Below are 57,671 nucleotides of genomic sequence, written 5' to 3' on the forward strand. Positions count from 1 at the left end.
CGGACAAGGACGCCGTCGATCACGAGGAGGCGAGCGCCATCCTGCTCGCGACCCGCGGCCGGTACCTGGACGTCGTGCGGGCGCTGATCGCGGAGGGCGTCGACATCGACGCCCAGGATCAGACCTGCTTCAACCCCTTCATCCATGGCTGCATCTTCGACGACCTCGAGATCGTGCAGCTCATGGTCGAGGCCGGCACCGATCTCAAGCGACTCACCCGCATGGGCGGCAACGGTCTGACCCCGGCTGCGGAGAAGGGGCACCTCGAGGTGGTGCGCTACCTGCTCGAGAACACCCGCATCAACGTCAATCTGACCAACAACCTGGGCTGGACCGCCCTGATCGAGACGATCATCCTCGGCGACGGCGGACCGGTGCGCCAGCAGACCGTCGAACTGCTGCTCGCGCACGGCGCGAAGCCCGGCATGACCGACGAGTGGGGCGTCTCCCCCGTCGAGCTGGCTCGCAAGCGCGGCTTCGACGAGATCGTCGCCATCCTCGAGCGCCACCAGGCCTGACACCTCTCCCGAAAGGATCACGATGACCAGACACATCGAAATCAGGAAGAACACCTACGTCGACTCCGTCTCGCTCATGTCCATGAGCACGAAGGCGAACGCCGTCGAAGGCGTCACCCAGGCGCTGCTGGGCATGGCGACCCCGATGAACAAGGAGGTGCTCCTCAACGTCGGCGTCTCCGACCCCGCGGTCGACGCGGCCAAGCCGAGCGATCTGATGATCGTCATCGACGCGTCCGACGACACCATCGAGGCGGCGATCCAGGCGGTCGACGACATCCTCGCCCGCAAGAACAAGGGATCGGCGGATGCCGCCGAGGTGCGCTACCGCACGCTCGACGGCGCCTTCACCGAGGTGACGGATGCCAACCTCGTGCTCATCTCGGTCAACGGCGCGTTCGCGGCCCGTGAGGCGCGCAAGGCCCTCAACGCCGGAAAGCACGTCATGATCTTCTCGGACAACGTGTCGTTGGAGGACGAGCTCGCACTGAAGACGCTGGCACATGACAAGGGTCTGCTCGTGATGGGCCCGGACTGCGGCACCGCCATCATCAACGGAGTCGGACTCGCGTTCGCGAACGCGGTCCGCCGTGGGAGCATCGGCATCGTCGGCGCCTCCGGCACCGGCAGCCAGGAGCTCTCCGTGCGCATCCACGACTTCGGCGGCGGCGTGTCGCAGCTGCTCGGCACGGGCGGTCGCGACCTTTCCGCCGAGATCGGCGGCATCTCCATGATCGACGGCATCCGCGCACTCGACGCCGACCCCGAGACCTCGGTCATCGTCGTCGTGTCCAAGCCCCCGGCAGAAGAGGTCGCCGACAAGGTCCTCGCCGTCGCGGGCGCCGCCTCCAAGCCGGTGATCGTCAACTTCCTCGGCTCGAAGCGCACCGAGTCCGGCCACGCGAACGTGACGATGACTTCCGGGACCAAGCCCGCAGCCCTCGCCGCGGTGCTGGCCACAGGCGTCGACGAGTCGACGCTGGACCTGCACGCGCTGAACATCCCGCTGATCGAGGAGGTGCGCGCCAAGCTCGCCCCCGAACAGAAGTACGTGCGCGGTCTGTTCTGCGGCGGCACGCTGTGCGACGAGGCGATGTTCGCCGCACTCGACAAGTACGAGAACGTGTACTCCAACATCCAGAAGGACCCGGCGTACACGATCGGCGCGACCGAGCCGTCTCGCGAGCACACCTTCCTCGACATGGGCGACGACGACTTCACCAACGGGCGTCCGCACCCCATGATCGACCCGAGCATGCGCCTTCAGCGCCTCGCCCAGGAGGCCGAGGACCCCGAGGTGGGCGTCATCGCGATGGACTTCATCGTGGGCTTCGGCTCGCATGAGGACCCCGTCGGCGTGACCATCCCCGCCATCACCGCAGCCAAGGAGAAGGCCGCCGCGCGCGGTCAGCACCTGGAGATCCTCGGCTACGTGCTCGGCACCGACCTGGACACCCCGGCCGTGACCGAGCAGGTCGCCATGCTCGAGGCCGCCGGTGTGACCATCTCCTCCTCCTCCACCAACCTCGGGCTGCTGGCCCGCGAATTCGTCGCGAAGGGTGACAACCGATGAGTGTCAACGATCTTTTCCAGACCGATCTGAGGCCGGTGAACCTGGGCCTCGACATGTTCGCCGACGACATGAAGGCGCAGGGCGTCGATCCTGTGCTGATGGACTGGACCCCGCCGGGTGGTGGCGATCCCGAGGTCATCGCCGCGCTCAGCCGCCTCGAGGATCCCGCCGTGGCGGAGCGCATCGACGCGGCCAACCAGGTCGCGCTCGATCGCATCCTGACCGCTCAGCCGTTCCTGGAGGGCTTCGGCCAGGCGATCGACGTCGTCCCCGGGATGACGGCGAAGACGATCCTGCACGCCGGTCCCCCGATCGAGTTCCCCCGCATGTCCGGTCCGATGAAGGGCGCCGTCACCGGTGCGCTGGTCTTCGAAGGCCTCGCGAAGGACGTCGACGAGGCGTTCGAACTCGCGGCATCCGGCGAGATCACCTTCTCGCCGTGCCACGAGCACCAGTCGGTCGGCTCCATGGCCGGTGTGACCAGTGCCAGCATGTGGATGCATCAGGTGACCAACCGCACCCACGGCAACACCGCGTACACCAACCTGTCCGAGCAGCTCTCGAAGATCCTGCGCTTCGGAGCCAACGACCAGTCGGTCATCGACCGCCTGAACTGGATGCGCGACGTGTTCGGACCTGTGCTCTCCGGCGCCATGGCGCTGAACACCGACGGACTCGACCTGCGGCTCATGCTGTCGCAGGCGCTGCACATGGGAGACGAGGCGCACAACCGCAACGTCGCCGGCACCACGCTGCTCATCCAGGCGCTCGCGCCGTACATCCTCGAGACCGACTTCACCACGAAGGAGAAGCGCGAGGTGTTCGACTTCGTCGCCTCCTCGGACTACTTCTCCGGCCCGACCTGGATGGTCGCGGCTAAGGCGGCGATGGATGCGGCCAACGGAGTCGAGGACTCCACGATCGTCACCACCATGGCCCGCAACGGCGTCGATTTCGGCATCCGCGTCTCCGGCACCGGCTCGCAGTGGTTCACCGGTCCCGCCCAGCAGGTCATCGGTCCCATGTTCGCCGGGTACACCCCCGAGGACTCGGGTCTGGACATGGGCGACTCGGCCATCACCGAGACGTTCGGCATCGGCGGCTTCGCGATGGCGGCAGCGCCCGCGATCGTCGCCCTCGTAGGCGGCACGGTCGATGACGCGATGGGCTACTCGCGGACGATGAACGCGATCACCACGGGCAACAACCCGAACATCACCATCCCCGCCCTGGACTTCATGGGCGTGCCCAGCGGCATCGACGTGCGCAAGGTGATGGAGACCGGCATCCTGCCGATCATCAACACCGCGATCGCGCACAAGGATCCCGGAATCGGCATGATCGGCGCCGGCATCACGCATCCGCCCGTCGAGGCGTTCCAGCAGGCGCTGCGCGCCCTTTCCGACGGGATCGCAGCATGACCGCGGTCGCGCCCGCAGCGGCATCGACACAATTGCACTGGTGGAGGCGCGGTGACATCGCGGCCTTCTTCGCGCTGTTCACCAACAACCTCACCAACCTCATCACCTTCACGGCGCTGCTGACGATGGCAGGGCTGCCCATCTCGATCGTCGTCGGGCGGATCGCCCCGGCGTTCGGCCTGGCGATCCTGATCACGTCATCGATGTACGTCTGGTTCGCCCGGCGTCTGGCGGCGAAGGAGGGCCGCGGTGATGTCGTGGCGCTCCCCTCGGGTCCGAGTGCGCCCTCGATCTTCACTGTCACGTTCCTCGTGATCCTGCCGGTGTACTCGTCGACGCAGAATGCCGAACTGGCCATCGCCATTGCACTGGTCTGGGGCTTCCTCGAGGGACTGATCCTGTTCGTCGGATCTTTCTTCGGCGATCTGCTGCGCCGTGCCGTGCCGCGCTCGGTGCTGCTGGCCTGCCTTGCCGGCCTCGGACTGCTGCTGCTGGCGATGAACCCGATGCTGCAGGCGTTCCAGTTCCCCGTGGTCGCCTTCATCGTTCTGGTGATCGTGTTCATGAACTGGTTCGGCCGCTCGCCGTTCCTGGGCAAGGTCCCCACCGGTCTGCTGCTGCTGATCGTGGGTACTGCGTCCGCATGGGCGTTCGGACTGCAGAGCCCCGAGGCTGTGCAGACGGCACTGACGAATGCCGGCTTCCACCCGCCGCAGGTGGCCATCGGCAGCTTCGTCGAGGGTCTTGCGCACGCAGGTCCGTACCTCGCATCCGCCGTGCCGCTCGCGCTCGCGAACTACGTCTTCGACCTGGAGAACATCGAGGCCGCCGAGGCCGCCGGCGACCACTACAAGGCGCGCCCGGTGATGCTTGTCAACGGCGGCGCGACGATGATCGGCGCGCTGCTCGGCAACCCCTACCCCGTCACCGTGTACATCGGCCACACCGCGTACAAGGAGATGGGTGCGGGGATCGGCTACACCCTCGCCAACGGCATCACGATGTTCGTCGTCGGACTGCTCGGCCTGAGCTCGCTGCTGCTCTCGATCGTCCCGATGGCGGCGATCGCCCCGATCCTCATCTACATCGGCGTCGTCACCGCCAACCAGGCGGTGCGCGAGACGCCGAAGGTCGAGATCCCGGTGATCTTCATCGCCCTGTTCCCCTGGATCGCCAACTGGGCGAACAGTCTGGTGGGCAACGTACTGAAGTCCGTGGGCACGAACGCCGGCGAGGTCGGAGCGGACGCACTGAACGCCGCCGGCACGTACTATTCCGGAATCGCCAACCTCGGCAACGGCGCCCCGCTGTCGTCGCTGCTGTGGGGGATGATCGCGATCTTCGCGATCCGGAACAAGCCCATCAACGGCATCATCGTCAGCGTCCTTGCGGCGATCGTCGCCTTCTTCGGCATCATCCACGCTCCGGTTCCCGCCGTCGGCGGGGAGACGCAGACGATGTTCATGGTCGCCTACCTGATGGTGGCCGCGCTGTTCCTGGCGAAGTGGATCCAGGACCGGGTGACGAAGGAGACTGTTTCCTTCGCCGCCCATGAAGAACTCACGATGTCGGCGCTCCGCTGAGCGTCGGCGACTGAGACACCACCGTCGCGCCCGGGGAGACGCACCGCTCCCCGGGCGCGACGTATACCCTCAATCTCGGTGCTGAGAGAAAGCGGATGCCATGTCCGAGACCACCGTCAGAGATCTGATCGATCCCGGCGAGGAAGCCGTCGACAGGTACCGCGCTCGCGGCTACGCCGACGACGTCCTGCCGATCCGCCCGAAGGATCGCACCTGGAAGGTCCCCCAGTTCGTGACTGTGTGGATGGGGCCGATCCACAACATCCTGTCCTACTTCACCGTGATGACGTTCTTCGCACTGGGCTTGAACGCCTGGCAGGTCGTCGGCGCGATCATGACGGCCGCGGCGATCGTGTCCATCGGATACGTGCTCAACGGCCAGGCCGCCGCGAAGTACGGCGTTCCCTTCGCCATGCAGCTGCGTGAGGCCTTCGGCCACAAGGGCGCCCTGGTGCCCACCTGGATCCGCGGCATCATCGCCGGCTTCGTGTTCTTCGGCATCACCAGCGTCTCCTCGGCGCAGGCCTTCGACGTCGTCTTCGAGACGATCTTCCCCGGGTTCATGGACATCGGCGGCGGCGCCGACATCCTGGGCCTGCCGATTCCGACCGCCATCTCGTATCTCGTCACCTGGGTGCTCACCGTCGGACTGTTCCTGGGTGGACAGGCGTTCCTCGGCAGGTTCAGCACCTGGGCGAACCCGGCCGTCTTCATCCTCGTGGTGATCGCCGTCGTCATCGCCGTGACCAATGCCGGCGGCTTCGGCGAGGTCATGTCCGTGCGTCCCGTCGACAGCATCGTGACCCCGCTGGTGTTCATCACCTGCGTGTCGATGCTGGTGTCCAACTGGGCCGGTCCCATCGTCAACACCGGCGATTACACGCGCAACGCCAAGGCGATGAAGGACCCGGCGGTCGGCTTCCCGATCGGCGTGATCGGCTCCTACATCCTGTTCGCGCTCGTCACGGTCTCGTTCGTCGCGTCGCTGCAGGTCGCCACCGGCGGCGACTTCGACATCAACCGCCCGGGCGTGTTCGTCGAGGCGATCAACTCGATCGGCAACCCGTTCGTGGTGGTGCTGCTCATCATCGCGATGAACGTCGGCGCCGTCGCCTTCGTGGTGTTCGGCAACATGCTGCCGGCAGGTCTCCAGCTCACGGCGCAGCTGCCGAAGCTGTTCACGGTGAAGCGCGGCGCGATCCTCGCGGCCCTCATCGGCACGTTCATCCTGCCCTGGCAGTTCGTCGAGAACACCGACATGCTGTTCCTGTTCTACTCGTTCATCGGCTCCCTGTTCGGCCCCATCGTCGGCATCATGCTCGCCTCCTACTTCGTCGAGCGCGGTCGCACATTGGATCTGGACGGCATCTATGCCGACTACCGCGGCGGTGAGAAGGGATCACTGCCGGCATACAACTGGCGGGCACTGGGCGTGATGTTCCTGAGCTTCGTGATCACCATGGCCGGACGCATCCCCGGCATCTCCTCGGTCGACTTCCTCGCCCAGGTGAACAACCTCGCGTTCTTCTCGGGGCTGATCATCGGGTTCGTCGGCTACACGCTCACCATCCTCGCCAACCGCCGTCGTGCCTGACGGCTCCCATCGCAGCAGTGAAACGGAGAACACCATGAGTCATCCCACCCCTTCCCCGCAGACCCTGGACTCGTACTTCGCCCCGGCGGTCGAGGCCACCATCGCGGGGATGCGCGCCAGCAACGGCGGCCCGTTCGGCGCGACCCTGGTCGACAGCGACGGCAAGATCGTCGTCGCCGTCGGAAACACGGTCGTACGCGAAACGGATCCGTCCGGCCACGCGGAGATGGTTGCCGTTCGCGAGGCGTGCAAGAGGCTGAACACGCTCGATCTGTCGACGTACACCATGTATGCGACCTGCGAACCGTGCCCGATGTGCGTCGGCGTGATGATGCTGGCCGGCATCAAGACCTGCTACTACGCATCCACGCACGACGACGCGGCTGCGAACGACTTCAGCGTCCAGCACATCATCGACTACCTCGATGGCAGTGACAAGTCTGCGCTCGACATGGTGCACCTCGACGAGGGCCGCGACGACTGCGCGAGCATCTGGACGGAGTACCAGGCGCTGAAGGGCTGAGCAGCGCAATACATGAAGAAGGCCGGTCCCGTCGGGGCCGGCCTTCTTCATCTGTTCTGGTGCTTACTTCTTCTTGCGGTTCTGCGCGCGACGCTGCTCTCGGTTGCCGGCAGTCGACTCCTCGGCATCCGTCTTCTGGCCGAACGCACCGCGTGCGGCGGGAGCTTCGGGCTGCTCGGCACCCTCGGCGGCCTTGCGCAGTCGGGCGGTGGCCGCCTGCTGCACCTGTCCGCGCTCGTTGCGCACCTCGATGTCGCCGGAGTCGTTCGGCGCGGAGTACTCGAGCTTCTGCTCGGGCTGCGAGTCGACCAGGCCCTTGGCCTCGACCTCGGCCTGGTCCGTGCCGGCGCGGCGCACCTCGACCTCGAGGTTGTAGAGGTAGCCGACCGACTCCTCCTTGATCTGACCCATCATCGCCTGGAACATGCCGTAGCCCTCGCGCTGGTACTCGATCAGCGGGTCGCGCTGCGCCATGGCGCGCAGACCGATGCCGTCCTTGAGGTAGTCCATCTCGTAGAGGTGGTCGCGCCAGCGCCGGTCGAGCACCTGCAGCACGACGCGGCGCTCGAGCTCACGGGTGGCCGCCTCGCCGAGTGACTCCTCGCGCTTCTCGTAGGCGATCAGGGCGTCGGAGAGCAGCTCTCGCTTGAGCCCCTCGGCGCTGATGCCGCCCTTGCGTCCGCCTGCCTCCGCGACGACCTCGTCGATGGTCACATCCATCGGGTACAGGGTCTTCAGCTCGGTCCACAGCGCGTCGAAGTCCCAGCTCTCGGTGTGCCCCTCCGAGGTGTGGTCGTCGACCACGCCGCTGATGGCGTCCTCGATGAAGTGCCGCACGCGGTCGGCGATGTCGTCGCCGTGCAGGATCTGGCGGCGGTCGGCGTAGATCGCCTCGCGCTGACGGTTGAGGACGTCGTCGTACTTGAGCACGTTCTTGCGCATCTCGGCGTTGCGCGCCTCGACCTGCGACTGGGCGCTGCGGATCGCGCGGCTGACCAGCCCGGACTCGATCGGCACGTCGTCAGGGAAGTTCGTGCGAGCCAGGATCGCCTCGGCCGCGCCCGACTGGAACAGACGCATGAGGTCGTCGGTGAGGCTCAGGTAGAAGCGGCTCTCACCGGGGTCGCCCTGGCGACCCGAGCGTCCGCGCAACTGGTTGTCGATGCGGCGCGACTCATGGCGCTCGGTGCCGAGCACGTACAGCCCGCCGGCCTCGGTGACCTTGACGCTGTCCTCGGCCACCTTCTTCTTCATGGCCTCGTAGGTCTCATCCCACGCGGCCTCGTACTCCTCCGGGGTCTCCTCGGGGTCCAGGCCCTTGGCCTTCAGCTCCTGGACGGCGAGGAACTCGGCGTTGCCGCCGAGCATGATGTCGGTACCGCGACCGGCCATGTTGGTGGCGACGGTGACCGCACCGAGCTTTCCGGCGAGTGCGACGATCTCGGCCTCGCGCGCGTGGTTCTTCGCGTTGAGGACCTCGTGCTTGACGCCCTTCTTCGCGAGCAGACGCGAGAGGTACTCGCTCTTCTCGACGCTGACGGTGCCGACCAGCACGGGCTGACCGCTGGCGTGGCGCTCGGCGATGTCCTCGACGACCTGCACGAACTTGGCCTGCTCGTTCTTGTAGACCAGGTCCGGCTGATCCTTGCGGATCATCGGCCTGTTGGTCGGGATCGGCACGACGCCCAGCTCGTAGGTGGACATGAACTCGGCGGCCTCGGTCTCGGCCGTACCCGTCATGCCTGCGAGCTTGTCGTAGAGGCGGAAGTAGTTCTGCAGGGTCACCGTGGCGAGGGTCTGGTTCTCGGCCTTGACCGGAACGCCCTCCTTGGCCTCGATGGCCTGGTGGATTCCCTCGTTGTAGCGACGCCCGACCAGGATGCGGCCGGTGTGCTCGTCGACGATCATGACCTCGTCGTTCATCACGACGTAGTCGGTGTCCTTCTTGAACAGCGAGATGGCCTTGATCGAGTTGTTCAGGAACGAGATGAGCGGGGTGTTGGCCGACTCGTAGAGGTTGTCGATGCCGAGGTGGTCCTCGACCTTCTCGATGCCCGGCTCGAGCACCCCCACGGTGCGCTTCTTCTCGTCGACCTCGTAGTCCACGCCGACCTCGAGGGAGCGCGCGATCTTGGCGAACTCGGTGAACCAGCGGTTGGCCTCGCCCGAGGACGGGCCGGAGATGATCAGCGGCGTGCGGGCCTCGTCGATGAGGATCGAGTCGACCTCGTCGACGATCGCGTAGAAGTGCTCGCGCTGGACGAGATCCTCCTTGCGCCACGCCATGTTGTCGCGCAGGTAGTCGAAGCCGAACTCGTTGTTCGTGCCGTAGGTGATGTCGGCGGCGTACTGCGCGCGGCGCACCTCGGGGGTCTGCCCCGACACGATCGTGCCCGTCGTCATGCCGAGGGCGCGGTGCACGCGCCCCATGAGCTCGGACTGGTAGCTGGCGAGGAAGTCGTTGACCGTGATGATGTGCACGCCCTTGCCGGCGATCGCATTCAGGTACGACGGGAACGCGGCGACGAGGGTCTTGCCCTCACCGGTCTTCATCTCGGCGATGTTGCCGTTGTGGAGGGCTGCGCCTCCCATGATCTGCACGTCGTAGGCGCGCATGCCGAGGGTGCGACGCGCTGCTTCACGCACGGCGGCGAACGCCTCGGGCATCAGCTGGTCGAGAGTCTCGCCCTTCTCGTAGCGTGCACGCAGTTCGGCGGTCTCGCCGCGCAGCTCCTCGTCGGTGAGCTTCTCGAAGTCGTCTTCCAGCGCGTTGACGGCCTTGACGACCTGCTTGAGCCGGCGAAGGATGCGTCCTTCTCCGGCGCGCAGCAGCTTCTCGAGAGGATTGGCCACGGATTTCTCCCTTGGATTTCGGGTTCCGACGGGGGTGGTCGCCGGACATATCGTGCCATGTTACCGGCCCGTGACATGCACGCGCTGTACGCGGCGCGCGTTCCGACACGCTGAGCGCGAACGGACACGCGGATGCCGAATGCCTAGGTTTCATTTCCCGGCATGCATATACTCGGAAACGCAATACTCGGAAATCCGACAGGAGATCACATGTCCGTCCGCCAAAGCCTGCTCGCCATCCTGGATCAGGGCCCCTGCTACGGGTATCAGCTGCGCTCCGAGTTCGACCGGCGCACCGGCTCCACCTGGCCGCTCAACGTCGGCCAGATCTACAACACCCTGGAGCGCCTGGAGCGGGACGGCCTGGTCGAGAAGGGCGAGGTCAACGAGCAGGGCCATGTCTACTACGAGATCACGGATGTCGGCAGCGCGGAGGTGCGGGACTGGCTGGACTCCCCCGTGCAGCGCGGCGGCGGCACCCGGGACGAGCTGGCGATCAAACTGGCCGTCGCGGCCACCCTGCCTGGCGTGGACGTCTCCGCCGTCATCCAGAACCAGCGCCGCGCCTCGCTGGCACAGCTTCAGGAGCTGAACCGCGCCAAGTACGCCGGAGCCGACCCCGACGGCCCCGAGGAACTGGCATGGAGCCTTGTCATCGATTCGATGATCTTCGCCGCCGAAGCCGAGGTGCGCTGGCTCGATCACACCGAGCAGCGGCTGAGCATGCACCCGCAGCGCGCGCTGGAGCTCGAACTGTCCACCGAGCGTCCCAAGCGCGGTCGCCCGACGAAGGCACGGGCATGAGCGGCGAGGCGGTGCTGCGGCTGGTGGGAGTCTCGCAGCAGTACGGCACAGGAGAACTCGCCGTGTCGGCGCTCAGCGGCATCGACCTGGAGGTGCTGCCCGGTGAGCTCGTCGCCGTGATGGGCACATCGGGCTCGGGCAAGTCCACACTGCTGTCGATCGCGGGCGGATTGCAGACGCCGACGGTCGGCGAGGTGGTGATCGACGGCGAGCATCTCAGCACCGCGAAGCCGGACCAGCTCGCGGCCCTTCGTCGCCGGGCGGTCGGATTCATCTTCCAGGACTACAACCTCATCCCCACGCTGACCGCGATGGAGAATGTCACGCTGCCGATGGAGTTGAACGGCGTCAGCCGGCGCACCGTGCGCCGCGCGGGCCGGGATGCTCTGGGGCTGGTCGGCCTCGCCGATCGCGGCGACGCCTACCCGGATGACCTCTCCGGCGGTCAGCAGCAGCGCGTCGCGATCGCGCGCGCCATCATCGGCGGGCGCCGGCTGATCCTCGCCGACGAGCCGACCGGCGCGCTGGACTCCGTCACCGGGGAGCAGGTCATGAAGACCATCCGCGGGCGCATCGATGCCGGTGCCGCCGGCATCCTGGTGACACACGACCCGCGGCACGCGGCCTGGGCGGATCGGATCGTCTACCTGCGCGACGGGCGCGTCGTCGACGAGTCGCGACGCGATACTGCGGAGTCGATCCTGGCGGCGCGCACATGAGCAGGCGGGCCCGGCCGGGTGTGACGTTCACGCTCGCCTGGCGGCAGCTGCTGCGCACGGCGGGGTCGTCCGTGCTGATCACGGGACTGATCGCCGTACCGGTGGCCGCTGCTGCCGGCGTGCTGACCTTCGCCGAGAGCCGCACTCCGACCATCGCTCAGACGGTGGACCTCGAACTCGGCGAGACCCAGTCCTGGATCAGGATCGAAGGCGGAGCGGACCCCTCGAGGATGCAGGCGATCGACTCCCCCCGCATGACGCAGACGGAACCCGCGGACGACGGTTCGCCGAAGCACCCCGAACTCCCGGCGCCGACCGATCTGAGCGATGCGGGTCTGCCTGCGGGCACCGAGGCGATCCCCCTCGCCGCGGGGTACGAGCGAGTGACCACGCCGACCGGGATCGCGGGCTTCTCCGTCATCTATGGCAAGACGTGGGATCCTCGCCTGACTGGCAGGTTCGACCTGATCTCAGGTCGAGCTCCGCAGTCGTCGCACGAGGCCATGGCGTCTCCCGACCTGCTGGAGCGCCTGGGCGCGACAGTGGGTGACGACATCGAGTTGCCCGACCGCGAGTCCACCGTGCGGGTGGTGGGGACAATGCGTGCGATGGACGGCGGCACCTACCGCATGCCGCTGTTCCTTCCGACGAGCGCGCAGCCTGAGGGTCAGGGCGATCCGCCGCAGCGTCCGGACACGACCTGGTTCCTGCCGGGCTGGCAGCCCGACATGGCCCAGCTCGCCGAGCTGAACCACACCGGCTACGTCGCCTACGCCCGTGATCTCGTACTGGATCCGCCTCCCGGGGCATTCATGGCGACGAACGTGAGCTCGATGTGGGCGACGCTCATGGTGGTCTCGCTCGGTCTGGTGTTCGGCGGGCTGCTCGTCGGACTGCTGGCCGCCGCGGCGATGGCGGTGAGTGCGCGCCGCCAGCAGCGCTCCCTGGCCGTGCTCAGCACGGTCGGCGCACGCCGCGGCGATGTCTTCCGCACCGTTCTGATCCAGGGAGGCGTGCTGGGGCTCGCGGGTGGGCTGATCGGCGCGGCGATCGGCGTCGGCGGAGTCGCCCTGGTGAATGCCCTGCTTGATCCGGGCGTGAAGAACACCTTCTGGTCGTCGTGGGGGCTGACAGTGCCGTGGTCAGCGGTGGGAGTCGTCGTCTTCGCGGTTCTGGTGGGACTTGCAGCATCCGTCATCCCCGCCCGCGCCGCCACGCGCGGCGATGCCCTCGCGGCCCTGCGCGGCGCACGTCGCCCGGTACGGATGTCGCTGCGTCGACCTGTCGTGGGAATCGTGATCGCCCTGATCGGCGGCGCGCTGGTCGCGGGCGGAGGCGTGCTCTTCGGTGTGCTCGCCGGACGGGATGACTGGAACGCACCACTGCAGACGACGGCGCTGTGGGCGTCGATCATCGGGGTGCTGCTGCTTCTGCTCAGTGTCACGCTCAGCGGTCAGGGCATCCTCGCACTGCTGACGAAGCTGCTGGCGCGCTTCGGTTCGGCAGCCCGGCTGGCGTCGAGGGACGCGGTGGCCAACTCCCCGCGCACCGTGCCCGCCTTCGTGTCCATCGCCGCCAGCACGGCTGTCGCGGTCTTCGTGCTGTGCGCGATCGCCATTCCGAACGCGCAGTCGGAGCGCATCTGGGCATGGGCTGCGCCGAAGGGCAGTGTCATCGTCTCCAACTGGGGCGAGGCATCGTCGTCGCAGGCTCCGGCCTTTCTCGCCGACACCCGACCTGAGCGGCTCCTTCCGGTGTCCGCCCCCGTCGAGCCCGTCGTCGACACGACGGACACGACGGGCCCCTCACCCGAGGTCGTATATCCGTCGCTCTGGGCGGGCGAAGCCGGTGGGTGGATCGACTCACCGGGTGAAGTGCTGCGGATCATCGGAGTGGACGACGTCGAGGCGATCACCGGCGTCGCGCTGAGCGACACCGAGCGTCAGGAGTTCGCGGATGGCGGTGCGATCGCACTGCTGGCGCAGCGCCCGGTGCCGCAGGGGTACGGCACCTACGTCAGCGAAGACGACACCGCTCGGCTCGCGTTCTGGGATGCCGAGGAGATGTACACGGAGGAGGCGCCGCGGCCGGTGCGCACCGTGGCCCTGCCCGTCCAGGTGCACGTCGGCGTCAGCTCGGCGAGTCCGATCATCCTCTCCCCCGCCGCCGCCGAGCAGTACGGCGTGCAGACGCGCGTGAGCAACTGGGTCGCACTGTTCGACGATCCACCGACCGACGCCCTGCTGGATCGGCTGCGCGCGGACGCCGAGACCGCGAGCACCGCCGGCGCGATGTACGACGTGCGCGTGGAGACCGGACCGGACTCGCCGATGCCGTGGCTGGCGCTGGTGCTCGGCATCCTCAGCATCATCGTCATCGCCGCCGCGACGATCAGCCTGGGCCTGGCGCGCATCGAACGGCGGGAGGACGATGCGACTCTCGCCGCCGTGGGCGCCACCACGGCGCTGCGACGTCGGGTCTCGGCCTGGCAGGCGGTCATCATCGCCGGTGTGGGGTGCCTGATCGGCGTGCTGCTGGGGCTGGCCGGCACGTGGGCCCTGACCCAGGCCATGCCGGGATCCCGCCTCGGTGACGCGCCTGTGCTGTGGCTGCTGGGCATCGCCATCGGTCTGCCCGCGGTGATCGCACTGGTCTCCCTGATGATCCGTCCCCCGCAGGCCGATCTCACCCACCGCACCGCGATCGCCTGACCCGGAAGCTCCCTCGCCGAGACCCCGTGCTGCTGTCGACACCCCGTGCTGTGGACGTCGACAGCACGGGGTGTGGGTGAGAGCCCGGGGTCTCGGCGGGGCGGTGTTCGCGCAAGGCGCATCCGATGCACAGCACCCGCATGGCGGGCGACCGTAGGATCGAGGACATGGCCGGATTCTGGGGCAGACGCAAACGTGAAGAGGAAGCGCTCGCGGCGCAGGACGCGGATCTCGCGCGCCGTGCCGAGCAGGCACTCGTGGCCGCGGATGAGCGCATCCGCACCACCGCCGATGAGTTGGCTTTCGCGCAGGCGGAGCTCGGCGAGTCGCTGACCGCCGACCTCAAGGCCGCGCTCGCATCCGTGCGCACGCACCTGCGCGAAGCGTTCCAGCTGCACCAGCTCAACCACGACGAGATCCCCGACACCGTCGAGGAGCTTCGTACCCGCAACGCGCGCATCGCGCAGCTGTGCGACTGGGCCGAGGACCTGCTCGACGAGAAGACCGCCGTGCTGGCCGAGAACGTCGCGAAGGTCCGCCGCGCGCCCGAGGTGACCGCTCAGGTGCTCCGGGATGCCGAGGAGCTGACCACACGCATTGCACCGGCCCGGGCCACCATCGAGCGTCTCAGCGCCCGCTACGCCGAGAGCGCCATGCGCCGCATCGCCTCCTCGGCCGACGAAGCCGAGCAGCTCATCGCCTTCGCACGACATGGCGCCGACGTGTCCGGGCGCCGACGCGACGCGCACCGGAACGAAGAGGCGAACCTCGCCCTGGAGACCGCCACCGAGGCCGTGCGGCGTACGGGCACGATCCTCGACACCGTCGACGACTTCGAGATCGAGGCGCTCCGCGCGGAATCGACTCTCGCCGATGTGGTCGCCGACTCGCGCGGTGACATCGTCGCCGCGCGCAGCGCGCCGCAGACGCCGGAGGTCGTCGCGGCCGCCGCGAACCTGGAGGCGGCACTGAGGGCGCTCTCCCCTGCAGGCACGCTCAACGACCCGTTCGCCGAGCTCACGCAGCTGCGCAACGCCAACAGTGCGCTGGACGCCGCGATCGACAAGGCGCAGTACCGCGCGCAGCATCCGCTCCCCTCTCTCGACCAGGTGCAGCACGCCCTCGACGACGCAGACCGGCAGCTGGGCGTCGCCCGCAGCCTGATCTCGGGCCACCGCGGCTGGATCGGCGCCGACGCCCGCACCCGCCTCGCCGAAGCCGAGCGACTGCGCGTCGATGTGCCCACGCTCCTGCCCGCCGAGGACACCCGCGAGCAGGCGCTGTCGTCCGCCCGCAGGGTGGCTCAGCTGGCCTCGGAGTCGCTGCAGCTCGCACAGCGCGACATCGACTCCTCCCGCCCGCAGGATCAGAACTGGGGCAACGGCGGCTGGGGCGGCGGACGCCGCAGCGGCGGAGGCAGCGACCTCATGGGCGGCGTGCTCGGCGGCCTGGTGATCGGCAGCATCCTGGACGGCATCTTCGACTGACCCTTCGACAGGCTCAGGGCCCTTCGACAGGCTCAGGGACCCAGGTCACGCGAGAGGCGCCCTCCCCCGAACGGGAGAGGGCGCCTCTGTCACGCTCAGGACGCCAGCGCCTCCTCAGCAGGCGGCGCCTGCGTGGTCAGTGAGATGACACCGTAGTCCCAGCCCTTGCGGCGGTAGACGACGCTGGGGTGGTCGCTGCGCGCGTCGACGAACAGGAAGAAGTCGTGGCCGACCAGCTCCATCCGGTCGACGGCCTCCTCGACGGTCATCCACTCCGCATCGAAGTTCTTCGTGCGGATGACGACGGGCGAGTACGCCTCCTCCTCGTCCTCCACGACCGGGATCGCACCGGTGGCGACGGCCCGCAGCACGTCAGCGGACGCCGGCTGCACGTCGATTCCCTCCAGGGAGCCGCTGCCCTTCTCGAAATGGGCACCGCGGCCCTGGTTGCGGCCGTCGATGCGCTTCTCCTTCGCGCGGCGCAGCTGTTCGGCGAGCTTGTCGAGTGCCATGTCCATCGCGGCGAACTTGTCGCCATCGACTGCCTCGGCGCGCACGACGGGTCCCTTCCCGAGGAGCGTGAGCTCCACCGTCTCGTCAGGGATCCGACCGTTGCGATACGCACGGTGCGTCACCTTGACCTCGAGCCGGAGCGCTCGCGGCGCGAGCGTCTGGATACGTGCTGTCTTCTCTTCGACAACCGTCCGGAACCGGTCGGAGATACTCACTCCGACACCGACGATGCTCGTTTCCATCACTGCCTCCTTGTCCCGGTCCTCCCGGCCAAGGGCGGACCGCGGTCGCCTTGTGACCCCCTACGCTAGTCGCCGCGACCGAACATGTCACTACCCGTTCACCGAGAGTTTCCGCGTGTCGTGCCTGTCGGGCGTGGCAGCCAGTGCGACCGCGCAGATCGGGCGCAGACCGACGGCTCTCAGCGCCCGCGCGGCCTCGTCGATGGTCGCCCCTGTGGTCACCACATCATCGACGATGACGACCTCCCTGCCCGTATGCAGCGCACCGATCGCGCGCATGCTGCCGGCGACGTTGCGTGCGCGCTCGTCACGGTCCAGCTCGCGCTGATCCCGGGTGCGGCGGGTCTGGCGCAGCACCCGCTCGGCGCGGAACCCTGCTCGTCGGATCAGCAGCTCCGGCACCCGATAGCCGCGCCTGCGATACGCCCCGCGACCGGTGGGAACGGGGACGAGGACGGCGCCGGCGGGAACTCGGGCGGCGAGCACGTCGGACAGCGCCCTGCCGAGCGGTCGCGCGAGCATGGTCGCGCCCTCCTCCTTGACCCTGCGGATGCTGCGCGCGGGAACCCCCTCATAGACCAGGGCGGCATGCACAGGCAGCCCGCCCGGGGTGCGCACCTCGATCGGGTCGGCGATCAGCCTCCCGCGGCACTCCTCGCACAGCAGGGTGCCTGCGCGGTCGCAGCCTGGGCAGACGGATGCCAGCAGCAGCGCGAGCGCCTCCAGCGCGACCAGCACTGCCCATCGCCATCCCATACCCTGATCCTGACCTGCGCAGCTGACGCACGCGAGTGAATATCACGGCATCCGTGCACAACTCGTCGCTCGGCGCCGCCTGTGCAGGAGGTTCAGTAGCCGGCCCGCGTGCCGAGCACGAGGACGTTCTGCAACGACCGCTGCCAGGATGAGCCGCGCTGCGCGTACACCGCACCGTCGGAGGAGAGCACCCGCAGACCAGTGGAGGTCTTCGCCCCTGACAGCGCATCCGCTCCGTCCGGTGCGGACGAGGACGAGAACGGCCCGCCGACGACGAACGTGGTGAGCTCCAGGTCCGGGGCGCTTCCCAGCACTGCCAGGGAATCGTCGCCCACCCAGGCGAGCCCGCGCGACGGCCCGGACAGCCGGCCGACCTCGTGCACCTCGCCGAGCTCCGTGGGCTGGGAGTCCTTGCCGCGCACCACCGCCGCCACGACCACGCGACGCTGTCCGCCCCTCGTCACCACGGCGGCGACGCGCGCACCATCGGCGGAGACCCGCAGCTGGCTGATGTTCTCTGCGCCGGGCCAGGCCTGGGCGATCGGCTGCAGCACCCTCTGCGCGCTCCAGGCGTGCAGGCTCGCTGGCGCGTCGCGCTGCACAGTCCAGGTGAAGCCGAACGGGTCCAGCGATGGCTCGATGAGTCCTGGCGCGTCATCGAGCTCCACGGTGTTGCCCGCGGTGACCGCGAACACGCGTCCGTCACGCAGCTGCATGGCCGCCAGCCTCGCATCCGACGACACATCCACGGCCCGGATGGGATCCGTGATCTTCGCGATCTGGGCCGTAAGCTCTCCTACGGGCTCGAGCGAATCGCCGGTGACCGCGCGACCGAAGGTCTCATCGTTCAGCACGAGCACGCCGGGGTCGACGATCTCGGCGTCGACGGGGGTCGTGCCGGCATCGAGTGCGACGCCATCGACGGTGAAGTTCACCTCCGTCACCCCGACTCCGGCGAGACTCGCCTCGAGCTGGGTGCGCATCCGCGACAGGTCGGCCGACGAGGCGGCGAGCGCCGTGCGCGTCAGAGCCACGGATGCCACCTGCGAGGTGTCCACCTGGATGGCATCGCCGGCGAGTTCGACATCATCCGAGAACGCGGTGCGCACGGCCGGCGCGAGCCAGTCGCTCGGCTCGCCCGAGATGAGGGCGCGGGCGATGGAGGTCGCCATCGCCGGCCGGCGAGGGAACCACCGCACATCCGGGACGAGGTGCGTCCAACTGGGGTCGAAGTACTTCAGCGCGTACTTCTGGTACACCCGGAGGAAGGTCTCCGCATCCAGCACGATGCCGTCATCGGCCTTGGCGATCCGCCACTCGCCGTCGTCGTTGCGCTTCAGCTGGTAGGTCGCCTTGCCCGGGCCCGTCTGGGCACTGTAGGCCCCGTCTGCGTCCAAGCTGGCGACCTGGTCGAAGTTCGCGTGCACCTCGGCCGTCTTCGCGGACTTGTCGTCGGCGCCTGCGGATGCATCGAACTCGCGCGTGACCGCCGACGCGTCAATGGTCACCCCCGCTCCGGGCTTCCATTTCTGCCCGAAGTCGTCGGTGAGGAACTCCTGCGCCGTCTCCCAGTTGCGCGCGGGTGAGATCGCGGCTTCCAGGAAGCCCGCCACGATCCTCTCCGGATCGTCGCCGGGCCTGGGCCCCTGGGCGTAGAAGACGAACGGGTCAGCCTGCCCTTCATCGCCGATGGTGAGGCCGGCGTTCGGCGCACCAGAGGTGGGCAGGCCGGCGCATCCGGCGAGAAGCAGCGCCGCGACTGCGACCGCCAGCGCACGGATGCCGCGCAGACGCCTCATGAGTGCTCCCCCTGACCGGATGCCGCGGGCCTCAGCACGATGGGCTGCGTGACGCCGCCCAGATCGGCGACGGACTCCTGCGGCTCGAGCGGGATCGGGCTCGGTCCGTCCATCTGGTCATCGGAACGGGGAATGGTGAGCACGAAGTTGCTGCCCACCCCCAGCTCCGACCAGACCTGCAGCGTGCCGCCGTGCAGAGTCGCATCGCCGAGGGCGATGGACAGGCCGAGGCCGGTGCCCCCGATCGTGCGCTTGCGCGAGGGATCGGCGCGCCAGAACCGGTCGAAGACGTGCTCCACGTCCGCGGGACGCATTCCCATGCCGTAGTCGCGCACGCCGACGGCGACCGCGTACTGATTGCTGTCGACCGTGACCACGACGGGCCGGCCCTCGCCGTGCTCGATCGCGTTGCCGACGAGGTTGCGCAGCACGCGCCGCACGCGCCTCGGGTCCATGTCCACCGGCGAGTAGCCGCCCGGCGCGACCATGCGCAGCTCGGTGTGGTGCGTCTCGGCGAGCGGGCGCATCTGGTCGATGATCTCCTCGGCCAGCTGAGCGAGGCTGGTGGCCTCGATCTCGAGCTGCACGGATCCGGCGTCGTAGCGGCTGATCTCCAGGAGGTCGGCGAGCAGCGTCTCGAAGCGCTGCACCTGGGTGTGCAGCAGCTCGGCCGTGCGAGCCGTGGTCGGGTCGAACTCTTCCTTCTGATCGTTGAGCATCTCGGCCGCCAGCCGGATCGTGGTCAGCGGCGTGCGCAGCTCGTGCGAGACGTCGGACACGAAGCGCTGCTGCACCAGCGAGAGCTCGGCGAGCTCCTTGATCTGCCGTTCCAGGCTGTCCGCCATGGCGTTGAACGACGTTCCCAGGCTCGCCAGCTCGTCCTCGCCGTGCACGGGCAGGCGCACCCCCAGTTCGCCGGATGCCAATCGCGCACTGGTCTCGGCGGCTTCGATGATCGGGGACGACACCGATCTCAGCACGAGCCAGGAGATCGCGGCGATCAGGGCGACGAGGGTGAGACCTGCGAACCAGAGTGTGCGCTGCACGAACAGCAGCGTCTCATCGGCATCCGCCAGGTCGTACGCGATGTACACGTCGTAGGTGGCGACGCCGGGGATCTTCAGGAGCTGCCCGACGACGATGCCGGCGGACTCGCCTTCATCGCCATGAGGCAGGGCGATGGACTGCCAGGCCTGGCGTCCCGGGACCTTCTGCACCCGGGTGCGCAGCTCGTTGCTGAGCTGTGCGGAGGTGAGCTGCAGGCTGCCGAAGCCCGGCGGCGTGTATCCGTCAGCGGCACTCTCGGCGAGCAGGCCCACGATGCGGTTCGAGGACGCCGTCCGGCTGAGCTCGCCCTGAGCCTCGCGCCACAGCGTGGACAGGGTGGCGCGATCATCGCCTGCCACTCCGGAGTCGAGCACGTTCTGCGCCTGCGCCACGGCGGAGCGCGCGTTGTGCAGCGACTCCTCCTTGCGCGCCTCGAACAGGTCGTTGCGGATGACGAGCCCCATGATGGTGCAGATGATGAGAATGGCCAGCGACGTCGCCGCCAGCGTGATGGCGGTGGCGCGGAAACGCATGGACCGGTGCCAGTCGGCGACCAGCGCACCCGGCCAGCTGCGCGGCGACCGCCAGAGCATCGCATTCACGCGCGTCGCGGTAGTCGCGATCACAGCAGTCCCCTAGCCGACGCTCCCGGCACGGTAGCCGACGCCGCGCACCGTCATGACGATCCGGGGATTGTCCGGGTCGAGCTCGACCTTGGCGCGCAGCCGCTGCACATGCACGTTGACCAGACGGGTGTCGGCCTTGTAGTGGTAGCCCCAGACCTGCTCCAGCAGCATCTCCCGCGAGAATACCTGCTGAGGCTTCGAAGACAGCGCGACCAGCAGCTGGAACTCCAGCGGCGTCAGCGCGATCGGCGCGGTGCCGCGGCGCACCTCGTGCGCATCGACGTCGATGGTCAGGTCGCCGACGCGCAGCACCTCCGCCGTGGCCTGCGGAGTGGGGCGAAGCCTGGTGCGGATGCGGGCGACGAGCTCCTTCGGGTTGAAGGGCTTGACGATGTAATCGTCCGCGCCGACCTCGAGGCCGCGGACCACGTCGGCGGTGTCGGTTCGAGCCGTGAGCATGATCACCGGAACACCGGATTCGGCGCGGATGCGGGTGCAGATCTCGATGCCGTCCATGCCCGGAAGCATGAGATCCAGCAGGACGAGGTCGGGGCGCGTGGAGCGCCATTCCTCGACGGCCTGTGCGCCATCGGCGCAGAAGAGCACGTCGAATCCCTCCGTGCGCAGCACGATGCCGATCATCTCGGCCAGAGCCGTGTCGTCGTCGACCACGAGGATTCGAGAGGTCATCTTGTGCCCAGCCTCAGCTTTCTCTCCGATGCGGACGCGAAGTCCCCGGGCGCCCGCAACTCGGATCAGCCTACTTGACATTGGCCGACTCGAGCCGGAGATCGCCGCGTGCCGTTGCGGGGCGGCCTTTATGACACGATGGGAGAGCACAGCGGAGGGAGTGCCGAGATGAGCGGACAGACATGGACGCCCGCCCCGAAGAAGGGGGTGTTCCCCCTGCATCCGATGACCTTCGGGACCATCCTCGGACGCGCCTTCGCCGCGCTGCGCCACAACCCGAAGGTGCTGTTCGGGTTCGCCGTCCTGGTGCAGTTCGCAGCCGGGACCGTGACCGCGGGCGTGCTGCTGCTGGTGGGCTGGTTCATCGCGGCGCGGATCGCTTCGGTGCCCACATACTCACCCGACTACGAAGCCATCGTCGCCGGGTCGGTCGCGCTCGGAATCGTCGCGGCGATTCTCGTCGCCCTCGCCACCGTCGCGTTCGTCTCGGTCATCCAGGGGCTCGTGGCCGCCGACGTGTCCTACGCGGCCCTCTCGCAGAAGGCGCCGCTGAAGCTGCTGTGGCGGCGCGTGAAGCCCGCTTTCTGGCGGCTTTTCGCCTACTCGCTGCTGCAGAGCCTGGCCGCCCTGCTCTGGATCGCTCTGATGTTCGGTGTGGTCTTCGGGATCCTGTCGACGGGCGGGTTCGACTCGGCCTCATCCATCGCACTCGCCGTGGGCATCGGCCTGCTGCTGGTCCTCGGCAGCATTCCGCTCTACATCTGGCTGACCACCAAGCTGCTCATCGTGCCGTCTGTCCTCGTCCTGGAGCACGCGCCGCTGCGCACTGCTCTGGTGCGCTCGTGGCGGCTGATCCGCGGTCGGTTCTGGGTCGCGTTCGGCGTGACCGTCGTCATCGGACTCGTCATGGGCTTCGCCGTGCAGGTCGTCGCCTTCCCGGCGTCGATCGTCTCGTCGCTGCTGACCGGGGTGATCGCACCCACCGGCGGCGAGGACGTGTCGGCGTGGATCGGCGTGATCATCGCGAACATCGCCCCGCAGGTGCTGGTGCTGGCCGTGCAGGCCATCGCCATCGTCGTGCAGGGCACCGGTGCCACGCTCATCTACCTCGACAGCCGGATGCGGTACGAGGGGCTCGATCAGGCTCTGGTCAAGCACGTCGAACTCGTGTCGCAGGGCGCGTCTTCGGATCAGCTCGACGATCCCTACAGCGTCGATCCCGCACGTGCGGTCTCGAAACAGCCGCCGATCGTGCAGACGCCGGTGCAGCCCGCGTACCCGGCCTACGGATATCCGATGCAGCCCGGCTACCCGGCACAGCCGGGATACCCGCCGCAACCCGGATACCCGACCTCGGGCGGCTACGCCGCACCCACCGCACAGCCCGGGTACACCGCACAGCCCGGCTACCCCGCACAACCCGGGTACCCGCCGCAACCCGGGTACCCGCCGCAACCCGGCTACCCGGCACAGCCCGCAACGAACGGCTATACCGCTCCCCCGCCGCCCGCCGCGCCCCAGGCCGCGACGCCCCCGTCGAACCCTGAGCAGAACTCCGCAAGCCCGTCCGATCAGTCGCAGGCTCCCGCGGTCATGCCGCCATCGTCCACGAGCCCGTGGGCGGCCCCCGGCTCCGACGCATGATCGCCTTGCCCCTCGACGTCCTCATCCCCGAAGGGGATGAGGCCAGACGCTGGGCGGAGCAGGAGCTCGCCAAGCAGGAGTATCAGGCCGCGAAGCCCACCTGGTTCGACGATCTCATCTCGGGAATCGTGACCTGGTTCTTCGGTCTGTTCACGGAGCGCGGGGCGGGTGGCCTGGCCCCCGTGGCCGTGACGGTGATCGTCATCGTCATCGTCGCCGCGCTGATGGTCGCCCTGCTGGTGTGGGGCCGGCCGCGCGCATCGCAGACCGTGCGCCGTCGTCGTGATCTGCTCGGCGAGCGCGATGACCGCACCGCAGCGCAGCTGAGGGCCGAGGCCGAGCGCCGGGCGCGCGAGCAGGACTGGGACGAAGCCGTCGTGTTGAGGTACCGCGCTCTCGCGCGCGACCTGATGGAACGCGACCTCATCGACCCTGCCCCCGGGGCCACCGCCCAGGGCATCGCCCGCGAGGCATCCACTCCCTTCCCCGCGTTCGGCGAGCACCTGCACAGCGCAGCCACGGCCTTCGACGCGGTCAGGTACCTGCGCACTGCGGCGAGCGAGGCGGACTACCGCACGCTGGCGGCGACGGATGACGATGTGCGTGCCGCCCAGCCGGCGGTCCCGGCCGTCGAGGCGGTGCCGGCATGAGCATCGTCGACGCCCCGGTCTCCGCAGCCGTCGTCCCCGACGGCGACTCCGCGGTCCCCTCCACCGCCGCGCCGCACCTGCCGGGCCGCGGCCGACGGGTGCTGGGCTGGGTCTTCGTCATCGCACTGCTGCTGGGAATCGGACTGCTGTCGATGCGCTTCGTCGCCGCCTCTCCCGATCTGACCGGCACGCTGAATCCGGAGAGCCCGGGTCCCGGTGGCGCGAAGGCGCTCGCCGAACTGGTGCGCGATCAGGGCGTGGACATCGAGGTGACGCGCAGCCGTCTCTCCGCGGCCGACGCTCTGGACGCCGATGCCACGCTCGTGCTGACCGATCCCTACGCGCTGACCGATGAGGCCGCCACAACCCTGATGGAGAGCGCCGATCGAGTCGTGCTGCTCACCAGCAGCGCCCGGATGCTGCGGCTCCTCGACCTCGGCGAGGATGCACCGGCCGAGAGCGGAGCCGTCGACGCGCAATGCGCGCTGCCCGAGTTCGCCCGAGTCGGGAGCATCGACGCCGAGCGGATGTTCATGTCCGCCACGGGCGTCGAGGGCTGCTTCCGGGAGCCCTCCGGCGCGTCCGCCGTGTTGCGCGCGGATGTCGACGGCCGCACGATCACTCTCGTCGAAGGCGCGCATCTGCTCGCCAACGACGCTCTTGCCGAGAACGGGAACGCGGCGCTCGGGCTCGCGCTGCTCGCTCAGCAGGACCGCGTGGTCTGGTACGTGCCGACCTTCGCCGACAGCGACATCTCCTCCGGTGGCGGTGCGAGCATCGCGGATCTCACCCCCGGGTGGATCAGCCCCGCCATTCTGCTGCTCCTGATCGCCGCGATCGCCGCGATCGTGTGGCGCGGACGCCGCTTCGGCCCGCTCGTCGCCGAGTCCCTTCCGGTGACCGTACGTGCGGCAGAGACCATGCAGGGCCGCGCACGGCTGACGGCGAAGGCCGCAGATGCCCCGCATGCCGCGGCCGTCATCCGCACGGGCACTCTCACCCGCCTCGCCGCACGCCTCGCCCTCAGCCCGCGCGCATCCGTGCCGGAGATCGCGGATGCGGCATCCGATCGACTCCGGGTGCCACGAACCTCCCTGTACGACCTGCTCGGCGGCCCGCCGCCGCAGAGCGACAACGAGCTGATCGAGCTCGCACGCCGTCTCGCCGAACTGGAGACGGCCGTCGATGACGCCGTCCGCACCGAAAGGAACCGCCCGTGAGCGACGAGCCCACTGCCCCCACCGCGCCCGACGACGACGCGCTGCGTCAGGCGATGCACCGCGTCCGCACCGAGGTCGACAAGGCGGTGATCGGGCAGGCCGGTACCGTCACCGGACTGCTGGTCGCTCTGCTCGCCCGCGGCCACGTGCTGCTGGAGGGCGTGCCCGGCGTCGCCAAGACGCTGGTGGTGCGCAGCTTCGCCCGGGCGATCGGTCTGGACACCAAGCGGGTGCAGTTCACCCCCGACCTGATGCCAGGTGACGTGACCGGCTCGCTCGTCTACGACGCGCGCACCGGCGAGTTCGAGTTCCGCGCGGGCCCCGTGTTCACCAACATCCTGCTCGCCGACGAGATCAACCGCACGCCCCCGAAGACCCAGGCGGCACTGCTGGAGGCCATGGAGGAGCGTCAGGTGTCGGCCGACGGTCTGAGTCGTCCGCTGCCGGATCCCTTCCTCGTGGCCGCCACGCAGAACCCCGTCGAGCACGAGGGCACCTACACGCTGCCCGAGGCGCAGCTGGACCGCTTCCTCATGAAGCTCGTGGTCGGCATGCCCGAGCGCGACGCCGAGGTCGCCGTTCTGAGGCTGCACGCCGGAGGATTCTCGCCGCGTCTGCTGACCGGTGTGCAGGCTGTGGTCAGCGCGGACGAGATCCGCGCCGCGCAGGATGCCGCGGCGCGGGTGCAGGTGACCGACGATGTTCTGGGCTATGTCGTCGACCTCGCCCGCGCCACCCGCCTGTCGCCGTCGGTGGAGCTGGGAGCGAGCCCCCGCGCATCGACCGCGCTGCTGGCCGCCGCCAAGGCATGGGCCTGGCTGAACGCGTCCTCTGCCGTCACCCCCGATCACGTGCAGACCATGCTCATGCCCGTCTGGCGGCACCGGCTGTCCCTGCGCCCCGACGCGCAGATGGAGGGCGTGTCGCCGGATGCCGTGCTGCAGTCGGTCGTGCAGCAGACCCGAGTTCCCATCTGAGATGAGTTCGATCTGACATGTTCCTGACCGCTCTGCCTGCCCTGCTGCTCGCGCTGGGCGTCGTGCCGATCGCGCTGCTCGGCGCGCTCGGCTGGTCGGCGTGGGCGGTGCTGGCCGGATGGCTGCTGCTGTGCGCGCTCCTCGTTGCGCTCGACGTGCTTCTCGCGGCGAGCCCCCGGCACGTCGTCGTGACGCGTCGGGTGCCCGCGCGGGCACGTCTGGGCGAGCCCGTGATGACGAGCGTCGCCGTGCAGAACACCGGTTCGCGCGCACTGCGCGGCTGGCTGCGCGACGCCTGGCAGCCCACTGCCGGCGCGCCGCTGGCGCGCGAGCAGATCAGCATCCCTCCCGGCGAGCGCCGTCGTCTGCAGGTGCCTCTGCTCCCCCGCCGCCGCGGCGAGCTCTCCAGCGACTTCGTCGTGATCCGCTCCCGTGGCCCGCTCGGGCTCGCCGGCCGCCAGGGGCGCCATGATGTGCGCGGTGCGCTGCGGGTGCTGCCGGCATTCACCTCCCGCAAGCATCTGCCGTCCCGCCTGGCCACGGCTGCGCGAGCTGGATGGGAACACCTCCATCCAGGTCCGCGGGCAGGGCACGGAGTTCGACTCGCTGCGCGAGTACGTGCGCGGCGACGACATCCGCTCGATCGACTGGCGCGCCACCGCGCGCGCCGGAACGACCATGCTGCGCACCTGGCGTCCCGAGCGCGACAGGCAGGTCGTGATCATCGTCGATACGGGCCGCACCTCGGCGGCGCGCGTGGGCGACAGCACGCGTCTGGACGCGTCGCTGGAGGCCGCGCTGCTGCTGGCCGCCCTCGCCTCGCGCGCCGGCGACCACGTGCACCTGCTGATGTACGACCGCGTCACCCGCGCCCGGGTCAGTGGCGTCGACGGTGCGGCGCTTCTTCCCGCGCTGACGGATGCCATGGCCCCCGTGCACGCCAGGCTGGTCGACACCGACTGGGCGGGAGCCTTCGCCGCCGTGCGCACACTGACGACGCGCCCCTCGCTGATCGTCGTGCTGACGGCGCAGGACGCCGCGGAGTCCGCACGGGGCTTTCTGGGTGCGTTCCCCGATGCCTCCCGCGCGACGACGCTGCTGGTGGGCTCCGCCACCGATGACTCGATCGTGCAGCTCGCCCGTCGCCGCGACTCCCGTATCGACGTCTATCTGGCGGCCGCAGCCGAGCAGACCATCAGCGACGCGCAGGTGGTGGCGGATGCGGTGCGCCGTGCCGGCGGCGAGGCGATCGCCACGGATCCCGACTCTCTTCCTCCGCGCATCGCAGACCGCTATCTGGAGCTCAAGGCGGCCGGGCGTCTGTGAACGGGGTCCGATCCTCCGGAACCGATCCTTATTATGAATCATTCAGAACAACGGCTAGACTGAGGGCATGTCCACGACCGCGACTCCTGAGCGCCTCCGCGCGGCAGGACTGCGTGTGACGCTGCAGCGGGTGGCCGTGCTCGAGGCCCTGCAGACCCGGCCGCACGCCTCCGCCGAGACGGTCCATTCGCTGCTGCGCGAGCACCGCAGCAGTGTCGCACTGCCCACCGTGCACGGCATCCTGGGCGACCTGACCGGTGCGGGCATCGTCCGCCGCGTGAGCCTGCCGGATGCCGGCAGCGCCCTCTACGAGGTGCAGCAGGAGTTCGACAACCACCACCACCTGCAGTGCGTGGACTGCGGGCGGGTCGAGGATGTCGCCTGCGCCGTCGGCTCGGCACCCTGTCTGCATCCGGACCAAGACCATGGCATGCGCATCCTCGAAGCCACTGTGACCTACCGAGCCATCTGTTCCGATTGTGAAAGGAAGAAGTGAATGACTGACAAGAGCTTCACGACCACCCAGACCGGCACGCCCGTCGCCAGCGACGCGCACTCGCTGACCGGCGGTCCCGACGGCACCACAGCTCTGCACGACCGCTATCTGGTCGAGAAGCTCGCCTCGTTCAACCGCGAGCGCGTGCCGGAGCGCAACCCGCACGCCAAGGGAGGCGGCGCATTCGGCGAGTTCGTCGTCACCGAGGACGTCTCGCAGTACACCCGCGCGGCCGCCTTCCAGCCCGGCGCCAGGAGCGAGACGCTGCTGCGTTTCTCGTCCGTCGCCGGCGAGCAGGGCTCCCCCGACACGTGGCGTGACGTGCGCGGCTTCTCGCTGCGCTTCTACACGACCGAGGGCAACCTCGACATCGTCGGCAACAACACCCCGACGTTCTTCCTGCGCGACGGCATCAAGTTCCCCGACTTCATCCATTCGCAGAAGCGTCTGACCGGCTCCGCGCTGCGCGACGCCGACATGCAGTGGGACTTCTGGACGCTCTCGCCCGAGTCCGCCCACCAGGTCACCTATGTGATGGGCGACCGCGGCCTGCCGCGCTCGTGGCGCCACATGAACGGGTACGGCTCGCACACCTACCAGTGGGTCAACGCCGCGGGTGAGCGCTTCTGGGTGCAGTACCACTTCCTCACCCAGCAGGGTGTGGAGCCGATGTTCGCCGACGAGGCCGAGCGCATCGCCGGTCAGGATGCCGACTACTACCGTCGCGACCTGTACGAGTCGATCGACAAGGGCGAGTTCCCGGCATGGGACGTCTACGTGCAGGTCATGCCGTACGACGAGGCCAAGGACTACCGCTTCAACCCGTTCGACCTGACCAAGATCTGGTCGAAGAAGGACTACCCGCGGATCAAGGTCGGCACGTTCACGCTGAACCGCAACCCGCAGAACTTCTTCGCCGAGATCGAGCAGGCCGCGTTCTCGCCGGGGAACCAGGTTCCAGGCACGGGCATCTCGCCGGACAAGATGCTCATGGCGCGCGTCTTCTCGTACCCGGACGCCCAGCGCTACCGCATCGGCACGAACTACAACCAGCTGCCGGTCAACCAGCCGCACGCCGCCCACACGAGCAACTACATGCACGAGGGCAACATGCAGTACCACTACAACACCGCCGAGCACCGGGTGTACACGCCCAACTCGTACGGTGTCGCCGGTGGGCCGCAGGCCGACCCGCAGCGCGGTGTCGAGGCGAGCTGGGAGTCGGACGGCGCACTGATCCGCAGCGCTGCCACCCTGCACTCCGAGGACGATGACTTCGGTCAGGCGCGCACACTCATCAACGACGTGTTCACCGCCGAGGAGCGCCAGCGCTTCATCGAGACCCTCGCCGGTCAGTACGATGCGCTGACCGTCCCCGCCATCCAGGAGCGCTTCTTCTGGTACTGGGGCCAGGTGGACCCGAAGGTCGCGGAGGACGTCCGCGATGCGGTCGCCACGGGCGCCGCGAACGACGAGGAGCCGGTGGGCGTCGGCGAGTGATCGACTGATTCCCTGCGCGGCGTCGGATGCTTCGGCATCCGACGCCGCTATCGTTCGCAGTGAATTCGATCGCCCCGATCGAACGGACGAGAGGGAATCTCATGAGCGATTCAGCCACAACAGCACCTCCGACTTTGGGCGCGAAGCTCGCCGCCGAGGGGTTCGGAACGTTTCTGCTGGTCTTCGGCGGCGTCGGCACCGCAGTGTTCGCCTCCAACCATTTCACCGACCCGGGCGCGGGCTCGGCCGTCTACGTCGCCGTCGCCCTCGCGTTCGGCCTGACCGTGCTGGTGGGCGTGTACGCGTTCGGCCCGCTGTCCGGCGGCCATTTCAACCCGGCGGTGACGCTGGGTGCCGCGGCGGCGGGGCGCATCGCGTGGCGCGACGTCCTGCCGTACATCATCGCGCAGGTCGTCGGCGGTGTCGTCGCCTCCACCGCGCTGACCCTGATCGGGCTGTTCGGTCCGGAAGGCTGGCTGACCACGGCGCAGGACGCCGGCTTCGCCTCGAACGGCTGGGGCTCGCACTCCCCAGGCGGGTTCGGGATGATGGCGGCGATCATCATCGAGGTCATCCTGACCGGGTTCTTCCTGCTGGTCATCCTCGGCTCGACGCATCCGACTCGCGGCGGCGCGCACGCCGGCATCGCCATCGGCCTGTCGCTGACGCTGATCCACCTGATCGCCATCCCGGTCGACAACACCTCCGTGAACCCCGCGCGCTCGCTCGCGGCCGCGATCTACGGCGGGTCCGAGGCGCTGGGACAGCTGTGGGTGTTCATCGTCTTCCCCGCCGTAGGCGCGCTGCTGGCCGGCTACGCCTACCGGGCGCTCTTCGACGGCACGGCGAAGAGCCCCTCGAAGGCCTGATCGAGATCAGCCGACGCTCACCGCAGGATCATCCTCATCCGGCGGTGAGCGTCGGCGTTCCGGCCTCGTACTCCAGGAGGTCGCCGGTCTCCCCGCGTCGCGCCGCGCGGCGGCCGATCACGAGCATGTAGAACAGGAAGACGCCCAGCGCGAGGGCGCCGATGCCGATCTTCACGGCCCACGGCAGCCCGGAGCCGGTGACGAACCCCTCCACCAGCCCCGAGAGCAGCAGCGCGAAGACGAGGCCGATCGCGACGGTCGCCAACGCCCGCCCGCCCGCGGCCAGGGATTCTCCTCGCGTGCGCCGTCCGGGCACCGCCCAGGCCCAGAAGATGTGCAGCCCGGCCGCAGCGGCGACGAAGACCGAGGTCAGCTCGAGCAGGCCGTGCGGCAGGATGTGCAGGATCATCACATCGAGGCTGTCGTGGGCGGCCATCACGGCGGTCGACACACCCAGGCTGACGGAGTTCTGAACGAGCATCCAGACCGGCCACAGACCGGTGACGCCGAACAGCACGCACTGCAGGGCGATCCAGGCATTGTTCGACCAGACCAGCCCCGCGAACGACGCCATCGGCCCGTAGTAGTCGACGAAGTCCTCCTCCGCGTACTGCTTGAGCACCTCCGGCGTGCCCAGGGCGGCGATGCGCGCGGGCTCGGCCGTGATCCACGCCGCGGTGATCACCATGACGAGGACGAAGGCGACCGCGATCACCGCTGTGGTCCAGCGGATGCGGTACAGCGCGGCCGGCAGCTGCAGCGTGAAGAAGCGCGCGGTCTGAGCGAGGATGTTGTCCCCCGCGCCCGTGAAACGCAGGCGCGCGGCCGCGAGGATCGTGGACAGATACGCGCCCTGCGGCGAATCGCCGACCGAGGTCTTCAACTCGGCGAGATCGGCGGATGCCGCCCGGTACCGGACGATGAGCTCATCCACCTCGGATCCGCTCAGGCGGCGCTGACGGCTCAGGGCGTCGAGCCGCTCCCACTCGGGGCGGCGTGCGTCGGTGAGGGCATCGGCATCCACCTGAAACACTGTACGGGCAACCTCCCGCGGCTGCGAGTCGCGTCAGGAGGTCCCGCTGCCGGGCCCATCGCCGGGCTCGGCCCCGGACGGGCCGCGCGTGCGCTGCGGATGCTCCCGCGCCGCGCGGGCGTCCGCCAGGGCCCGCTCGGCGCCGTCCACCCGATCCGCGGCGGCCGCCAGCCGCTCCGGCAGGTCACCGAGGGCGGCGGCGGCCCGTTCGGCGTCAGCACGCACGCGGGCGAGCTCTGCCTCCAGGTCGACGATCTGCTCGCCGAGGCGATCGGCGCGGCTCGTGGCGTCGCGCTGATCTCGCGCGAGCTCGTCGTGCTCGCGCTGGGCGCGGGCCAGCTCCTGCTCGGCGGCACGCACTGCGCGCTCGGCATCCCGTCGCTCGCGGCGCTCCGTGACCTCATCGACCCTGCGCGGGGCGGGACTCGGGCTCGCCGGAGGACCGCCGGCGACGGTCGCCTCGAGATCGAGCGGGGACTGCCCGGCCGGCTCGAGTTCACGGATGAGACGCCCGGAGGCGACGGCCGCCGCAGCATCGGGATCGAAGAACGCGGCCGACAGTGTCTGCCGCACGGCTTCAACGGTGGACTCGGTCACCCGCTCGCCCCGGTCCTCGGCCAGGGATGCCGCCTCGCGGGCCAGCTGGCTCGTCAGTGCGCGCCGCTGCTGACCGAGCTTCGCCAGCGCCGGCGCGTCCAGGTCGGCCTGCGCCTCGCGCAGCTCCTCGGCCAGCTGCAGCGCCTGCGCCAGCCGATCGGCCCGCTCCTGCGCGAAGACATTCACGACCCAGGCGGCGACGGACGGTCTGCGCAGCACCCGGACCCGCTCCGCCAGTCCGCGATCCGCGAGTCCCTTCGCGCGCGCAGTGCGCTCGGCGATGAACTCGCTCGGCTTCGCCGTGTACAGCTCGGCGGCGATCCGGGTCAGCTCGTCGGCCATCATGCCGCCGGTTCGATCACCGACGGATCTGCGGGGTCCACGGTCCGGGAGTTGTTGACCTTCCGGTCCACGACATGCTGCGTCACGGTGGCTGCGACGTCGGCGGATGCGGCGTCCAGGAGAGCCAGCATCCCCTCACGTCCACCCCGGTCGAGCTTCGCCGGCTCGAGCCATTCGTCCGCGGCATCGGGCGTGAGGAACGCGGGCATCCTGTCGTGCACCTCACCGCCGGCGTCGCGCGCCTCCCTGGTGACGACCACGAAGCAGCGCGTGTGCTCGCCGGTCGGCAGATCCATCGACCAGGTGAGCCCGGCCGCGGCGAGCAGCCCGCCGCCGTGCAGGAAGTGCGGCGTCTTGTCGCCCTTCTGGCCTGTCCACTCGAAGTACCCGCGCATCGGGACGACGCAGCGGGCGGCGGTGAACGGCGGGGCCCAGAATCCGGTGTCGAGCTTTTCGATCCGCGCGTTGATGATCGGCGGGCCCTTGGGTCGGCTGACCGGCTTCTGCCAATCCCACCGGGCGAGCTCGAGGAACCGGCCCTCGCCGCGGTCGCGGACGATCACCGCATCATCCGTGGGCGCGATCGAATAGGAGCCGTGGAACTCGCGCCACCAGTCCTCGGGCCTGCCGCCGTCGATGACGAACTGCCGGATCAGATCATCGGTCGTGGCATCCATCGCGAATCGTCCGCACATGCCCGTGAGCATACGCGGGGACACCGACGTCCACCGCGACCCCTGATCCGCTCCGGCACCTGATTTACTGGAGTCATGTCGAGCGCGATCACCGATGAACAGGAGATCCTCTCCGGCGAGGCCGTCGCGATCGACGTGCAGCCGGTGGGGTTCATCCTCCGGGCCGCGGGCGCCTTCATCGACATGCTGATCGGCTTCGCCGTCTTCGTCGCGTTCATCCTGCTGCAGATCTGGCTGCTGAGTCAGGGGCTGCTCGACGCGCACACGATGCCGATGCTCAGCATCTGGGCTTCCGTGCTGAGCTTCCTCGTGCTGCCGATCACCATCGAGACCGCGATGCGCGGCCGCAGCGTCGGCAAGCTCGCCGTGGGCGGACGGGTCGTGCGCATCGACGGCGGGGCGATCACGTTCCGGCACACCTTCATCCGCGCGCTCATCGGTGTCCTGGAGATCTACATGACCTTCGGCGGCGGCGCCGTCATCACCGGCGCCCTCACCGCGCGGTCGCAGCGTCTGGGAGACCTCGTCGCCGGCACCTACTCGCAGCGGGTGCGCACTCCCGCCCTTCCGCGGCACACACCGTATCTGCCGCCGTCGCTGGCCGAGTGGGCCCGGGTGGCCGATGTGGCGCGCCTGCCCGACCGGCTCGCGCGCCGGGTCTCGCAGTTCCTGTCGTCCGCCGAGCAGCTCTCCCCCGCGGCACGTGTCCGCATCGCGCACGAGCTCGCCGGTGAGGTGGGCGAGTTCGTGTCCCCGCTGCCGCAGGTGGCCCCGGAGGACCTGCTGCGCGGGGTGACGGCCCTGCGCCGTCAGCGCGAGCAGCGCGCGCTCGTCCTCGCCGACGACCGCGCGGAGCGGCTCACCGGCCGGCGCGTGCGCATCTGATCCTCGATGCGTCGCGTCAGAACCTGATCGCGTCGATCACCTTCACCCGCAGCGCCACCAGCGCCGGCACGAAGCCGGACAGCGCGCCCACGACGACAGCGGCGACGAGGCCGGTGACGGCCGCACGCATCGGGAACGGGGGCACGTCCTGCAGCTGCATGTTCAGCAGGTCCCCCGCCATCACCCAGCGCAGCGCGGCGACCGTCAGCGCGATGCCGATGATGCCCGCCACCGTGGTGGCGACCAGACTCTCCAGGAGGACGGTGGTGAACACGCGCCCGGCCGTGGCGCCGAACGCCCGCCGCACACCGATCTCACGCACTCGCTGGCGCATCGCCACCAGCTGGATGTTGATCAGGCTCAGAGCGCCGAGTCCCAGGATCAGGGCCGCGATGCCGGTCATGATCAGCTCTTGGATCCGCATGCCCTCGGCGTACCCGGGCTGCGCCGCGAAGTCCGCGCGTGAGACGTTCACGACCTGTCCGGCGGGGAGCCCCGCGCGCAGGTCCATCGCGAGCACAGGTCCGATCTCGGCTGCGCTGTGCTCGGAGACCCAGACGTCCCAGTGCACGGAGGTCTCGTCGGGAAGTCGGTCGACGCGCGCCGCGTACGCATCGAAGAGCAGGTCGATGCGCACCTCCTCGTCGTGCTGCCACTGCTTGGGCCTCACTCCGACGATCTGGTAGGTGCCGCCGGCCTCGCCTCGCAGCCGGAGTGTCGGATGCTGTGCCACCGGTACGCGTCCCAGCCGGTCCCACAGCGGTTCGCTGATGATCACCGGCGGGGCCAGCGCCTCGACATCCGTCGGGAGGAACTCGCGGCCCTCGATGAGCTTCTCCCGATGGATCAGCGCGAAGGACGGATCCAGAAGCCGCGCCGAGGTCTGACGTGCGCCGTCGGGCGCATCGACCAGGACCTGCAGTCCATCCGCGACACGGGAGACCTGCGTGAAGCCGTATCGTTCGGCGACTCTGTCGAACCGCTCCTGGAACTGCGCGGCGTCGACAGGCCCGCCGTCCGCGGCGCTCGCGTACACCTGGATCGTCGCCGCGCGCCCGCCGTAGCGGTCGGACTGCTCGATCTGGTTCTGGAACTGATACTCCGATAGGGCGACCACCGCAGTCAGCGCCCCGACCGACACAGCGATGCCGATCAGGCTGAGCAGCACGCGCATCCTGTGCACGCGGATCTCCGCCCACGCATCTGCGAGCGCCCCGAGGATGGCGGTCATCGTGTCTCCTCCGGAACGGATGCGGAGAGCGAGGCATCCTGCAGGGTGGACGCCTCGAAGGCGCGCTGCAGGTTCGCGGGGGTCAGCACGCCGGCATCCAGCCGATAGTGCCGCCGAGCGCGCGCCGCCACATGCAGGTCGTGGGTGATCGTCACCAGCGCGGCATCCGTCTCGGTCGCCACCTCATCCAGCAGCGCCATCACGGTCGCTCCCGTGTCGATGTCCAGCGCTCCGGTCGGCTCGTCGGCGAGGATCAGCACCGGCCGGCGCACCAGCGCGCGGGCGATCGCCACACGCTGCTGCTCGCCGCCCGAGAGCCGGTCCGCGACCTGCTCGACGCGATGCCCGAGCCCGACCCGCTCCAGCATGTCCGCGGCGATGCTGCGGCGCTTCCAGAACAGCCGCCCTTTCGCATGCCCCAGCGGCATCATCACGTTGTCGAGCGCCGTGCGTCCCGGCAGCAGGTTGAACTGCTGGAACACGAACCCGACGTTCGCACCGCGCAGCCGATCCAGCGCGCCCGCGCGCATCTTCCGCACCTCACGACCCTCGAAGGCGACGGAGCCCGCGCTCGGGGTGTCGAGCATGCCGAGGATGTTCAGCAGCGTGGATTTGCCCGATCCGGAACGGCCCACGATGGAGACGTGGTCGCCGGCGCTCACCTCGAGATCGACATCCCTCAGGATCTCGAGCATCGAGTCGTCGGGCAGCCGCACGCTCTTGGCCACGCCCTGCAGGGCGACCAGACTCACCAGCTCGTCCCCGTCTCGCACATCTGGCCACCGCTGCCGTCGTCCCAGCAGTTCTCCTCCACGGGGGCGGCGAATCCGGGCACGTACTGCCGGATCTGATCGCCTTCCGCCAGCCCCTCCAGGATCTCCACGGTCTCACCGTCGTTCACGCCGAGCTTCACGGTGCGCTTCTCGGGCTCCGCACCGTCACCGGCATCCGCCCACACCACCCCGCTGCCGGCGCCGCCCTGCACGGCGGTCACCGGGATCACCAGCGCATCGTCGACCTTGCCGAGAGCGAGATCCAGCTTCGCGGGGAGCCCGGCGAAAACGGTCTGGTCGATGGGGACGCCACAGCGCACACTGGCCGTGCCTTCATCCGAGACCTGCACGCGCACTCCGGTGCACACGAACGGTGCCGGGCCTCCGGTGATCGTCACGGTCGCCTCATCCGGTGCATTCACCAGTCGGTAGAGCTGTGCCGGCTGCACCGTGGCCCGCACGTGATAGCGCGACGGCAGGAGCGTGAGCACCTCGCCGCCGACGCTGGACTGCTGCCCTTTCACGAGCGCGAGCGCACTGACGTCGCCCGCCTCGGGCGCGACGATGTCGATGCTCTTGACGGGCTGATCCTGCTTGACGGTGAAGAGCACCTGTCCCTTCGTGACGCTCGCGCCCTCGGCGACATGCACCTTCGTGACGACACCATTGATCTCACTGCGAACCGCATAGCTCTCATCACGGGCGATGGTGCCTTCCAGTGACAGCTCGTTGACCACGGTTCCCCGTTCGACGGGGACCACCGGATCGGAGACGCTCGCGCCCGGTACCGGGGGCGCGGCCTCGGCGACATCCGGGAAGAACGCGAGTTTCACCAGCGCGGCGGCGGCCGCAGCGAGCACGAGGACGAAGACCACAGGGAGGATCACACGGCGCCAGACGAGCACGGTTGCCTTTCCGAGGACAGCCGCCCTGGCTCCCCCGCACTCAGGCTAGGGGAGAGTCATCCCGGAGCGGATCAGGGGTTCCCCCGATCCGTCGGTGTGTTTCCCTGATGCGCCGGCGCGGTTCAGTGGCGCAGCGCCTCGTGCCGGATGACCAGCCAGCCCGCCGGGACCGACAGTCGCTCCGAGTGCTGCGCGCAGAGGTCGTGGGCGTGCGGATCCCCGCCGGGACCGAGCGGGCCGAGGGCCGCCATCTGGTCGCCGTAGTCGAACGTGAGGGTGGCGACGGCCTCGCGGGCGCACGCCACCTTCGAGCAGAGCCGTTCGTCGGTGCGGAGTGAGTCATCCATCCCCTTCAGAGTAGGACGCCGGCACCCGGATGCCGGGCAGCCGCGCGGCGAGGATCCGGCCTAGACTTTCGTCATGCCCCGTCGCCGCACCGCCCGCACCGCTGTCACCCGCGGCGCGCGTCATGGCCGCCATGGGCGGCTCGGGCGCAGTGAAGTCGTGCGTCCGCCGCTGCCGCCGCTGGACGGGCGACTGGATCGCTTCGAAGTGACGGTGGGCAGCGCGGTGGAGTACCTGCGCACCTCGTGGGAGGAGCTGCGGGATGTGAGCTTCGAGATCGCGGCCATGCCGCTGCATGACCGCGAGGACGGCATCCCCCGCTGGCGTGTGGATCACGCCGCGCGACGGGTCGCCCTGTTCCGTGTGCCGATCGAGCGACTTCTGCCCAAGGGCCACGACGATGCGCTGCACCGCCGCGTCGCGATCGAGAGCGCCGTGTTCCACGCCGCGGCCGAGTACGTGGGTCGTGAGCCCTGGGAGCTGGGCTCCGAGGGTCGGGACTACTGACCTCCGCGGCCGGTCATCGCGCGACGGGTCCGCCCACGGCTCAGGGCCGCACGAGGATCGGCTGTCCGGTGGCGGTGCCCGCCCACAGGGGCCAGCTCGCGATCGCGGACGACCCCTTCTCGCCGCCCATGCCGATCGCGGCATGGACCCGCCCGTTCGGCAGCAGCGTGTGCGCTCCCGCCTTCACGGGCACGGCGGCGACACCTCCCGGAGCCAGCCGCACGCTGCGCTCGTCGGCGCCGCTCAACGCGACCGTGACCTCGGTGTCCCCCGCATTGCGCAGGAAGAGCGTGGCTGCCGGCCCTCCGGGGACGGAGAACATCGTCTCCGTGTCCGGCGTCAGCTCTGGCGCGGGAAGCATCCAGGCGAAGTCCTCCTGCGACCCCGCTCGAGCGGTCTGACGCACTCCCGCAACCACAGGAGTGCTGGCTTCGATCTCGATGTCGTACGCCCCGTCGGGGAGTCCGGCCAGGGCGATCTCGGTGGGTACGGCGGTGACCAGGTCGACCGGGTACTCGTCGACGAGCTCACCGGACGAGGCGGAGCGCACGCGCACAGTGGCGCCGCCGTCCTCGCCGGGCGCGAGGATCCGCACCACCAGGCCGTTCGCATCGTCGCCCTCGGCGACGGGTGCCGATCGGACACCCAGCAGCTGCAGATCCGTCTGTGCACCGCTGACGCCGTCCTGAACGTCGATGCCCACGGCATCCAGCGTGCGCACCAGCGTGGACTGCAGCGACGCGCGAACCGGTGCACCGGAGGATGAGACCCGGATGACCGGGCTGCGCTCACCCGCAGCGACCGATGCGAGCGGCACACCCAGCTGAGTCGCGGGCGGCACCACCACCGTCGATGCCTTGCGGGTCTCGCCGTACACGTCGAGCGCGACGGTCGCGGTGACGGCCCCCGGGTTGGAGAGCACGATGACGTCGGATGCTCCGGTCGAGACGTCTCCGCCCACGAGCCACGAGGTGAGCGAGGGCTCACGGCAGGGTGCCGCCGCGAAGCCGCTGACGTCGTCGGCGGTGATCCTCAGGGACTCGGATGCCGCGACCTGCGGCACGATGCGGTCCTTCACCTGTGCGGTGATGGACTGCGCTCCCGCACCGCCGGTCACGTCGGACATGTCCAGCTGCGCGGTCTTCGCCTCGTCGGCCGCACCGTCGAGGCGCATCCGCGGTGTGCCCGCCGAGACCATCAGGTCGGCCTGACCGGCGTCGCGTCCGAGGGCCCGGAAGGATCCGTTGCACACCAGGAGTGCGTCCGAGGGTACCGGAGTCACGGTCGTCCCGACCTGTTCGCTGTGCACGCCGGGCCAGGGCGCCGCGGTCGCCGCGATGACGCCGAAGACACAGGCGGCCGCGACGACCGCGCCGGTGGCGACTCGGGCTCCGGTCGCGGCGAGCCTGATCGTCTGCTGCTTCATCGCGCCTCCTCCGGCTCTGCATCCGTCTCGCCCGTGCTCTCGCCCGCCGAAGGAGCGTTCGCTTCCTCCGTGGACGGCGTGTCCGCGACGGCGGGGTTCGCTGCCTGCTCCGGACGGGATGCCGTGACGGTCTTCCGCGGCGTGGGCCTCGGGTCGTCCGAGGCCCGGCCGACGATGCGGAAGCGTGCACGTGCCGCCCGACGCGACGCCCGGGTCGGGATCGCGAGGAGGAGCGCGGCGAGCAGGATGATCAACTGCGCCAGTGTGATCACGCGACCGATCGCCTGATCGGCTTCGGGGACCCGGTCGCGGGACGCGATGTCGGTGTCGACGCGCCACAGCATGCCCCGGGCGGTCTCCCCCGCCTTGACGAATCCCGCCCGCTGATCGATCGCCGTGGTCGCCTCCTCGCGCATGGTTCGCGCGCGGTCCTTCTCGTGCGCGGTCCGCGCCACCAGCACGAAGCTGATCGATTCGTCGCCGAGTGCCGCGGCGGCGTCGAAGTCACGGCCCGACAGCAGATCCACTGCCGTCGAGGAGATGTCATCCCCCTGAGCCCGCGTAGCGGTGCTGAGCAGTGTGCTCTGGGCTCCGAGCGTCGCGCTCGCGCCCCACACCGCTTCGGCGGACAGCGAGCCGTCGTTGAGAGGCGTCAGCACGAGGGTCCCCCGATCGGCATCACCGCCGGCCTGTGCGGCGACGAGCGCGGGAAGAGTGCTCGTCGGTCCGTTCTGCAGCTGCGCGTGACCGGTGTGGACAGCCAGGAGCGCGGGGAAGCCGACTGCCGCGACCGTCAACCCCGCCACCAGGGCCGCACTCGCCCGCAGGGGGGCGTGCGCGACAACCGTGTCGAGTGTGACGAGGGCGGCGCCGACGATGCCGATCCAGGCGAGGCTGAGCCCCGTTCCCGGCCACACGGCGATGCCGACGCCGTCCGCGAACGACACCACGACCCCGACCGCGAACAGGGCGGTGGCAAGTCCTGCGGCGGCCGTCAGCAGCAGCGCGAATCCGGCCCGCCAGCGCGGCGACAGTGCCGACAGCAGCGCCAGCAGCACGACCGGCGCCAGCAGCAACGGCACCCAGTCGGCCACGGGGGCGCCCGCGAACCAGTCCCAGCCGGCGCGTCCGGGGGCGGGGAAGCCCATCGCGATGTCCGCGCGTCCCACGGCATCCGCAGCGACCTGCTCGAGCGGGACGACGGAACCAGGGTCCGCGAGCAGCGCCCACGGCTCCCCGGTGCGCATGCGCCTGATCACCAGCGGCGCGAACATGACCACGCTGGGGATCAGCAGCCAGAGCAGCCGGCTCGCGCCGCGCAGGCGTCCGGTGGCGGTCATGAGGACGAGCGAGAGCACCCACAGCAGCACGAAGGCCGGTGCGAGCGTCGGAGCGCAGGCCAGGGCGGCGGCGGTCAGGACGGATGCTGCTCCCGCAGCTCCCCAGGATCGATGCGCGACGACCGCGGTGTGCACCACCCAGGGCAGCAGCAGGTGCAGCAGCACAGCGGCGGGCCGCCCCTGCACGAGAGCGGTGAGGAAGGTCGGCGCGAGCGCCCAGAGCACGCCGCCCAGGATGCGCAGGCCCGCGCGGTCGGTCACGCGGGTCGCCGCGAACCATCCGCCCAGGACGGCGAGCGGAAGTGCGCCCAGCCAGAGCAGCACCAGCGCGAACGAAGGTGCGGCGGGCCACAGCGTGCCGAGTACGGCGACGACGCCCGCGAACGGGTCGGCCGGTCCGATGACGTCGAGGCCGACATCGCGCAGTCCCCAGGTGGTGTCGCCCCAGAGCGCGGTGACCGTCTGCCGAAGCGGGAGCAGCGCGCCGCCGCCGAGGGCGGGCCAGGCCAGCATCTTGCCGAACACGGCGATGCTGACGACCAGCGCAGCGAGGACCGCCCATGCTCCCCCGCCGCTGAAGAAGTTCAATTCGCTCACGGCGCCGCGCTCGCTGCCGTGGCCGTCATCGAGCCGCTGCTTCAGCTGCGTGCGCGTCACGCGCAGCGGGGTGATGTCGGACCAGGAGGCGGAGCGGAAAGCGCGGATGGCCCCGCGCGATCGCGCCAGTGCACCCAGGCTGAGCATGCTCGCGAGCGCCGCGCCCCATTCGGGCGCCACCTCCGCGGGGCGCTTGGCGATGAGATGGGTGATGGAGCGCCACAGCGCGAGCGGCAGGAGCGACAGCCAGTGCAGCGGCACGGCCGCCGCGGGAGCGTATGTCAGTCGGCGGTGCAGCTGTGCACGACGCGTGGCCCAGGCTCGTGCGACGGGGCTGCGCGGCAGGGTGGCAGGCCCGGTGGGCAGCACGGCGACGCGCGCCTTCGGCACGAGCACCATCCGGGCTCCCCCGAGCCTGGCCCTGATCCCGAGGTCGAGTCCCACATCGGCGCTTGACAACGCGATGTCCGGGCGCAGCACCCGGGGCGCCTCGCCGCGGATGAGCATGCCGCGCACGTCCGCTCCGAGGGCGTCCTCGGCGTCGTCGTGCTGGCCCTGATCCAATTCGTCCGCGGCCAGCTCGATCGAGCGGCCCCAGCGGGTCATGCTGACGCCGAGGGAGACGATCTCGCGGGCGTCGTCGTTGCGCACCAGCTTGGGCGCGGCGATCGCGGCCGACGGCGAGCGCTCCAGTGCCCCGGCCAGCAACTGCAGCGTGTTCGGTTCAGGGGCGGTGTCGTCCGCCAGGAGCCACACCGTGCTGCCCGCGGCCACCCGCGGCTGCGCGAGCGCGATCGCCTCCGCGAAGCTCGTGCCGGTGCGCGCCTCGATGATCCCCTCGACCAGATGCCCGATGCCCGGCATCCGTCTCACCCGTTCGCCGTCGCCCTGCACGATGACGGTCACCGCAGCCGGTGGCGGACTCTGCGCGCCCAGCGCCTCGAGGGTTCGGCTGAGCGGGGCGCTTCCGGATTCACCGGAGCGCGCGACGATGAGGGCGTGAACGCGTGCTGGCATGGCACCAGTCAGCCTATGCAGGCGCGTGCGCAGGGCAGGTCGCCACACCGGCGCGCCCACGAGAAACCGGCGGGGCACGGCATCCGGGAGGATGCGATGCCCCGCCGGGTCGATTCTTCGCTGTGGCTGCGGTCAGCTCGCGCGGCGCTTGAGCTTTCGTCGCTCGCGCTCGCTGAGCCCACCCCAGATCCCGAAGCGCTCGTCGTTGTTCAGCGCGTACTCGAGGCACTCGCCCCGTACATCGCAGGACGTGCAGATGCGCTTGGCATCGCGCGTCGAGCCGCCCTTCTCGGGGAAGAACGCCTCCGGGTCGGTCTGTGCACACAGTGCATCGACCTGCCACGCGAGTGCGCCATCATCCTCTGCGTCCACCCGGCGTACACCCGGTACGCCGAGATTCACCGGATCGACGAACCAATTCTCGGGAACGTCTGAGCGGTAACCCGTCATCTCGATCTCCCAACCCTGCTTGTGCCCCCCACGGGCCGTTCTTTCCCTAATTACACCCGTGTCATTCGCTCTGGTCAAGTCGCGGATGGTAAACCCTCAACACGGTATTTAAAGTTCATTGGATGCTTTCCGGCGTGTCGCCGGCACCCGGTTCCGCGATGAATACCTCGCCGACGCCCGAGAGCACCAGCTCATCGACGTCGATCGGCGCGAAGACGGCCGAGCCGACCTCCACGTCGATGGCCTCGCCGGACCTGGTCCCCACACGGATCGCACCCGCCGTGCTGAGCGCCATGCTCGGCCCGGAGACGGCGATCGAGCGCTCCCCGTCCAGCTGGATGCGGCGCAGCGCGAAGTCCGGAACCGGGATGCCGTAGGCGGTGATCTCGCCGGTCGCCGCCTGCACGGGGACCTCGCCGGGACGCGTGTCCACGATCGAGAGCAGCTCGTCGACGTCGATGTGCTTCGGGGTGAGTCCGCCGCGCAGCACGTTGTCACTGGCAGCCATGATCTCCACGCCCAGGCCCGACACATAGGCGTGCAGCAGGCCGGCGCGCAGGAAGACGGCCTCCCCCGGGCGCAGCACGACGAAGTTCATCAGCAGCGCCACCACGACGCCGGGGTCGCCTGGATTGCGCTCGGCGATGGTGCGGATGGCGGTCAGCGCCTCGGTGAAGCCATCGGCCTCGGCGCCGGCGAGGGCTCCGATCACATCGTCGACGGCATCCTGGGCGGTCCCGGAGAGCAGCCAGCCGATGGTGGCGCGCAGCGCCTCCTCCTCAGCTCCCGAAGCGAGGTGCTCACGCAGTTCCACCACGCCGGCCGCGTCCGGGAAGGCGGACAGCATCCGCAGCGTGTCGGCGACCGGTCGCAGGCCGCTGAGCGCCTCGAAGCGGTCGCTCAGCGCCACGATGAGCTCGGGCTTGTGGTTGGCGTCGCGGTAGTTGCGGGTCGGGTCTGCGGCATCCATCCCCGCTTCCCGCGCGAAGCCCTGCTGCGCCTGTTCCCTGGTGGGGTGCACCTGGATGGACAGGGGATCCGCGGCGGCGAGCAGCTTCAGCAGGTACGGCAGCGAACCGCCGGTGACCGCGTCGAGAGTTCCTCCCCCGACGACATCCGCCGGGTCGCTCGGGTGGTCCCCGAACCACACTTCGGCCTCGGGCGATGCGGACGGCCGACGACCTTCGAGCGCCGCAATCAGTGACGTCGAGCCCCACGCATAGTCCCGCGGCTCGTTGGTGATGGTGAGAAGCATGCATCAAGGCTAGCCGCGGCCGTGGACCGGCCGAGTGTCGTGCCGCCCCTCATCGGTGCGAGGGGTGCGGCGCGGTAGCCTGAACGCGATGGCCGTGTACACCAGACACCCCGTGGCGGCGCCGCCCGCCGCCCCCGCCCGCGAGACGACCGGGCATCTGATGGTGCGCGCGTACAGCGCCCTGTGCCTGTTCGCCGTCTTCGCGCACACCGCGGTGTACAACCTGGTGGGGTCCGTCGGATCCGTGGTCGTGATGGCCGCTCTGACTCTCGGAGCGCTCGGCATCTGGGTTCCCGCAATCGCAAGGAAACGTCCCACCCGGTTCCCGTGGCGGCGCCTGCCCTGGGTCGCGCTCGGGTACGGAACTCTCGCCGCCGTCTCCGCGCTGTGGTCGCGCTGGCCGAGTGCGACGGCGCTGACCTGGACGCTGATGGCGGCCGTGACCGTGGTGGCACTGCTGGTGGGCACCATGCTCTCGTGGCAGGAGATCGCGCGAGCACTTTCGACGATGCTGAAATTCATCCTCGGGACCTCCCTGCTCATGGAACTGTGGGTGGCTCTGGTGGTGCGGCATCCGATCCTGCCGAATTTCGCCGAGGTCCCCGCGGGAGAGATCGACCCGGTCAGCTACTGGGTGCGCGGCAACCTCTTCAACGGCGGCCGGATCCAGGGCGTCGTCGGGAACGCGCACGCGCTGGCGATGATGTGCCTGTTCGCCCTGATCGTCTTCGCGGTGCTGTACGCGGCGCACGTGCGACGGCGCGGGATCCTGATCGGCTGGGCTGCGCTGGCCGTCATCCTGCTGGTCAAGGCGGCTTCCACCACCGTCTACCTGGGCGTCGTGGTGATCCTGGCCGTGCTGATCGCGGCCCTCGTCGCCCGTGCGGCGCGCACCCCCTCCGCCCGGCGGAACGCCTATCTCGCGTTCATCGGCATCGGCGCCGTCGGCGCCGCCATCGCGGTCCTCCTGCGCGACCAGGTGCTTGCGCTGTTCGGCAAGGGATCCGACCTGACCGGACGGGTCGAGATCTGGCAGGCGGTGTGGGATCGGGCCATCACCCGGCCGGTCCTCGGCAACGGGTTCTCCTCGCCCTGGGTGCCCTGGGATCCTGCGTTCCAGGGTTGGATCCTCAACCACGGGATCACCGTGTTCCACGCCCACGACATGTGGCTGGACGTCTTCCTGCAGCTCGGCATCGTGGGCGTGGTGCTCATGGCGATCGCCTGGCTCGCGCTGCTCTGGCGCGCCTGGTTCTTCGCCATCGACCGGCCCCGCTGGGATCTGGATGCCGAGCGGCCCTACTCGCCGATCGCCCTGCTGCCGCTGCTGCTGACAGTCTCCCTGCTGTTCGAGGGCCTGGCCGAGTCGGCACCCATCATGCTCTGGGGCTGGCTGCTGCTGATCCTGCTGTCGTTCAAGATGAAGGCGGTCCCCCTGATCGGAGTGGGCGTCGGCGAGCGCACACCTGTCATCTCGCACGGCCCCCGGACGCGGCAGGTGCCATGAGCCCGCAGCGGTACGTGGTCTCGCTGCTGGCTTCGGCCGGGTTCGCCCGCGCGTACACGCTCGCGGGGCTGGGCGCGGTGTTCGGCACTTTCCTCATCGAACGGATGACCTCCGCGGTCACCCTGGCCACGATCGTCATCGTGCTCGCGGCGATCGGCGCAGCCGTGCTGGTCACCCGCCGCGAGGAGCTGTCGCTGCTGCGCTTCGCACCCACCTCGCTGATCGGCTTCATCGCGCTGGCGCTGGTCAGCCTGCTGTGGACGACCAGCCGCTCGGGCACGATGACCGGCTGGCTGACCCTGTTGGGCTTCACGATCATCGCGGTGACCGTCGGGCACGTGCGGGACACGCTGCAGACCGTGCGCGCCCTGGGTGACACGCTGCGCTGGCTGCTGACGATCTCGCTGGGGCTGGAACTGCTGTCGGGGGTGCTGCTGGACCTGCCGCTCACGGCGTTCGGCATCGAGGGGAACCTCGCGCTCGGCGGCCCGATCCAGGGCATCTTCGGCACACGCAACATGCTGGGGTTCGTCGCCGTCGTCGGCCTGATCACCTTCGTGATCGAATGGCGCACGCAATCGATCGACCGCGTCCTGGGGATGTACTCGGTCGCTCTGGGTGGCTTCCTGGCGCTGCTCTCCGCGTCTCCCTCAGTCGTCGTCCTGGCTGCGGCGGTCGGCGTCGCGACCACCGCACTCACGATCGTCCGCCACGCGCCTGCGCACCGCAGGGTGGCGGTGCAGTGGATCCTCGGTGCCCTGGTCGCCGTCGCGCTGGGGGTGGCGTTCGCGTTGCGCCATCTCATCATCCGGCTTCTGGATGCCGGCTCGGACTTCTCGACGCGCGCCGATCTGTGGAATGTGATCCTGGACTACGTCGCTCAGCGGTCGGCCACCGGGTACGGCTGGTTCGGCTCCTGGGCCGGCGGCCAGTACCCGGTTCCTTACATCAACTATCAGCTCTCCGATCATCACCAGTCGGCGCTGAACGCGTACTTCGACGTGCTGCTGCAGCTCGGCTGGTTGGGACTCGCCCTGTTCCTGCTGCTCGGCGGCGTCGCGACCGTGCGCTCCTGGCTGGTCGCGAGCGTCCGGCGATCGGTCGTCTACGCCTGGACTCCGCTGCTGCTGGTCACGCTAGCGGTGGAGTCGATGTTCGAGAGCTTCACGCTCACCGGCGCCGGGTGGGTGCTGCTGGTGCTGTGCGCTCTGCGCGCCGGGCAGACACGATCGTGGCGCCAGAACATCGACGACGCGCAGACCGGGACGATCCCGACGCTGGGGCCGCAGGGGTAGTTCTTCCCAGGCTCTTCCATGACCTCACGGTAGGCTTGTCCTCCGTGACCCACGTGCTACAGAACGTCGTCTTCCCGCTCGAGAGAGACCCAGACCTGCTTCCGCTGTACGCCGACCCTGAAACGTGGTCGGTTATCGATGAGCAGCCCGTTCGCGTTTCAAATCGTGCTCATCTGGGGAACATTCTCGACCGGCATCGCGCGCGCATAGCCCCTGGCCGCAGGGTGTCGTTCGGCGCCTATTTCAATGCGTTTCCCGCCTCGTACTGGCAGCACTGGACAGACGTCCGAGCCATCGATCTCGCAGTGCGGACCGAGGGGACGGCTACTGTCCTCGTATACCGTTCCAACGGTGGCGGCGTCAAACAGCGGATCGCGACACGCGAGGTGAGTGGCGAGTCTGAGATATCCTTCGCCTTGGCACTGGACCAATACAACGATGGTGGTTGGATTTGGTTTGACATCGTGGCCGACGAACGGGCCGTGACGTTCCTTGGGGCGGAATGGACCACTGATCAGGCCCCCGTCCGTTCGGGCAAGGCGTCGCTTGGCATAACCACATACAACAAACCTGACTACTGCGTCGATACGCTTCAGGCGCTCGCGAATGCTCCCGAAGCGCTTGAGTTGGTCGATAAGATCTTTATTGTCGACCAAGGAACACAGCTCGTTTCTGAGCAAGACGGCTATGAAGAGGTCTCGACCGCGCTTGGAGAAATGCTCCAGGTGATTCGTCAGCCAAACCTCGGTGGCTCTGGCGGATTCGCCAGAGCCATGGTGGAGACACTCTCGAGCCCGGAGAGTGATTTCGTTCAACTGCTGGATGACGACATTCGGCTGGAGCCCGAATCGCTGCGGCGCTCGATCACGTTCGGAAGATATGCGACCACGCCCACGCTGGTGGGCGCCCATATGTTTGACCTGCTCGACCGGACCAAGCTCCATGCCTGGGCTGAAGTCGTCGACGAGGAACCATTCATGTGGCGAAACCTCTTCCAGGAGCACATGCCACATGACTTCTCGGTAATAAATCTGCGGCAGGACCCGACTTTGCACATCCGCATGGACGCAGACTATAACGGCTGGTGGATGTGTCTAATACCCGTCGAAGTTATACGCGAGGTCGGTCTTTCATTGCCTGCGTTCATTAAATGGGACGATGCAGAATTCTGCTTGCGCGCCGGGCGAGCCGGGTTCCCTACCGTCTCGCTACCAGGTGCGGCACTTTGGCACGTGTCCTGGGTAGGCAAAGATGATGCAATCGATTGGCAGGCCTATTTCCACGCTCGAAACCGAATAGTCGCTGCATTGCTTCACTCCGACGCTAGGCATGGCGGGACGCTCATTAGACACAGTCGGCGTGTAGATCTGAAACATCTCATGATGATGCAGTATTACCCTGCTGCATTGCGCATTCAGGCGTTGAAGGATGTGCTCTCGGGCCCGCAGCACATGAGTTCCAACATCGGTACAGCAATGCCGCGAGCTCGCGCGATGGCTTCCGGCTTCCCAGAGACAGTGATCCACAAGGACACCGGTGCGCCCGTCCGCTCATGGCGCGGGCGACAGGTCTTCAAACGACTTAAAGCTCACACATACGACAGCCCGACCGGGCTCGCACTGCGGTGGTTTACTGCGTCGACTTTGTTCAACCATTGGTTCCACTCTCCGCTTCCCGCCAATGTCGAACGACCCGAGGTCGAATTCGGCAAGGGCGACGCGAACTGGTGGCGAGTGCCCCTCTACGACAGCGCGCTGGTCAGCGCCGCAGATGGATCAGGAAAGAATGTGTTCGTCCGGGACCGCGTCAAGTTCCGGTCGTTGCTCACGCAGTCGGTGCGCTTGCACGCACGTCTACGAAGGAACTGGAGAAGCTTGCAGGCGCAGTATCGGGCTGCTCTGCCCGAGATGGTGTCAGAGGAGAACTGGCGTCAGATTATCCAGGGTGACAAATGAAGTCCGCTGATTTCGACCCCGCCTCGGCGGCGATCGTGATCGTCACCTTCAACCGCTCGCATCTGCTGAGCGGACTGCTCACCAGCATCCGCTCCATGGATCCGAAGCCCGGACGCGTCGTCGTGATCGACAACGCCTCCGCCGATGACACCACCGCGGTCGTCGAGTCGTTCCGTGCGGACATCGGCACCGAGATCGTGTACCGGCGATTGGAGACGAACACCGGCGGCTCCGGTGGATTCAGCGAGGGGATGCGGACGGCGTACGACCTGGGTGCGGAGTGGATCTGGATGATGGACGACGACGTCGAGGTGCTCCCCGACGGTCTCGCCAGGATGGGCAGCTGGTCGCACCGCTTCAAGAGCATCCAGGGCCGCCGCTACGACTACGACGGCAGCGAGTTCTACTGGCAGTACCGCGTCGCCGACCGCATGGGTATCCCGATCCCGTTCGCGCCGTCGAAGTTCGACGCGTCCGGCTTCAAGGAGATGAACAGCGGATGCTTCGAGGGCATGTTCATCCACCGTTCGATCGTGCAGCAGATCGGCCTGCCCGACCCGCGGTTCTTCATCTACTGGGATGACCAGATGTACGGATGGCTGGCCTCGCGCCTGACCACCGCCGTGATCGTCGACGAGTTCGTGCTGCGACGCACCCGCGAGATCAAGCAGTGGGACATGGGCATCCGGCATATGAACGCCTCCAGCAACGCGTACCGCTACTACATCATGCGCAATCGCGGGTTCATCAAGCAGTACTACCGCGTGCACGATGCGTACAGTCCTGTGCTGTTCGGGCTCGGAACGACCGCCACGTTCTTCAAGGAGCTCATCCGGCTGGTCTTCGTCGAGCGCACCGCGCGCGGCACCAGCAACCTGTTCCGTGGTCTCCGCGACGGCGGGAAGATCGGACGCGACCGCAGCTGGCAGCCTATGCCGGCGCTCGAGGCATGATGAGCGAGCCGCAGCCCGAATACGTCTGGGCCTATTCGGACGAGAAGCCCAAGCGCGGCCGGGTATGGCTGATCGTCATCCTCGCCGTGGCGGCGGTGGCGATCGCCGCGGTTCTGTTCTGGATCTTCATCCGACCCGCGCTTCCCGCTGCGGTGGAGACGCCCGTTCCGACCGCCTCGGCATCTGACGGCACGTCACCATCGGCCACTCCGTCCCCGACTCCCACCGCCACTCCGACCCCCACGGCGACGCCGACTTCCGTCCCGACGACGCAGCCGACGGCAACCGCACCGCCGAAGCCGGTGGATCCGAGCGTGGCGACTTTCCGCCAGAAGGTCACGCCGGTGCTGAACGATGCTCAGCGGGGCCTCCAGTACGCCGGCGACTCCGACCCGCAGGAAGCCGCGCAGAACGTGGGCTTCCTGCAGGAGGATGCCGGTCGCATGGCGGACTACGTCGCACCGAGTTCGATCTCCGCCACGTGGAACTCGAGGCTGGATGATTACGCTCGTTCGCTGCAGACTCTGCGAACCGCGTACGACAACGGCGGTTCGGCTGACAGCGAGCTCGCCGCGGCCAACTCGGCACTCGCAGCGTTGACCAAGGTCGTCGGCTGAGCCGACGATCACTCAGGGAGTGTTGTAGTCGGCGTTGTAGCGGTCGAGCACGTCTTTGATGGGCGCGTCCAGTACGAGCGCCCCCTTGTCGAGGTACAGCCCGCGAGTGCAGAAGCGACGCAGGTCGCGCTCGTTGTGGCTGACGAAGAACAGCGTGCGTCCGTCCGCCAGCAGCTCGTCGATGCGCTTGTAGCACTTGTCGCGGAAAGCCTTGTCACCGACGGCCAGCACCTCGTCCACGAGCAGGATCGGCTCGTCGAGCTGCGAGACGACCGAGAACGCCAGCCGCACCTTCATGCCGTTCGAGAGGTGCTTGTAGGGGGTGTCCTCGAAGCCTGCGAGCTCCGCGAACGCGATGATGTCGTCGTAACGCGCCGCGACCTCGGCGCGTGACATCCCGTGCAGCCCGGCCGTCATCTTGACGTTCTCCCGCACCGTGAGATCTCCGACGAAGCCGCCCGTCAGCTCGATGAGGGGCGCCACCCCACCGTGCACCTCGACGTCGCCCTCGTCGGCGAGCAGGACTCCTGCGACGAGCCTGAGCAGCGTGGACTTGCCCTGGCCGTTGCGGCCGACCACGCCGATGGACTCCCCCGGCTGCACCGAGAAGCTCACGTCTCGAAGCGCCCAGAACTCTCCCGGCCGCGACCTACGGGATGCACCGGCGAACAGGTCCTTGAAGCTGCGGCTTCCGCGCCGGTTGCGGCGGAAGTGCACGCCCAGACCCTTCACCTCGATCGCTGTCGGCATCACAGCTCCTTCAGGACGGGTCGTTCGAGTTTCCGGAAGACCCAGACGCCGAGAGCCAGGATCAGCAGGCTCATGACGGCGCTGATGACGACCGTCCAGGTGTGCCATTGGTCGGGGAAGAACGCCATCCGATACAGCGTGAAGATTCCCGCCAGCGGGTTGAAGGCTCCGAGCGTCTCGAACACGCCGGGCAGATTCGAGACGTTGTAGATGATCGGGGTGGCGTAGAACAGCGCGCGCAGGATGAGACCGGTGGTGCGCTCGAGGTCGGCGTACAGCGCGCACAGTGGCGCGACCAGCAGACCCAGGCCGACCAGCAGGATGGTCTGCAGAAGGATCGCCACCGGGAGCCAGAGGATTCCCCAGCCGATCTGAGCACGCTGGGCGGCGTCCGTCTCGGTCAACAGGTTGATGACGACGAAGATGACCAGCACCGGCATCGAGAACAGGAACTCGATACCCTTGCTCAGCACGATGCGCGTCACCCAGATGGACCTCGGGATGGCCGTGGATCGCACCAGCCGGGAATCGCGTTTGAAGGCCTTCGTGAAGTCCGAGACCGCGGAGTTGAACCACACCCAGGGCAGCAGACCACTGATGAGGAAGACGATGTAGGGATCCTCGCCCACATCGCGGTGGAACACCCGGGTGAACACGAACCAGTAGATCGCACTCATCACCAGTGGATCGAGCACCGACCACAGATAGCCGAGCATGCTCGTGGAGTAGCGCACCTTCAGATCCCGCGCCGACAGCAGCCACAGCGAATGCGCGTAGCGCTGAGGCGTGCCGGGCTCACCGACTGAAGTCCTGCTCATGTGCGTGTCAGTCGTCCTGGCCGGCGAGGTCGTTGCGCCACATGGACAGCGCCGAGCCGATGGCCATGTGCATGTCCAGGTACTGGTACGTGCCCAGGCGTCCGCCGAAGTGCACGTCCTGCTCGCCCTTCGCGAGCTCCCGGTAGGCCAGCAGGCCGTCGCGGTCAGCCGAGGTGTTCACCGGGTAGTAGGGCTCGTCGTCCCGGTTCGCGAAACGCGAGAACTCCCGCATGATGACGGTCTTGTCCTGAGCGAAGATCTCCTTGCGCTCGGGATGGAAGTGCTTGAACTCGTGGATGCGGGTGAACGGCACGTCCAGGTCGGGGTAGTTCATGACGCTGGTGCCCTGGAAGTCGGAGGTGTCGAGCACCTCCTGCTCGAAGTCGAGCGTGCGCCAGCTGAGCGCGCCTTCCGCATAGTCGAAGTAGCGATCGACGGGACCCGTGTAGATGATCGGCAGCTGCCCGACCGTCGCCTGCCTGTTCAGCGGCTGCGACTCGTCGAAGTAGTCGACGCCGAGCTTCACCTCGATGTTCGGGTGGTCGGCCATCCGCTCCAGCCACGCGGTGTAGCCGTCGGTGGGCAGGCCCTCCCAGGTGTCGTTGAAGTAGCGGTTGTCGTACGTGTACCGCACGGGAAGGCGGCTGACGATGTCGCCGGAGAGCTTGTGCGGGTCGGTCTGCCACTGCTTGGCCGTGTAGTCGCGGAAGAACGCCTCGAACAGCGGGCGTCCGACCAGGGCGATGCCCTTCTCCTCGAAGTTCTGGGCGGTCTTGACGTCGAACTCGCCCGCCTGCTCCTTGATGAGCGCGCGCGCTTCGCTCGGCGAGTACGCAGCCTGGAAGAACTGGTTGATCGTGCCGAGGTTCACCGGCATCGGGTACACGACATCCTTGTGATGCGTGTAGACCCGGTGCACGTAGCTCGTGAACGTCGTGAACCGGTTCACGTACTCCCACACCGTCGGGTTGGACGTGTGGAACAGGTGCGCACCGTAGCGGTGCACCTCGATCCCGGTCTCGGGCTCCGCTTCGCTGTAGGCGTTGCCTCCGATGTGCGAGCGACGGTCGATGACTGTCACCTTGCGCCCGGCTGCTGCCGCGCGCTCGGCGATGGTGAGGCCGAAGAAGCCCGACCCGACTACGAGAAGATCCATGACTCAATCGTATCGGCGAGAAGCTGTGAGACTCGGCCGCCCATGCCGGACGACTGCCTCTCACCTCAGGCTGCGGTGCCGACGACGATGCGGGGGGTTCCTGCCCACAGGGACGCGTCGGTGGCGTTGCGGCCGTCGACGAGGAGCTTCACGCCGGGCACGTCGGTCGGGGCGAGGGTCTTGTAGTCGGCGTGGTCCGTCTGCAGCACGGCGAGGTCCGCCGAGTCGCCGATCGTGTATGGCTCGAAACCGAGACCGCGCAGCTCGTCGTCCGTGTACAGCGGGTCGTGCACCACGACCTGCGCACCGCGCTGCGTCAGCGCGGTCACGGTCGGGAACACACCGGAGAACGCGGTCTCCTTCACCCCGCCCCGGTACGCCGCACCCAACACCACGGCCGTCAGACCGGTCAGGTCCCCGAGGATCCCCTCGGCCTGCGCGACGAGCCGTTCCGGCATCGACGCGTTCAACTGCCGTGCCACACGCACGATATCCGCATCCGGGTCGGTCGACAGATACAGGCGCGGGTACACAGGGATGCAGTGCCCGCCGACGGCGATGCCGGGACGGTGGATGTGGCTGTACGGCTGCGAGTTGCACGCGTCGATCACCTTGTACACGTCGATGCCGTGCGAGGCGGCGAACAGTCCGAACTGGTTCGCGAGGCCGATGTTCACATCCCGGTAGGTCGTCTCGGCGAGCTTGGCCATCTCGGACGCCTCGGTCGAGCCCAGATCCCACACACCGTTGGGCTGAGCGAGATCCGGCCGCTCGTCGAACTGCAGCACCGCCTCGTAGAACTCCCGTGCCCGACGGTTGCCCTCATCCGAGAGCGCGCCGATCAGCTTCGGATACTTCCGCAGGTCCGCGAACACGCGCCCCGTCAGCACCCGCTCCGGCGAATAGACGACGTGGAAGTCGACGCCCTCGGTCAGGCCGGAGCCCTCCTCCAGCATCGGCTTCCACCGGTCACGGGTCGTGCCCACCGGAAGGGTGGTCTCGTACGACACCAGCGTGCCCGGGGTCAGATGCTCCGCGAGCGAACGGGTCGCCGCGTCCATGTACTTGAAGTCCGGCTCCCAGGTCTCGTCATTCACGAAGACGGGAGCGACCAGCACCACGGCATCCGCGTCCGGGATCGCCTCGGCGTAGTCGGTCGTCGCACGCAGGCGACCGGCCGGGATCAGCTCCTCGAGCCGCTGCTGCAGCTCCGCCTCACCCGGAAACGGCTCCACCGCCGCATTGATCGAATCGACCGCCTTCTGATTGACGTCGACACCGATCACATCGTGACCGGACGAAGCGAACTGGACAGCAAGAGGAAGCCCGATCTTACCCAGGGCCACGACGGCAATACGCATGGACACCAGTCTACTTTCCTGATCGCGCTGACCCCGAGCAGATCGCTCAGATCGGGTGCGAGCAGCGGAGCCAGGTACTCAACGAACTCCGGCGTGAGGTGGTTCACGTCACGGTAGACGAGCAGATTCCCGACGACCACGGGGCACGACCGGGAATCGCAGATGTAGTCAGACAAGTCCGCGTATCTGCCCCCCGCTGCTTCGACGGCCAACCGCTCCGCTGCCGCGAGCTTCGGATCCAGCGCGGTGGAGCGGTCTCCCGCACACCGGTCGAGCGCCGACGGATTCGCGGACACACAAGTCGGCGGCGGCGCGACGAATCGCGGAGTGTCGGCGATGACCAGAACTTGACTTCCGGCATCGACAAGTCGTTTGACCGTGCGGCTCACGCCTTCCGACCACGCGCGTTCACGGGCGTCGCCGTCTGCGCTCGGCAGCGCATAGCCTGAGTAGCTTGAGATGACGACGGTATCCGGCGCCTGTTGCACGAGGTGATCCAGCACTGCGGCCCGCCAGCGATCGCACGACGAGTACGGGACGTCCTTGTCGAGCACGGTAGTGTCCACCGCAGGACAGGAAGACTTGGTGTAGGTGTCGATCGCGGTGCCGCCTGTTTGCGCAGCGTAGGCGTCAAGGGCGGGGAACCACTGGGCGGAGTGGGAATCCCCGAAGAGCGCGATGGTTGCCGCGTCTGCCCCGAGGTCACCGTACCGGCAACTCTGCACCTCTTCCTGCAGTACATCGTGATGGCAGCCGTCCGAATACATCGGAGGGAGATCATTCGCCACTTCGCCGAGCGTGGGAGTCATGTTCGAGGGAACAACCTCCGTCCCGCGCGGCGGATTCTCCGGTGCGGCGGGTGCCGCGATCGCGGGCCCGGAGACCACTGTGTCGCGCCCCTGCGCCCACGACGTGGTCCACACGAATGCGAGCGCGAGCACGAGCGTCACCGTCAGCGTCCCGAACAGCGTCAGGCGCGGACGTCGCTCCGTCAACACGCGGGGAGATCGGAACGGCGACTCGACGAACCGGAACAGGAGCCAGGCGAGAGGCACGGCGAGCACGATCCCGAGCAGTACCCTGACCGAAAGACGTAAGGGGTTCTGCTCCCCGATGGCAGCCTGCGTCACTATGAGCAGGGGCCAGTGCACGAGGTAGAGCGAATACGAGATCAGTCCGACGAACTGCATCGGGCGGATCGACAGGAATGTTGACGGCCCGCCCTTGACCGCAGAACTGCCGAAGTAGATGACGGCGGCCGTTCCCACAGTCGGCAGTATCGCCGCCGTGCCGGGGAACACCGTGCTGTCATCGTAGAAGACCGCACACCCGAGGACGAGCGCCAGCCCCATCCAGCCCCCCGCGATCTCCACCGCGCGGGGCAGACGCTGTCCGCCCCTCAGAAGCAACGCACCGACAAGGCCGCCGATGATCAGCTCCCAGGCTCGTGTGGGAAGCAGAAAGAAAGCGGCAGGCTGGTTGATAGACGTGAGGGCGACCCCGAGAATGAGGCTGATGATGCCCAGGACCGCGATCGCGACGACGACGCGTCGCCTGTTCCGCAGCATAAGCGTCAGCCCCATGAGGATGAGGGGCCAGAACAGATAAAACTGCTCCTCGACTCCCAGCGACCAGTAATGCTGGAAGGGCGATGGTGAATGGTCGGCCAGGTAGTCCGTGTTCTGGATGGCGAACCACACGTTCGGCACGTAGAGGATCGTGGCGAGTCCGTCCTTGAGGACCCTTTCCAGGCCGAGCGGCGGGTACAGGATGACCGCAGCCAGCGCAGTCATCAGAGCCACAGTCAGCGATGCGGGCAAGATGCGCCGGATCCGGCGTGCGTAGAACTCGCCGAAATCGACTCTCCCGTTTCGCTCTATCGCCTCAAGCAGGTGGCTCGATATCAGGAAGCCCGAGATCACGAAGAAGACATCGACACCGATGTATCCGCCGCCGACGAACGGCACGCCGGCATGGTAGAGCAGGACAAGCCCCACCGCGATGGCGCGGAGACCCTGGACGTCGGTGCGGAACCCCCGTTTCTTTGCAACGGGTGTCGCCGCCTCGGAAGTGGCCGTCGACCTCACTTGCCTACGGCCGGCATTCGCGCCGAGAGCTCGGCGATCACTCGCGATGCTGCATTGCCGTCGCCGTAGGGTGCTTCTTCTGTCGGGAGTGGAACGGGACGCGTCACTCCCGCAAGGATCTCTTCAGCGGTGTCGGCCAGGACGTTCCAGCCCAGCGTCACCGTCTCAACCCATTCGGTCTCTGAACGCACTGTCGTACAGGGCACGCGCAAGAGGAACGCCTCCTTCTGGAGGCCGCCGGAATCGGTCACGACGCCAGCGCTAGAGAGCGCAGCCGCGATCAGCTGAGGATACGGAAGCGGCGCATGGGCGATCAGACTCCCCTGCGTGAGAGAAATGCCATGGGCGGCGGCCTTGGCGACGACGCGCGGATGGGCGAGAAGGACGACGGACTTGTCCAGACGAGACAGGCTGCCTACGACGGCCGCAAGCCTGGCGGGGTCGTCCGTATTCTCGGCACGATGAATGGTAGCCAGATAGTATCCCTGCGGCTCCAGTCCGAGTTCCTGAGCCAGCGCGGGTGCGCTGCTGCCCACCTCGTTCCGAACCTCGAAGAGCACGTCCGTCATCACGTCACCGACGAGGACCGTCCGCTCCGCCAGTCCTTCCGTGGCCAGGTGCCCTACCGCGACCTCCGTTGGGGCGAGCAGCAGATCGGACGCATGATCGGTCAGAACTCGATTGTGTTCTTCCGGCATGCGTCTGTTGAAGCTGCGCAGACCGGCCTCGAGGTGCGCCACGGGAATGTGCATCTTGACCGCGCTGAGCGCGGCGGCGATCGTCGAATTGGTGTCACCGTAAACCAGGACCCAGTCCGGTCGATGCTCGTCGAAGACTGCGTCCAGAGCCGAGAGCATGGCTCCAGTCTGCGACCCGTGGGAGCCACTGCCCACGCCGAGATGAACGTCGGGAGCCGCGATACCGAGATCTTCGAAAAAGACATCTGAGAGCATCGGGTCATAGTGCTGACCGGTATGCACGATGACGTGGTCGACCCCAGCGGCGAGTGCGGCCTTATGAATCGGAGCGAGCTTGACGAACTGCGGGCGAGCACCCACGACACTGACGATCTTCACAGGAGTCGAGTCTACGCAACGTTCCTGGGACGCCCCCCCAGCGGGCTCCGCTGCCTAGCCGCTCCGAGCATCATGATGCGCGAGGACCACGCCGAGAACGATCTGAAAACCCAGCAGAACGGCGGTGAGGACACTGACCATGGTGACCGCGTGGAGGACATCGCCTCGAAGCAGCAGGAAGGTACCGACGGCACCGCCGAGATACAGCGTCGAGATCACCAGCGGGATCCACTGTCGCTCGGTCACCAGGTAGAAGGGCGCCATGGCCACAGCTAAGAATGAGAGGTAAACCCATGGCACGAGCGCCTGTGCATATCCCGCCGACTCGGCATACTGCGCACCGAGGAACCACGGGATGAGCCACGGAGCGAGCAGGTAGATGAGGCCGAACGGGATGATGCCCACCGCCGCACAGCCCAGCGTCGCGCTGACCATGAAGCGGTACCTAGCGACCCGGTCAGTGCCAGCCAGCCGTTGCAGTACCAGCTGGGACATCGCATTTCCGAGCAAAAAGGACGGGATCTCGAGCAGCTTCCACGCCATGCCGAAGAGACCCA

49 protein-coding genes (2 of these 49 only partly in view) are annotated in these 57,671 nt (G+C 68.3%); 25 read left to right on the top strand and 24 right to left on the bottom strand.

Translation table 11 applies throughout. From position 1 onward, the window contains the following. From QF046_RS04635 to QF046_RS04660, 6 genes are all read left to right on the top strand, one after another. On the top strand, positions 1-518 hold the 3' portion of the coding sequence (locus QF046_RS04635) for an ankyrin repeat domain-containing protein (protein WP_307366701.1). Its footprint begins 88 nt before the window's first position; the window shows 518 of its 606 coding nt (coding positions 89-606); the start codon falls outside the window, past its left edge; its stop codon occupies positions 516-518. 22 nt (positions 519-540) lie between these two features. Beyond that, positions 541-2,091, top strand: a complete 1,551-nt coding sequence (gene fdrA, locus QF046_RS04640) for an acyl-CoA synthetase FdrA (protein ID WP_307366704.1) — start codon at positions 541-543, stop codon at positions 2,089-2,091. Next, a complete protein-coding gene (locus tag QF046_RS04645; RefSeq protein ID WP_307366706.1) occupies positions 2,088-3,512 on the top strand; it encodes a DUF1116 domain-containing protein in 1,425 nt (474 codons plus the stop codon). The genes fdrA and QF046_RS04645 overlap by 4 nt, the downstream gene beginning before the upstream one ends. Continuing rightward, positions 3,509-5,095 (top strand): hypothetical protein, encoded by a 1,587-nt coding sequence (locus tag QF046_RS04650; protein ID WP_307366708.1) that lies wholly within the window; start codon positions 3,509-3,511, stop codon positions 5,093-5,095. The genes QF046_RS04645 and QF046_RS04650 overlap by 4 nt, the downstream gene beginning before the upstream one ends. Before the next feature lie 100 nt (positions 5,096-5,195). Further along, positions 5,196-6,689: a cytosine permease gene (locus QF046_RS04655; protein ID WP_307366710.1), complete on the top strand. Its 1,494-nt coding sequence runs from the start codon at positions 5,196-5,198 to the stop codon at positions 6,687-6,689. A gap of 34 nt (positions 6,690-6,723) precedes the next feature. After that, positions 6,724-7,212: a nucleoside deaminase gene (locus QF046_RS04660; RefSeq protein ID WP_307366712.1), complete on the top strand. Its 489-nt coding sequence runs from the start codon at positions 6,724-6,726 to the stop codon at positions 7,210-7,212. 63 nt (positions 7,213-7,275) lie between these two features. On the opposite strand, the gene secA is transcribed toward QF046_RS04660, so the two are convergent. Beyond that, complete coding sequence (gene secA, locus QF046_RS04665; protein WP_307366714.1) at positions 7,276-10,065, bottom strand: preprotein translocase subunit SecA; 2,790 nt, start codon at positions 10,063-10,065, stop codon at positions 7,276-7,278. A gap of 210 nt (positions 10,066-10,275) precedes the next feature. Between secA and QF046_RS04670 the strand changes: the two genes are divergently transcribed. From QF046_RS04670 to QF046_RS04685, 4 genes are all read left to right on the top strand, one after another. Continuing rightward, positions 10,276-10,869: a PadR family transcriptional regulator gene (locus QF046_RS04670; protein WP_307366716.1), complete on the top strand. Its 594-nt coding sequence runs from the start codon at positions 10,276-10,278 to the stop codon at positions 10,867-10,869. Then, positions 10,866-11,588 carry an ABC transporter ATP-binding protein gene (locus QF046_RS04675; protein WP_307366718.1) on the top strand — a complete coding sequence of 241 codons (723 nt, stop codon included), beginning with the start codon at positions 10,866-10,868 and terminating at the stop codon, positions 11,586-11,588. Before QF046_RS04670 ends, QF046_RS04675 begins: the two co-directional genes overlap by 4 nt. Next, entirely contained in the window at positions 11,585-14,299 is a 2,715-nt protein-coding gene (locus QF046_RS04680; protein WP_307366720.1) for an FtsX-like permease family protein, read from the top strand. Before QF046_RS04675 ends, QF046_RS04680 begins: the two co-directional genes overlap by 4 nt. A gap of 167 nt (positions 14,300-14,466) precedes the next feature. Continuing rightward, positions 14,467-15,786, top strand: a complete 1,320-nt coding sequence (locus tag QF046_RS04685; RefSeq protein ID WP_307372708.1) for a hypothetical protein — start codon at positions 14,467-14,469, stop codon at positions 15,784-15,786. A gap of 95 nt (positions 15,787-15,881) precedes the next feature. On the opposite strand, the gene hpf is transcribed toward QF046_RS04685, so the two are convergent. From hpf to mtrA, 5 genes are all read right to left on the bottom strand, one after another. Next, complete coding sequence (gene hpf / locus QF046_RS04690) at positions 15,882-16,541, bottom strand: ribosome hibernation-promoting factor, HPF/YfiA family (RefSeq protein ID WP_307366723.1); 660 nt, start codon at positions 16,539-16,541, stop codon at positions 15,882-15,884. 90 nt (positions 16,542-16,631) lie between these two features. Then, positions 16,632-17,297, bottom strand: a complete 666-nt coding sequence (locus QF046_RS04695; protein ID WP_307366725.1) for a ComF family protein — start codon at positions 17,295-17,297, stop codon at positions 16,632-16,634. Between the two features lie 92 nt (positions 17,298-17,389). Continuing rightward, complete coding sequence (locus tag QF046_RS04700) at positions 17,390-19,096, bottom strand: LpqB family beta-propeller domain-containing protein (protein WP_307366727.1); 1,707 nt, start codon at positions 19,094-19,096, stop codon at positions 17,390-17,392. Continuing rightward, positions 19,093-20,769, bottom strand: coding sequence for an MtrAB system histidine kinase MtrB (gene mtrB, locus QF046_RS04705; protein WP_373425659.1), 1,677 nt, complete (start codon positions 20,767-20,769; stop codon positions 19,093-19,095). Before mtrB ends, QF046_RS04700 begins: the two co-directional genes overlap by 4 nt. Before the next feature lie 9 nt (positions 20,770-20,778). Next, positions 20,779-21,459, bottom strand: coding sequence for an MtrAB system response regulator MtrA (gene mtrA, locus QF046_RS04710; protein WP_307366729.1), 681 nt, complete (start codon positions 21,457-21,459; stop codon positions 20,779-20,781). A 168-nt stretch (positions 21,460-21,627) separates the two neighbouring features. Between mtrA and QF046_RS04715 the strand changes: the two genes are divergently transcribed. The 8 genes from QF046_RS04715 (at position 21,628) to aqpZ (ending at position 30,141) form a co-directional block, all read left to right on the top strand. Further along, on the top strand, positions 21,628-23,103 hold the full coding sequence (locus QF046_RS04715) for a hypothetical protein (protein WP_307366732.1): 1,476 nt from the start codon (positions 21,628-21,630) through the stop codon (positions 23,101-23,103). Then, on the top strand, positions 23,100-23,753 hold the full coding sequence (locus QF046_RS04720; RefSeq protein WP_307366735.1) for a DUF4129 domain-containing protein: 654 nt from the start codon (positions 23,100-23,102) through the stop codon (positions 23,751-23,753). The genes QF046_RS04715 and QF046_RS04720 overlap by 4 nt, the downstream gene beginning before the upstream one ends. Beyond that, positions 23,750-24,973: a DUF4350 domain-containing protein gene (locus tag QF046_RS04725; RefSeq protein ID WP_307366737.1), complete on the top strand. Its 1,224-nt coding sequence runs from the start codon at positions 23,750-23,752 to the stop codon at positions 24,971-24,973. The genes QF046_RS04720 and QF046_RS04725 overlap by 4 nt, the downstream gene beginning before the upstream one ends. A 53-nt stretch (positions 24,974-25,026) precedes the next feature. Then, the gene (locus QF046_RS04730) at positions 25,027-25,950 is read left to right on the top strand and encodes a MoxR family ATPase (RefSeq protein WP_307372714.1); all 924 of its coding nucleotides are present in this window, start codon (positions 25,027-25,029) and stop codon (positions 25,948-25,950) included. Positions 25,951-26,418: 468 nt separating this feature from the next. Next, positions 26,419-27,276: a DUF58 domain-containing protein gene (locus QF046_RS04735; RefSeq protein ID WP_307366739.1), complete on the top strand. Its 858-nt coding sequence runs from the start codon at positions 26,419-26,421 to the stop codon at positions 27,274-27,276. 67 nt (positions 27,277-27,343) lie between these two features. After that, positions 27,344-27,772 (top strand): Fur family transcriptional regulator, encoded by a 429-nt coding sequence (locus QF046_RS04740; RefSeq protein ID WP_307366741.1) that lies wholly within the window; start codon positions 27,344-27,346, stop codon positions 27,770-27,772. After that, entirely contained in the window at positions 27,773-29,272 is a 1,500-nt protein-coding gene (locus QF046_RS04745; RefSeq protein ID WP_307366743.1) for a catalase, read from the top strand. A 101-nt stretch (positions 29,273-29,373) separates the two neighbouring features. Beyond that, a complete protein-coding gene (gene aqpZ / locus QF046_RS04750) occupies positions 29,374-30,141 on the top strand; it encodes an aquaporin Z (protein WP_307366745.1) in 768 nt (255 codons plus the stop codon). Positions 30,142-30,175: 34 nt separating this feature from the next. Here aqpZ and QF046_RS04755 read toward each other — a convergent pair whose 3' ends face one another. Genes QF046_RS04755 through QF046_RS04765 form a run of 3 tightly spaced genes read right to left on the bottom strand, consistent with a single transcriptional unit; the run spans position 30,176 to position 32,808 of the window. Next, positions 30,176-31,165, bottom strand: coding sequence for a stage II sporulation protein M (locus QF046_RS04755; RefSeq protein ID WP_307366748.1), 990 nt, complete (start codon positions 31,163-31,165; stop codon positions 30,176-30,178). A 42-nt stretch (positions 31,166-31,207) separates the two neighbouring features. Next, positions 31,208-32,116: a transposase gene (locus QF046_RS04760; RefSeq protein WP_307366750.1), complete on the bottom strand. Its 909-nt coding sequence runs from the start codon at positions 32,114-32,116 to the stop codon at positions 31,208-31,210. Continuing rightward, the gene (locus QF046_RS04765; protein ID WP_307366752.1) at positions 32,113-32,808 is read right to left on the bottom strand and encodes an SOS response-associated peptidase; all 696 of its coding nucleotides are present in this window, start codon (positions 32,806-32,808) and stop codon (positions 32,113-32,115) included. Before QF046_RS04765 ends, QF046_RS04760 begins: the two co-directional genes overlap by 4 nt. A 75-nt stretch (positions 32,809-32,883) precedes the next feature. On the opposite strand from QF046_RS04765, the gene QF046_RS04770 reads away from it, so the two are divergent. Then, on the top strand, positions 32,884-33,693 hold the full coding sequence (locus QF046_RS04770; RefSeq protein WP_307366754.1) for an RDD family protein: 810 nt from the start codon (positions 32,884-32,886) through the stop codon (positions 33,691-33,693). 16 nt (positions 33,694-33,709) lie between these two features. On the opposite strand, the gene QF046_RS04775 is transcribed toward QF046_RS04770, so the two are convergent. The 4 genes from QF046_RS04775 to QF046_RS04790 all read right to left on the bottom strand — a co-directional run bounded on the left by QF046_RS04775 (position 33,710) and on the right by QF046_RS04790 (position 36,949). Beyond that, complete coding sequence (locus QF046_RS04775) at positions 33,710-34,924, bottom strand: ABC transporter permease (RefSeq protein WP_307366756.1); 1,215 nt, start codon at positions 34,922-34,924, stop codon at positions 33,710-33,712. Continuing rightward, positions 34,921-35,676 carry an ABC transporter ATP-binding protein gene (locus QF046_RS04780; protein ID WP_307366758.1) on the bottom strand — a complete coding sequence of 252 codons (756 nt, stop codon included), beginning with the start codon at positions 35,674-35,676 and terminating at the stop codon, positions 34,921-34,923. The genes QF046_RS04775 and QF046_RS04780 overlap by 4 nt, the downstream gene beginning before the upstream one ends. After that, positions 35,673-36,602: an efflux RND transporter periplasmic adaptor subunit gene (locus QF046_RS04785; protein ID WP_307366760.1), complete on the bottom strand. Its 930-nt coding sequence runs from the start codon at positions 36,600-36,602 to the stop codon at positions 35,673-35,675. The genes QF046_RS04780 and QF046_RS04785 overlap by 4 nt, the downstream gene beginning before the upstream one ends. A gap of 122 nt (positions 36,603-36,724) precedes the next feature. After that, positions 36,725-36,949 (bottom strand): DUF3499 family protein, encoded by a 225-nt coding sequence (locus QF046_RS04790; protein WP_307366762.1) that lies wholly within the window; start codon positions 36,947-36,949, stop codon positions 36,725-36,727. 73 nt (positions 36,950-37,022) lie between these two features. Between QF046_RS04790 and QF046_RS04795 the strand changes: the two genes are divergently transcribed. Continuing rightward, on the top strand, positions 37,023-37,454 hold the full coding sequence (locus tag QF046_RS04795; RefSeq protein ID WP_307366764.1) for a hypothetical protein: 432 nt from the start codon (positions 37,023-37,025) through the stop codon (positions 37,452-37,454). Between the two features lie 40 nt (positions 37,455-37,494). On the opposite strand, the gene QF046_RS04800 is transcribed toward QF046_RS04795, so the two are convergent. From QF046_RS04800 to manA, 4 genes are all read right to left on the bottom strand, one after another. Beyond that, entirely contained in the window at positions 37,495-38,880 is a 1,386-nt protein-coding gene (locus QF046_RS04800) for a DUF5719 family protein (RefSeq protein WP_307366766.1), read from the bottom strand. After that, positions 38,877-41,834, bottom strand: a complete 2,958-nt coding sequence (locus QF046_RS04805) for a glycosyltransferase (RefSeq protein WP_307366769.1) — start codon at positions 41,832-41,834, stop codon at positions 38,877-38,879. The genes QF046_RS04800 and QF046_RS04805 overlap by 4 nt, the downstream gene beginning before the upstream one ends. 132 nt (positions 41,835-41,966) lie before the next feature. Continuing rightward, complete coding sequence (locus tag QF046_RS04810) at positions 41,967-42,284, bottom strand: WhiB family transcriptional regulator (RefSeq protein WP_307366771.1); 318 nt, start codon at positions 42,282-42,284, stop codon at positions 41,967-41,969. Positions 42,285-42,399: 115 nt separating this feature from the next. Beyond that, positions 42,400-43,539: a mannose-6-phosphate isomerase, class I gene (manA, locus tag QF046_RS04815; RefSeq protein WP_307366773.1), complete on the bottom strand. Its 1,140-nt coding sequence runs from the start codon at positions 43,537-43,539 to the stop codon at positions 42,400-42,402. A gap of 88 nt (positions 43,540-43,627) precedes the next feature. On the opposite strand from manA, the gene QF046_RS04820 reads away from it, so the two are divergent. From QF046_RS04820 to QF046_RS04840, 5 genes are read left to right on the top strand one after another with little or no spacing between them, the layout of a single operon-like run. Further along, the gene (locus tag QF046_RS04820) at positions 43,628-45,046 is read left to right on the top strand and encodes an O-antigen ligase (protein WP_307366775.1); all 1,419 of its coding nucleotides are present in this window, start codon (positions 43,628-43,630) and stop codon (positions 45,044-45,046) included. Beyond that, positions 45,043-46,341 (top strand): O-antigen ligase family protein, encoded by a 1,299-nt coding sequence (locus tag QF046_RS04825; RefSeq protein ID WP_307366777.1) that lies wholly within the window; start codon positions 45,043-45,045, stop codon positions 46,339-46,341. The genes QF046_RS04820 and QF046_RS04825 overlap by 4 nt, the downstream gene beginning before the upstream one ends. A 44-nt stretch (positions 46,342-46,385) precedes the next feature. Next, a complete protein-coding gene (locus QF046_RS04830; protein WP_307366779.1) occupies positions 46,386-48,296 on the top strand; it encodes a glycosyltransferase in 1,911 nt (636 codons plus the stop codon). Beyond that, positions 48,293-49,249: a glycosyltransferase gene (locus QF046_RS04835; RefSeq protein WP_307366781.1), complete on the top strand. Its 957-nt coding sequence runs from the start codon at positions 48,293-48,295 to the stop codon at positions 49,247-49,249. Before QF046_RS04830 ends, QF046_RS04835 begins: the two co-directional genes overlap by 4 nt. Beyond that, complete coding sequence (locus tag QF046_RS04840; RefSeq protein WP_307366783.1) at positions 49,246-49,866, top strand: hypothetical protein; 621 nt, start codon at positions 49,246-49,248, stop codon at positions 49,864-49,866. The genes QF046_RS04835 and QF046_RS04840 overlap by 4 nt, the downstream gene beginning before the upstream one ends. Before the next feature lie 12 nt (positions 49,867-49,878). Here QF046_RS04840 and QF046_RS04845 read toward each other — a convergent pair whose 3' ends face one another. The 7 genes from QF046_RS04845 to QF046_RS04875 form a co-directional block, all read right to left on the bottom strand. Then, positions 49,879-50,616, bottom strand: coding sequence for an ABC transporter ATP-binding protein (locus tag QF046_RS04845; RefSeq protein ID WP_307366785.1), 738 nt, complete (start codon positions 50,614-50,616; stop codon positions 49,879-49,881). Then, entirely contained in the window at positions 50,616-51,434 is an 819-nt protein-coding gene (locus tag QF046_RS04850) for an ABC transporter permease (protein ID WP_307366787.1), read from the bottom strand. The genes QF046_RS04845 and QF046_RS04850 overlap by 1 nt, the downstream gene beginning before the upstream one ends. A gap of 7 nt (positions 51,435-51,441) precedes the next feature. Then, entirely contained in the window at positions 51,442-52,590 is a 1,149-nt protein-coding gene (gene glf / locus QF046_RS04855; protein WP_307366789.1) for a UDP-galactopyranose mutase, read from the bottom strand. Positions 52,591-52,655: 65 nt separating this feature from the next. Continuing rightward, positions 52,656-53,951: a nucleotide sugar dehydrogenase gene (locus tag QF046_RS04860; RefSeq protein WP_307366792.1), complete on the bottom strand. Its 1,296-nt coding sequence runs from the start codon at positions 53,949-53,951 to the stop codon at positions 52,656-52,658. Next, a complete protein-coding gene (locus QF046_RS04865) occupies positions 53,873-56,038 on the bottom strand; it encodes an acyltransferase family protein (protein WP_307366795.1) in 2,166 nt (721 codons plus the stop codon). Before QF046_RS04865 ends, QF046_RS04860 begins: the two co-directional genes overlap by 79 nt. Further along, positions 56,035-57,114, bottom strand: a complete 1,080-nt coding sequence (gene wecB, locus QF046_RS04870) for a non-hydrolyzing UDP-N-acetylglucosamine 2-epimerase (protein WP_307366799.1) — start codon at positions 57,112-57,114, stop codon at positions 56,035-56,037. The genes QF046_RS04865 and wecB overlap by 4 nt, the downstream gene beginning before the upstream one ends. A gap of 54 nt (positions 57,115-57,168) precedes the next feature. Further along, positions 57,169-57,671: the 3' portion of a lipopolysaccharide biosynthesis protein gene (locus tag QF046_RS04875; protein ID WP_307366801.1), read on the bottom strand. 781 nt of this gene lie beyond the right edge of the window; 503 of the gene's 1,284 nt are visible here — the last part of the coding sequence; its start codon lies beyond the right edge, outside the window — the gene reads right to left on this strand; the stop codon is at positions 57,169-57,171.

It is taken from the genome of Microbacterium sp. W4I4 (assembly GCF_030816235.1).
Classification (GTDB): Bacteria; Actinomycetota; Actinomycetes; order Actinomycetales; family Microbacteriaceae; genus Microbacterium.

Excerpts from the sequence above, each read along its gene's own strand:
- QF046_RS04770 (WP_307366754.1), top strand. The coding sequence starts at position 32,884 with ATGTCGAGCGCGATCACCGATGAACAGGAGATCCTCTCCGGCGAGGCC.
- QF046_RS04820 (WP_307366775.1), top strand. The coding sequence starts at position 43,628 with ATGGCCGTGTACACCAGACACCCCGTGGCGGCGCCGCCCGCCGCCCCC.
- QF046_RS04860 (WP_307366792.1), bottom strand. The coding sequence starts at position 53,951 with ATGCGTATTGCCGTCGTGGCCCTGGGTAAGATCGGGCTTCCTCTTGCT.
- QF046_RS04840 (WP_307366783.1), top strand. The coding sequence starts at position 49,246 with ATGATGAGCGAGCCGCAGCCCGAATACGTCTGGGCCTATTCGGACGAG.
- QF046_RS04645 (WP_307366706.1), top strand. The coding sequence starts at position 2,088 with ATGAGTGTCAACGATCTTTTCCAGACCGATCTGAGGCCGGTGAACCTG.
- QF046_RS04680 (WP_307366720.1), top strand. The coding sequence starts at position 11,585 with ATGAGCAGGCGGGCCCGGCCGGGTGTGACGTTCACGCTCGCCTGGCGG.
- QF046_RS04695 (WP_307366725.1), bottom strand. The coding sequence starts at position 17,297 with ATGGGATGGCGATGGGCAGTGCTGGTCGCGCTGGAGGCGCTCGCGCTG.
- QF046_RS04810 (WP_307366771.1), bottom strand. The coding sequence starts at position 42,284 with ATGACGGGTTACCGCTCAGACGTTCCCGAGAATTGGTTCGTCGATCCG.
- manA (WP_307366773.1), bottom strand. The coding sequence starts at position 43,539 with ATGCTTCTCACCATCACCAACGAGCCGCGGGACTATGCGTGGGGCTCG.
- QF046_RS04835 (WP_307366781.1), top strand. The coding sequence starts at position 48,293 with ATGAAGTCCGCTGATTTCGACCCCGCCTCGGCGGCGATCGTGATCGTC.
- QF046_RS04725 (WP_307366737.1), top strand. The coding sequence starts at position 23,750 with ATGAGCATCGTCGACGCCCCGGTCTCCGCAGCCGTCGTCCCCGACGGC.
- QF046_RS04655 (WP_307366710.1), top strand. The coding sequence starts at position 5,196 with ATGTCCGAGACCACCGTCAGAGATCTGATCGATCCCGGCGAGGAAGCC.
- QF046_RS04765 (WP_307366752.1), bottom strand. The coding sequence starts at position 32,808 with ATGTGCGGACGATTCGCGATGGATGCCACGACCGATGATCTGATCCGG.
- QF046_RS04805 (WP_307366769.1), bottom strand. The coding sequence starts at position 41,834 with ATGCCAGCACGCGTTCACGCCCTCATCGTCGCGCGCTCCGGTGAATCC.
- QF046_RS04715 (WP_307366732.1), top strand. The coding sequence starts at position 21,628 with ATGAGCGGACAGACATGGACGCCCGCCCCGAAGAAGGGGGTGTTCCCC.
- QF046_RS04660 (WP_307366712.1), top strand. The coding sequence starts at position 6,724 with ATGAGTCATCCCACCCCTTCCCCGCAGACCCTGGACTCGTACTTCGCC.
- QF046_RS04685 (WP_307372708.1), top strand. The coding sequence starts at position 14,467 with ATGGCCGGATTCTGGGGCAGACGCAAACGTGAAGAGGAAGCGCTCGCG.
- fdrA (WP_307366704.1), top strand. The coding sequence starts at position 541 with ATGACCAGACACATCGAAATCAGGAAGAACACCTACGTCGACTCCGTC.
- QF046_RS04670 (WP_307366716.1), top strand. The coding sequence starts at position 10,276 with ATGTCCGTCCGCCAAAGCCTGCTCGCCATCCTGGATCAGGGCCCCTGC.
- QF046_RS04795 (WP_307366764.1), top strand. The coding sequence starts at position 37,023 with ATGCCCCGTCGCCGCACCGCCCGCACCGCTGTCACCCGCGGCGCGCGT.
- QF046_RS04850 (WP_307366787.1), bottom strand. The coding sequence starts at position 51,434 with ATGAGCAGGACTTCAGTCGGTGAGCCCGGCACGCCTCAGCGCTACGCG.
- mtrA (WP_307366729.1), bottom strand. The coding sequence starts at position 21,459 with ATGACCTCTCGAATCCTCGTGGTCGACGACGACACGGCTCTGGCCGAG.
- QF046_RS04650 (WP_307366708.1), top strand. The coding sequence starts at position 3,509 with ATGACCGCGGTCGCGCCCGCAGCGGCATCGACACAATTGCACTGGTGG.
- QF046_RS04760 (WP_307366750.1), bottom strand. The coding sequence starts at position 32,116 with ATGATGGCCGACGAGCTGACCCGGATCGCCGCCGAGCTGTACACGGCG.
- QF046_RS04720 (WP_307366735.1), top strand. The coding sequence starts at position 23,100 with ATGATCGCCTTGCCCCTCGACGTCCTCATCCCCGAAGGGGATGAGGCC.
- QF046_RS04790 (WP_307366762.1), bottom strand. The coding sequence starts at position 36,949 with ATGGATGACTCACTCCGCACCGACGAACGGCTCTGCTCGAAGGTGGCG.
- aqpZ (WP_307366745.1), top strand. The coding sequence starts at position 29,374 with ATGAGCGATTCAGCCACAACAGCACCTCCGACTTTGGGCGCGAAGCTC.
- QF046_RS04740 (WP_307366741.1), top strand. The coding sequence starts at position 27,344 with ATGTCCACGACCGCGACTCCTGAGCGCCTCCGCGCGGCAGGACTGCGT.
- QF046_RS04735 (WP_307366739.1), top strand. The coding sequence starts at position 26,419 with ATGATGTGCGCGGTGCGCTGCGGGTGCTGCCGGCATTCACCTCCCGCA.
- QF046_RS04845 (WP_307366785.1), bottom strand. The coding sequence starts at position 50,616 with ATGCCGACAGCGATCGAGGTGAAGGGTCTGGGCGTGCACTTCCGCCGC.
- QF046_RS04800 (WP_307366766.1), bottom strand. The coding sequence starts at position 38,880 with ATGAAGCAGCAGACGATCAGGCTCGCCGCGACCGGAGCCCGAGTCGCC.
- glf (WP_307366789.1), bottom strand. The coding sequence starts at position 52,590 with ATGGATCTTCTCGTAGTCGGGTCGGGCTTCTTCGGCCTCACCATCGCC.
- hpf (WP_307366723.1), bottom strand. The coding sequence starts at position 16,541 with ATGGAAACGAGCATCGTCGGTGTCGGAGTGAGTATCTCCGACCGGTTC.
- QF046_RS04675 (WP_307366718.1), top strand. The coding sequence starts at position 10,866 with ATGAGCGGCGAGGCGGTGCTGCGGCTGGTGGGAGTCTCGCAGCAGTAC.
- QF046_RS04825 (WP_307366777.1), top strand. The coding sequence starts at position 45,043 with ATGAGCCCGCAGCGGTACGTGGTCTCGCTGCTGGCTTCGGCCGGGTTC.
- QF046_RS04775 (WP_307366756.1), bottom strand. The coding sequence starts at position 34,924 with ATGACCGCCATCCTCGGGGCGCTCGCAGATGCGTGGGCGGAGATCCGC.
- QF046_RS04700 (WP_307366727.1), bottom strand. The coding sequence starts at position 19,096 with ATGAGGCGTCTGCGCGGCATCCGTGCGCTGGCGGTCGCAGTCGCGGCG.
- QF046_RS04745 (WP_307366743.1), top strand. The coding sequence starts at position 27,773 with ATGACTGACAAGAGCTTCACGACCACCCAGACCGGCACGCCCGTCGCC.
- QF046_RS04730 (WP_307372714.1), top strand. The coding sequence starts at position 25,027 with ATGCACCGCGTCCGCACCGAGGTCGACAAGGCGGTGATCGGGCAGGCC.